At 49.0% G+C, this 57,671-nt stretch carries 50 protein-coding genes (2 of these 50 running past the window's edge); 29 read left to right on the top strand and 21 right to left on the bottom strand.

The genetic code is table 11. The features are described from left to right. The 3 genes in view from secD to C7B65_RS01250 are tightly spaced (each overlapping or abutting the next) and all read left to right on the top strand, a layout consistent with a single transcriptional unit that may run on beyond the window. Positions 1-844, top strand: the 3' portion of a protein-coding gene (secD, locus tag C7B65_RS01260) for a protein translocase subunit SecD (protein WP_073069090.1). 563 nt of this gene lie to the left of the window's left edge; only the last 844 of its 1,407 coding nucleotides appear in the window; the start codon falls outside the window, past its left edge; its stop codon occupies positions 842-844. Then, positions 841-1,803, top strand: a complete 963-nt coding sequence (gene secF, locus C7B65_RS01255; RefSeq protein WP_073069089.1) for a protein translocase subunit SecF — start codon at positions 841-843, stop codon at positions 1,801-1,803. Before secD ends, secF begins: the two co-directional genes overlap by 4 nt. Further along, positions 1,800-2,222, top strand: coding sequence for a hypothetical protein (locus tag C7B65_RS01250; protein WP_073069088.1), 423 nt, complete (start codon positions 1,800-1,802; stop codon positions 2,220-2,222). The genes secF and C7B65_RS01250 overlap by 4 nt, the downstream gene beginning before the upstream one ends. Here the strand turns inward: C7B65_RS01250 and prmC are convergent. The 4 genes from prmC to C7B65_RS01230 form a co-directional block, all read right to left on the bottom strand. Further along, the gene (gene prmC / locus C7B65_RS01245) at positions 2,185-3,126 is read right to left on the bottom strand and encodes a peptide chain release factor N(5)-glutamine methyltransferase (RefSeq protein ID WP_073069087.1); all 942 of its coding nucleotides are present in this window, start codon (positions 3,124-3,126) and stop codon (positions 2,185-2,187) included. The two genes, C7B65_RS01250 and prmC, sit on opposite strands and share 38 nt — an antisense overlap. 149 nt (positions 3,127-3,275) lie before the next feature. After that, positions 3,276-4,058, bottom strand: a complete 783-nt coding sequence (locus C7B65_RS01240; RefSeq protein ID WP_073069287.1) for a Tic22 family protein — start codon at positions 4,056-4,058, stop codon at positions 3,276-3,278. Between the two features lie 837 nt (positions 4,059-4,895). Beyond that, the gene (locus C7B65_RS01235) at positions 4,896-10,361 is read right to left on the bottom strand and encodes an AAA family ATPase (protein WP_073069086.1); all 5,466 of its coding nucleotides are present in this window, start codon (positions 10,359-10,361) and stop codon (positions 4,896-4,898) included. Positions 10,362-10,615: 254 nt separating this feature from the next. Then, the gene (locus C7B65_RS01230; protein ID WP_073069085.1) at positions 10,616-11,731 is read right to left on the bottom strand and encodes a trypsin-like peptidase domain-containing protein; all 1,116 of its coding nucleotides are present in this window, start codon (positions 11,729-11,731) and stop codon (positions 10,616-10,618) included. Positions 11,732-12,356: 625 nt separating this feature from the next. Between C7B65_RS01230 and rpmF the strand changes: the two genes are divergently transcribed. Both rpmF and C7B65_RS01220 read left to right on the top strand, forming a co-directional pair. Continuing rightward, positions 12,357-12,530 carry a 50S ribosomal protein L32 gene (rpmF, locus tag C7B65_RS01225; RefSeq protein WP_073069084.1) on the top strand — a complete coding sequence of 58 codons (174 nt, stop codon included), beginning with the start codon at positions 12,357-12,359 and terminating at the stop codon, positions 12,528-12,530. A 115-nt stretch (positions 12,531-12,645) separates the two neighbouring features. After that, positions 12,646-13,242 (top strand): sulfite oxidase-like oxidoreductase, encoded by a 597-nt coding sequence (locus C7B65_RS01220; protein ID WP_073069083.1) that lies wholly within the window; start codon positions 12,646-12,648, stop codon positions 13,240-13,242. Positions 13,243-13,485: 243 nt separating this feature from the next. Here the strand turns inward: C7B65_RS01220 and C7B65_RS01215 are convergent, their stop codons facing one another. The 7 genes from C7B65_RS01215 to eno all read right to left on the bottom strand — a co-directional run bounded on the left by C7B65_RS01215 (position 13,486) and on the right by eno (position 21,068). After that, complete coding sequence (locus tag C7B65_RS01215) at positions 13,486-14,598, bottom strand: hybrid sensor histidine kinase/response regulator (protein WP_073069082.1); 1,113 nt, start codon at positions 14,596-14,598, stop codon at positions 13,486-13,488. 78 nt (positions 14,599-14,676) lie between these two features. Next, entirely contained in the window at positions 14,677-15,198 is a 522-nt protein-coding gene (locus tag C7B65_RS01210; RefSeq protein WP_223257258.1) for a GAF domain-containing protein, read from the bottom strand. After that, the gene (locus C7B65_RS01205; RefSeq protein WP_073069286.1) at positions 15,195-15,929 is read right to left on the bottom strand and encodes a DUF3891 family protein; all 735 of its coding nucleotides are present in this window, start codon (positions 15,927-15,929) and stop codon (positions 15,195-15,197) included. Before C7B65_RS01205 ends, C7B65_RS01210 begins: the two co-directional genes overlap by 4 nt. Positions 15,930-16,043: 114 nt before the next feature. Next, on the bottom strand, positions 16,044-16,748 hold the full coding sequence (locus tag C7B65_RS01200) for a DevA family ABC transporter ATP-binding protein (protein WP_073069080.1): 705 nt from the start codon (positions 16,746-16,748) through the stop codon (positions 16,044-16,046). A 12-nt stretch (positions 16,749-16,760) separates the two neighbouring features. Then, positions 16,761-17,999, bottom strand: coding sequence for an FtsX-like permease family protein (locus C7B65_RS01195; RefSeq protein ID WP_073069079.1), 1,239 nt, complete (start codon positions 17,997-17,999; stop codon positions 16,761-16,763). Continuing rightward, positions 17,999-19,156: an ABC exporter membrane fusion protein gene (locus C7B65_RS01190; protein ID WP_223257257.1), complete on the bottom strand. Its 1,158-nt coding sequence runs from the start codon at positions 19,154-19,156 to the stop codon at positions 17,999-18,001. Before C7B65_RS01190 ends, C7B65_RS01195 begins: the two co-directional genes overlap by 1 nt. A 622-nt stretch (positions 19,157-19,778) precedes the next feature. Continuing rightward, positions 19,779-21,068, bottom strand: a complete 1,290-nt coding sequence (gene eno, locus C7B65_RS01185) for a phosphopyruvate hydratase (RefSeq protein ID WP_073069077.1) — start codon at positions 21,066-21,068, stop codon at positions 19,779-19,781. A 177-nt stretch (positions 21,069-21,245) separates the two neighbouring features. Here eno and gloA point away from each other — a divergent pair, with 177 nt between their 5' ends. The 3 genes from gloA (at position 21,246) to clpB (ending at position 26,229) form a co-directional block, all read left to right on the top strand. Then, positions 21,246-21,674, top strand: a complete 429-nt coding sequence (gene gloA, locus C7B65_RS01180; protein WP_073069076.1) for a lactoylglutathione lyase — start codon at positions 21,246-21,248, stop codon at positions 21,672-21,674. A gap of 272 nt (positions 21,675-21,946) precedes the next feature. Then, positions 21,947-23,485: an iron uptake porin gene (locus C7B65_RS01175; RefSeq protein ID WP_073069075.1), complete on the top strand. Its 1,539-nt coding sequence runs from the start codon at positions 21,947-21,949 to the stop codon at positions 23,483-23,485. A gap of 89 nt (positions 23,486-23,574) precedes the next feature. After that, complete coding sequence (clpB, locus tag C7B65_RS01170) at positions 23,575-26,229, top strand: ATP-dependent chaperone ClpB (protein WP_073069074.1); 2,655 nt, start codon at positions 23,575-23,577, stop codon at positions 26,227-26,229. A gap of 413 nt (positions 26,230-26,642) precedes the next feature. On the opposite strand, the gene C7B65_RS01165 is transcribed toward clpB, so the two are convergent. Continuing rightward, positions 26,643-27,161, bottom strand: coding sequence for a YjdF family protein (locus C7B65_RS01165; protein WP_219898269.1), 519 nt, complete (start codon positions 27,159-27,161; stop codon positions 26,643-26,645). A 34-nt stretch (positions 27,162-27,195) separates the two neighbouring features. On the opposite strand from C7B65_RS01165, the gene C7B65_RS01160 reads away from it, so the two are divergent. The 5 genes from C7B65_RS01160 to C7B65_RS27585 all read left to right on the top strand — a co-directional run bounded on the left by C7B65_RS01160 (position 27,196) and on the right by C7B65_RS27585 (position 33,390). Further along, positions 27,196-27,990 carry a hypothetical protein gene (locus tag C7B65_RS01160; protein WP_143161984.1) on the top strand — a complete coding sequence of 265 codons (795 nt, stop codon included), beginning with the start codon at positions 27,196-27,198 and terminating at the stop codon, positions 27,988-27,990. A 189-nt stretch (positions 27,991-28,179) separates the two neighbouring features. After that, positions 28,180-31,380, top strand: a complete 3,201-nt coding sequence (locus C7B65_RS01155; RefSeq protein ID WP_244913138.1) for a DEAD/DEAH box helicase — start codon at positions 28,180-28,182, stop codon at positions 31,378-31,380. A gap of 5 nt (positions 31,381-31,385) precedes the next feature. Then, the gene (locus C7B65_RS01150; RefSeq protein ID WP_073069072.1) at positions 31,386-32,225 is read left to right on the top strand and encodes an SWIM zinc finger family protein; all 840 of its coding nucleotides are present in this window, start codon (positions 31,386-31,388) and stop codon (positions 32,223-32,225) included. Between the two features lie 254 nt (positions 32,226-32,479). After that, the gene (gene nuoB / locus C7B65_RS01145) at positions 32,480-33,247 is read left to right on the top strand and encodes an NADH-quinone oxidoreductase subunit NuoB (RefSeq protein ID WP_083582604.1); all 768 of its coding nucleotides are present in this window, start codon (positions 32,480-32,482) and stop codon (positions 33,245-33,247) included. Then, positions 33,247-33,390 (top strand): hypothetical protein, encoded by a 144-nt coding sequence (locus C7B65_RS27585; protein WP_181314310.1) that lies wholly within the window; start codon positions 33,247-33,249, stop codon positions 33,388-33,390. Before nuoB ends, C7B65_RS27585 begins: the two co-directional genes overlap by 1 nt. On the opposite strand, the gene C7B65_RS01140 is transcribed toward C7B65_RS27585, so the two are convergent. The 3 genes from C7B65_RS01140 to C7B65_RS29505 all read right to left on the bottom strand — a co-directional run bounded on the left by C7B65_RS01140 (position 33,391) and on the right by C7B65_RS29505 (position 36,337). After that, positions 33,391-34,479, bottom strand: a complete 1,089-nt coding sequence (locus C7B65_RS01140; protein ID WP_073069071.1) for a phosphotransacetylase family protein — start codon at positions 34,477-34,479, stop codon at positions 33,391-33,393. Positions 34,480-34,688: 209 nt separating this feature from the next. Continuing rightward, positions 34,689-35,066, bottom strand: a complete 378-nt coding sequence (gene ebsA, locus C7B65_RS01135; RefSeq protein WP_073069070.1) for a type IV pilus biogenesis protein EbsA — start codon at positions 35,064-35,066, stop codon at positions 34,689-34,691. Between the two features lie 134 nt (positions 35,067-35,200). Continuing rightward, positions 35,201-36,337, bottom strand: a complete 1,137-nt coding sequence (locus C7B65_RS29505) for a GTPase family protein (RefSeq protein ID WP_397428383.1) — start codon at positions 36,335-36,337, stop codon at positions 35,201-35,203. Positions 36,338-37,456: 1,119 nt separating this feature from the next. On the opposite strand from C7B65_RS29505, the gene C7B65_RS28270 reads away from it, so the two are divergent. Next, complete coding sequence (locus tag C7B65_RS28270; RefSeq protein WP_073069068.1) at positions 37,457-37,828, top strand: hypothetical protein; 372 nt, start codon at positions 37,457-37,459, stop codon at positions 37,826-37,828. 152 nt (positions 37,829-37,980) lie between these two features. Here C7B65_RS28270 and rbsK read toward each other — a convergent pair whose 3' ends face one another. Continuing rightward, positions 37,981-38,916 (bottom strand): ribokinase, encoded by a 936-nt coding sequence (gene rbsK / locus C7B65_RS01120; RefSeq protein ID WP_073069067.1) that lies wholly within the window; start codon positions 38,914-38,916, stop codon positions 37,981-37,983. A gap of 81 nt (positions 38,917-38,997) precedes the next feature. Between rbsK and C7B65_RS01115 the strand changes: the two genes are divergently transcribed. Next, the gene (locus tag C7B65_RS01115; protein WP_073069066.1) at positions 38,998-39,615 is read left to right on the top strand and encodes an FGGY family carbohydrate kinase; all 618 of its coding nucleotides are present in this window, start codon (positions 38,998-39,000) and stop codon (positions 39,613-39,615) included. 122 nt (positions 39,616-39,737) lie between these two features. Further along, a complete protein-coding gene (locus C7B65_RS01110; protein WP_083582602.1) occupies positions 39,738-40,634 on the top strand; it encodes an FGGY-family carbohydrate kinase in 897 nt (298 codons plus the stop codon). A gap of 225 nt (positions 40,635-40,859) precedes the next feature. Here the strand turns inward: C7B65_RS01110 and C7B65_RS01105 are convergent, their stop codons facing one another. Beyond that, positions 40,860-41,543, bottom strand: a complete 684-nt coding sequence (locus C7B65_RS01105) for a Uma2 family endonuclease (protein WP_280523169.1) — start codon at positions 41,541-41,543, stop codon at positions 40,860-40,862. A 72-nt stretch (positions 41,544-41,615) separates the two neighbouring features. Between C7B65_RS01105 and C7B65_RS01100 the strand changes: the two genes are divergently transcribed. The 5 genes from C7B65_RS01100 to C7B65_RS01080 all read left to right on the top strand — a co-directional run bounded on the left by C7B65_RS01100 (position 41,616) and on the right by C7B65_RS01080 (position 45,283). Beyond that, positions 41,616-41,798, top strand: a complete 183-nt coding sequence (locus C7B65_RS01100; protein WP_073069064.1) for a type II toxin-antitoxin system HicB family antitoxin — start codon at positions 41,616-41,618, stop codon at positions 41,796-41,798. Positions 41,799-41,994: 196 nt separating this feature from the next. Then, positions 41,995-42,375, top strand: coding sequence for a hypothetical protein (locus C7B65_RS01095; protein ID WP_073069063.1), 381 nt, complete (start codon positions 41,995-41,997; stop codon positions 42,373-42,375). Between the two features lie 4 nt (positions 42,376-42,379). Further along, positions 42,380-44,365: a caspase, EACC1-associated type gene (locus C7B65_RS01090; protein WP_073069062.1), complete on the top strand. Its 1,986-nt coding sequence runs from the start codon at positions 42,380-42,382 to the stop codon at positions 44,363-44,365. Positions 44,366-44,646: 281 nt separating this feature from the next. Continuing rightward, positions 44,647-45,099 (top strand): hypothetical protein, encoded by a 453-nt coding sequence (locus C7B65_RS01085; protein ID WP_073069061.1) that lies wholly within the window; start codon positions 44,647-44,649, stop codon positions 45,097-45,099. Continuing rightward, positions 45,092-45,283, top strand: coding sequence for a hypothetical protein (locus C7B65_RS01080; RefSeq protein ID WP_073069060.1), 192 nt, complete (start codon positions 45,092-45,094; stop codon positions 45,281-45,283). The genes C7B65_RS01085 and C7B65_RS01080 overlap by 8 nt, the downstream gene beginning before the upstream one ends. Positions 45,284-45,427: 144 nt before the next feature. On the opposite strand, the gene C7B65_RS01075 is transcribed toward C7B65_RS01080, so the two are convergent. From C7B65_RS01075 to C7B65_RS01060, 4 genes are all read right to left on the bottom strand, one after another. Next, entirely contained in the window at positions 45,428-45,769 is a 342-nt protein-coding gene (locus C7B65_RS01075) for a cupin domain-containing protein (protein ID WP_073069059.1), read from the bottom strand. Between the two features lie 114 nt (positions 45,770-45,883). Then, a complete protein-coding gene (locus C7B65_RS01070) occupies positions 45,884-46,258 on the bottom strand; it encodes a response regulator (RefSeq protein WP_073069058.1) in 375 nt (124 codons plus the stop codon). Continuing rightward, complete coding sequence (locus tag C7B65_RS01065) at positions 46,255-47,865, bottom strand: hybrid sensor histidine kinase/response regulator (protein ID WP_223257256.1); 1,611 nt, start codon at positions 47,863-47,865, stop codon at positions 46,255-46,257. The genes C7B65_RS01070 and C7B65_RS01065 overlap by 4 nt, the downstream gene beginning before the upstream one ends. 76 nt (positions 47,866-47,941) lie before the next feature. Then, positions 47,942-48,778 (bottom strand): CheR family methyltransferase, encoded by an 837-nt coding sequence (locus C7B65_RS01060; RefSeq protein ID WP_073069056.1) that lies wholly within the window; start codon positions 48,776-48,778, stop codon positions 47,942-47,944. A 294-nt stretch (positions 48,779-49,072) separates the two neighbouring features. Here C7B65_RS01060 and C7B65_RS01055 point away from each other — a divergent pair, with 294 nt between their 5' ends. The 8 genes from C7B65_RS01055 to C7B65_RS01020 form a co-directional block, all read left to right on the top strand. Continuing rightward, the gene (locus C7B65_RS01055; RefSeq protein ID WP_073069055.1) at positions 49,073-50,503 is read left to right on the top strand and encodes an SLBB domain-containing protein; all 1,431 of its coding nucleotides are present in this window, start codon (positions 49,073-49,075) and stop codon (positions 50,501-50,503) included. Positions 50,504-50,928: 425 nt separating this feature from the next. Then, positions 50,929-52,101, top strand: a complete 1,173-nt coding sequence (locus C7B65_RS01050; RefSeq protein ID WP_083582601.1) for a glycosyltransferase — start codon at positions 50,929-50,931, stop codon at positions 52,099-52,101. A 49-nt stretch (positions 52,102-52,150) separates the two neighbouring features. Further along, a complete protein-coding gene (locus C7B65_RS01045) occupies positions 52,151-54,340 on the top strand; it encodes a GumC family protein (protein ID WP_073069054.1) in 2,190 nt (729 codons plus the stop codon). A gap of 64 nt (positions 54,341-54,404) precedes the next feature. Then, on the top strand, positions 54,405-55,316 hold the full coding sequence (gene hepC / locus C7B65_RS01040; RefSeq protein WP_073069053.1) for a heterocyst development glycosyltransferase HepC: 912 nt from the start codon (positions 54,405-54,407) through the stop codon (positions 55,314-55,316). Further along, positions 55,316-56,158, top strand: coding sequence for an ABC transporter permease (locus tag C7B65_RS01035; RefSeq protein WP_073069052.1), 843 nt, complete (start codon positions 55,316-55,318; stop codon positions 56,156-56,158). The genes hepC and C7B65_RS01035 overlap by 1 nt, the downstream gene beginning before the upstream one ends. Before the next feature lie 107 nt (positions 56,159-56,265). Further along, positions 56,266-56,586: a nucleotidyltransferase domain-containing protein gene (locus C7B65_RS01030; RefSeq protein WP_073069051.1), complete on the top strand. Its 321-nt coding sequence runs from the start codon at positions 56,266-56,268 to the stop codon at positions 56,584-56,586. After that, complete coding sequence (locus tag C7B65_RS01025; protein WP_073069050.1) at positions 56,579-56,986, top strand: HEPN domain-containing protein; 408 nt, start codon at positions 56,579-56,581, stop codon at positions 56,984-56,986. The genes C7B65_RS01030 and C7B65_RS01025 overlap by 8 nt, the downstream gene beginning before the upstream one ends. 94 nt (positions 56,987-57,080) lie before the next feature. After that, positions 57,081-57,671, top strand: the 5' portion of a protein-coding gene (locus C7B65_RS01020) for an ABC transporter ATP-binding protein (RefSeq protein WP_083582599.1). Its footprint extends 717 nt past the window's final position; 591 of the gene's 1,308 nt are visible here — the first part of the coding sequence; it begins with the start codon at positions 57,081-57,083; the stop codon falls past the right edge of the window.

Below are 57,671 nucleotides of genomic sequence, written 5' to 3'. Positions count from 1 at the left end.
TGGCTGGAGTGTGGCGATTCGGTTTGATCAAGAAGGCGGCGAGAAATTCGCGACGCTGACCAAAAATCTAGCAGGCACCGGACGCAGTTTAGGAATTTTTCTGGATAATGGGCTGATTAGCGCCCCCAGTGTGGGCGTAGAGTTTGCTCAGACGGGCATCACTGGCGGCGGCGCAACCATCACCGGGCGATTCACCGCCGAACAAGCGAATGACCTGGCCGTGCAGCTTCGCGGAGGTGCATTACCGCTCCCAGTCGAGATCATTGAGAACCGCACTGTGGGAGCGACCTTAGGACGAGATAGCATTCAGCGCAGCATTTACGCAGGCATTGGCGGTTTGATGTTAGTGCTGTTGTTTATGGTGATTTATTATCGGTTGCCGGGGGCGATCGCCTCGATCTCGCTCGTCATCTATTCGCTGCTCACCTTTGCTGCCTTCACTTTGTTAGGAGTGACGCTCACCCTACCGGGAATTGCCGGATTCATTCTTAGCATTGGCATGGCAGTCGATGCCAACGTGCTGATTTTTGAACGCACTCGTGAAGAACTGCGGGCTGGAAAAACCCTGTATCGATCGGTCGAAGCTGGCTTTTTCCGCGCTTTTTCTAGCATTCTCGATAGCAACGTCACAACTTTAATCGCGTGTGGGGCGCTGTTTTGGCTCGGTGCAGGACTGGTGAAAGGATTTGCCCTAACGCTGGCGTTGGGTGTGGGCATCAGTATGTTTACGGCTCTGACCTGTAGCCGCACTCTACTACTAGCGTCTTTAGGCGTTCAAGGACTCCGCAAACCAGAACTGTTTTGCCCCAACCTACCCGCAAAAACTTCGGAGGTCGCTTCATGAAACTGCAAGTGATTCGCCAACGGGCGATTTGGTGGACGATTTCTGCAACGATTATTATTGCGGGCATCATTGCAATGCTGATTTCCTGGAAGCAGATTGGCGCGCCGCTGCGTCCGAGTTTAGATTTTGTGGGCGGCACTCGGCTGCAAATCGAACTCGACTGCACTCAGCCTAATAATTGCGACAAGCCGATCAATTTAGACGCGGTGCGATCGGTGCTCGATGCCCAGGGCTTGGGCGGCAGCAGCGTCCAGATCGTCGGATCAGAGCAACGCGCCGTCTCGATTCGCACGGTGACTTTAGATGTTGACCAGCGATCGAAACTACAAGCCGCTTTATCTGAAAAAGTGGGTAAATTTAATCCCAAAACTACTCAAATTGATACCGTTGGGCCAACGCTAGGGAAACAGCTTTTCTCGTCTGGTTTATTGGCGCTGATTGTCTCGTTTGCGGGCATTGCGATCTATCTCAGTTTTCGATTTCAGCTTGACTATGCGGCGTTTGCGATCGTCGCGCTTCTACATGACGTTCTGATCACGGTCGGCATTTTCTCCATTTTGGGGCTGGTGCTAAATATGGAAGTAGACAGTTTGTTTATCGTGGCACTGCTGACGATCGTCGGATTTTCGGTTAACGATACGGTAGTGATTTATGACCGAGTGCGAGAAACGATCGCATTGAATCCCGGTCGCCATATTGACGATGTAATTGATGATGCGGTCAACCAAACTTTGACGCGATCGATCAACACCACGCTGACGGTTTTGCTGACGCTACTTTCCCTCTTCTTTTTTGGGGGAGAAACGCTGAAAACCTTTGCTCTGGCACTGATTATCGGCTTCACAATGGGGGCTTATTCCAGCATTTTTATCGCTAGCACTTTGCTGGCACTCTGGCGAGAACGGACTGGAAACACGATTTCGGGGTCAGCCGAGCCAGTGAATAGCATAGAGCCATGAGCGATCGAGAGCATCCAGGTGAGTCAGAATTGACGATCGCGCTGCCCGAAAAAGACCCAAATTTTCAGGCGGCTGTGCAGCGACTCCATAAGGTAACGGTCTACGGCAGATGGCTGACGGTGTTGGGACTGTGGCTGACAGTGGGAAGCGTGAGCCTCTGGAGTTTGCGCTATCCTATTTCGCTGCTTCAAGACTATTTCACTTGGGCGGCGGTACGCTGGGCGATAGTCTTTCAGCCTCTACCCGCGATCGGTTTGGGGCTATGTGTGGCGATGACTCTCGCCGTTCTCGTCTGGCAGAGCCGCAACATTTTGGTAGGCTTGCCCAAAGTGGAGCAGCAGCGATTAGAGAAACAGGTGCTCAAGATTCGTGAGCAAGGATCTAGCCATCCGTTATGGAGATGGGTTTATCCAGAATGATGCCGTGTTGGTGAGTGACGATCGCCGTTGCAAATCGCTCAACCCCTGCTAAATCTCGGTAAATTTGAATCTTGCCATAGCTCCCGTGATCTTTGAGTAATTGAGTCACGGCATCTGCTTGACCTGCCATCATTTCAACTATCCAAACGCCACCAAAACGCAGATATTCAGGAGCCGTTGTGACGAGGTGACGAATGCAATCCAACCCATCAGATCCACCGTCTAGCGCGAGGTGTGGCTCGTGGTTGGTGACTTCTGGCTGAAGTTCTCGCACCATTTGACTGGGAATATAAGGCGGATTCGACACCAATCCGCTCAGGTTGCCTTTGAGAAATTCTAGAGGTTCTAGCCAGTTACCTTGATGGAACTGAATGCGATCGCCAAACCCCAACTTTTGAGCATTTTGTTGCGCGATCGCCAATGCCTCACGACTCTGATCCACCGCATGAACGATCGCGTAGGGTAACGCCTCGGCTAGACCAATCGCGATCGCGCCGCTGCCAGTGCCCAAATCTGCCCACGCTCCGGTTTGCAGATCTGGATTGGCAACGATCGCCGCTACTGCGAAGTCAATCAACTGCTCAGTTTCAGGGCGAGGAATCAACACCGCCGGAGAAACGGTGAGCGTAAAGTTTCGCCAGGGAGTCGCACCCGCTAAATATTGAATCGGAACTCGTTGTTCAACTCGTTGTCGCCAGCGTTGTTTTAATTCTGAGAACGGAATCTTTAAGGTGATTCGAGGCTGATGTTTAAAAGATTCTAGCCGCAGCGATAAGCGATCGAGTCCTGCTAATTCTTGTAAGAGCCAATCAACCTCAGACGGCAAAATGGCAGCGGCGATCGCAGAAGTTTGAGCTTCTTGTCGCCACTGCCATAGGTCTAATCCAGAAATCTCACAGGTCATCTGTTTTTGCTCTTTAAGAATGACCCGTGAGACAGCGCTATTTCGGCGTTGCAGAAAGAAGGAATGACTGTAGGGGTAGCGCCCCGGTGCCTACCCCGGACGGAGGGCAACCACGGGGGGATTGCCCCTACCCAATGTGAACCCGTCCGCTATTTCTTGGGCTGCGCTGCTGGAGCCGTTTGAGGTTTGCCTTGCGGTGAGAGCGATCGCACAAACTCGATCGACTCTCTCGGCGGAATCAACACAATTTTGTCGAGCTGTGGGTCGTTCTGCTTTTTCATCGCTTCGACTACGCCTTCTAGCGGAAAGACTTGAATGTCAATACTAGAAGCCAGATTGGGTTGCTGTTGTTTGAAGCGATCGAGCAGCGATTGCAGTTCTTCTTTGTTAAAGAACATTGGAATCACCGACTTGTCACCCTGCTGAATGGTGAGAAATCCCTTTTCTTTGCCAGCCCGCGCCACAAACAGCGGAGTGCCGTTAAACTGAGTGACCTTTTTATCTGATACCTTCATCACTGCGACCGCCGAGGCTAACTGCTGCTTGGTCGGCACGTAGGCAAAATCTAGCTGATCGGGCTTGCCCTGGTTTGATTGAACGAGTTGATAGACTTCTGCCAGTGACACTGGCACTACTTTGACTTCTTTCGCCAGGTTAGGGTTTTTGCTTTTCAGCGTTTCTAAAAACGCTTGAGCGTCTCTTTGGCTGACAAAAACTCCGGCAACGGGGGCACCCTTTTGACCATTAGGAGGAGAAGCCACCAAAGGCGCACCTTGAGCATTGGCGATCGTAAACATTGGCACGGGGCGTAGCTTTTGCACGATCTGCTCTGGGGTTAATGCCAGCACTCGCAGACCCGCTCCCAATAGAGAACCGACGATCGTCGTTCCAACTAAACCAACCGTAGCACTCCAACGAATCAATGATTTCATGTTTGCTCCTAGCATTAAAAACGACATCAAAACTCAGGTAAAAATGAGGGAGTAATCTGTCAAATCAATTTAACGTCAGTTCGACGGTTTTTTTCGCTTCGTTGTCAGCGGCTTTTGCCCCCTAAATCCCCCATTTTGGGGGACTTTGAACCGAAAAATTTATCTTGAAGTCCCCCAAAATTGGGGGATTTAGGGGGCTTCCCGAATTCACACTGCCTTCGGCTCAGCAAAGCTGTTCGGAGCAAACTGCTTCTGTCGAACTGACATCAATTTAGCTTTGACATAGTAGGCTAATCTCCTCATTTTGCTGGTTTTACTCCTCTTATTCAACGATTGCAACGCTCGGCTGGATTTGATCAACGCATGAACTGATGAAATCACACTCACCGATCGACTCAGATCTTTAGCAGACTCAAAATTACAACTGGGTTGCGTTTCTAAGTTGACAGGGTTGGAGCCTCAGCAATGGGTGACAGGGTTGAATGGTGGATAGTTCCAGAACGTGCTGACCCTTCAGCAAAAGCGCAGTTTCTGGGTGAGTTGATGTCAGTCAATGACTGATTCCAAGACTTGGAAAGTCTAGCACCAATTGACTCAGTTGCGGCATCTTAACCGTTCGCACCTGACGACAAAGCAAGGCGATCGCCCTGAAATTTACCCAAGCTGTTGAGCGATCGAGTCGCTTAAATCACCTCCGGCTTTCACGAACGGCAGCCTCACCGTAAACGTTGTGCCCTGAGCTTCGCCTATAGCAGTTTTCACTAGAGTGAGGTACGGCATCGCATCTATAATGCCTGTGCAGTAAGGATCTGATGTACTTCATTCATGCGGGAACCGCTATAAACTCTCGGCAGTGACGGTGCCCCCGTGCAGATCGATGATGTGACGTACGATCGAGAGTCCGAGTCCGAGTCCTCCATAGGCACGGGTGCTGGTGCTGTCTGCTTGCCGAAAAGCTTCAAAGATGTGGGGCAAAAATTCGGGGAGAATGCCTTGCCCAGTGTCACTGATTTGCAGTTGGGCAAACCCATCGACCTGCATTAAACGTACCGTAATTTTTCCACCCGTAGGCGTAAATTTCACCGCATTTGACAACAGATTCCACACAACTTGCTGAAGCCGATTGGCATCGCCTAAGACTTGCCCGATCGCATGGAGATCAGTTTGAATGTCGATCGATTTGGCTTCGACGGCGAGATGAACGGTTTCGAGAGCGGCGGCGATCGTTGAAGCTAAATCGACAGGCGCAATGTTTAGATGCAGTTTGCCCTGAATAATCCGCGAGACATCGAGCAAATCTTCGATCAGTTGAGTTTGCAGTTTGGCGTTGCGCTCGATCGTTTCTAGTGCCTGAGCAGTTTTTGCGGGATCGAGTTTCTGCGATCGCAGCAGTTTTGCCCAGCCCAAGATCGGGTTTAGGGGCGTTCGCAGTTCGTGAGAAAGCACAGCTAGAAACTGATCTTTGGCTCGGTTGGCGGTTTCTGCTTCGGCTCGTTTGGCTTGCTCTTGCAGAAGCTGTAGGCGCTGTTCTTCTGCCTGTTTGCGCTCAGTCACATCCATGACTACGCCGCTCATCCGGGTCGCTTTTCCGGTTTCGTCAAAAAAGGCGCGACCGCGACCCGCAATATATCGAATCGTTCCATCTACCCGAACGATGCGAGATTCTAAATCATGCTCAGTGCCTTCAGCAATCGCGCGCTGCACCGAGTGTCGAAGCGCCGCCCGATCGTCGGGATGCACCTGATTGATCACCGTCGTGCCGTCAAAGGTCTCAACTGTCAGACCAAAGAGTAGATGCACCTGATCATCACCTTCTAAGCGATTGGCGAGAATGTTCCAACTCCAGATGCCAATCTGAGCCGATTTGAGGACGAGATTAAGCTGTTCTTGACTGTCTTCAAGCCCCTGATAAAGGCGAGCATTTTCTAGCGAAATCGCAATCTGCGTAGTGAGGGTTTCTAACACCATCAGCTTTTCGTGAGTGAATGCGCCCGTGATCAGATTGTTTTCTAAATAAATAATGCCCAGCAACTGAGATTGACGGACGATCGGTAAACAGAGAACTGATTTAGGCTGATGTTGAATAATATAATCGTCTTCTGAGAATAGATTGGTTTTAGTAGCGTCATCTAAAATGACCGTTTCTTGAGTGCGCTGCACATAATTGAGCATTGACTGAGGCGTAATTTGTGCGTTCTCAGCCTGAGCAATTTGTGAGACAGCGATCGTGTCTTTTTGATTAATTTTCGCTTCAACCGAGACCGTTAACGTTTGCTCAGAGCCAAGCAATAAATAACCGATGTCTGCCCCTGCTTGCTCAATCACGATCCGCATCAGCGTCTTGAGCAATTTAGGAAACACAATCTCACTTGAAATCGTTTGTGACGCTTTGACAACGGATAAGAAATCGAGCTGATCGTTACTGCTCAAAAACGTCTCGTTTGAGTTGACGATCGGTTTTGGCAGCAGTGTCGGATAGCGGTCTTCGAGATGATTAACTTTAGCGATCGCGCCCCATCGCTGATAGCATTTTCGAGCATTTTCGAGATAGGCTTTGGCGATCGTGTCGAATAAGCGATCGAGATAAAATTTTGCTGCAAGCTCATAGGCTAACGCTTTATATGGCACAAATCCATGTTCACGCGCTGACTGAATCGACTCCTCGTATAAGTGCATTGCGTCTAAATCGCGCCCTTCAATACGAGCAATCTCAGCCGCGACTAATTTCGCTTTGTGCAAAAAGTTTGCTGGACAGTGATTTGCCCAATACTGCAACTGCTGGTGATGTTGTTCAAGGATTGCTAAAGAACTGATTTGTTGATCGTGAGACGATTGCGAATAGAGTGCGGTTAACACTAGCGAATGATAGAGTACATAATTGACTTGAATCGGCAACGCTAACGCTGCTTGCAAAAACTGAGAAGCTTGATGCGCCGAATTCAACGCATCTGAATAGCGATCGCACGTAAAAAACACGATCGTTTTAATGATGTGATAGAAAACGATGCCGCTCTCAAACCCGGCTTCCGCGATCGTGGCTAACGCTTTAGATTCATTAAAGTCGTCGTCGCTCAGCGTCTCAGGCGTGTAGGTCAACCCGCGTAGATTGGTTAGTAGCTGCTGCTCTAGGCGAATGGTTTGATAAGCGGCCTGATGTTTTGACTGTTGAGCAAATCTCGCGTACTTGAGGATTGATTGCTCTGTGTCTACGATCGAGGCACCGATTTCAACCATTTGCCAAGCGCCTTGAAACCCAGTGTAGTTTGCCATCGAAATATCCCCAGTCTCAACACAGGCGATAAATGCCCGTTCGAGATAAGAAATGCTAGTCGTAATGGGATTGCACCAAATATTAATATGGTTTCCGTGAATGTGCAGAACGGTTCCTCTTAACCTTAAATCATTAAATTTCTCATTTAATTGAATCGACATTTCAGAAAATGCATAACCCGTAGGAATATCACTAAAAATAGAAACCAGCAACATTGCATACATACTATAAGCAAAGCAAGAATCCTCGGTGTTGCCATGCTTGAGTGAGTAGTTCAGCGCCGTCAATACAATCAGTGGAAAAACGCTAGGCTTACTAAAATAAGTAATCGGGCCGAGCGCTGTTAATAAATTCACCAACATTTTAAGAGTTGGGTCTTGAATCACTGGCGCATCAATGAGACTGTTAATTGAGCGATCGCCCAAATTCACTGCCGCGTAATATTTTTCGCGCTCGATCGCGGCTTGCATCTGCTCGGCTGTTTCTGGAAAATCTACCCCAAAAACCTCTAGCGCTTCTAGTCCCAGGGTTAACGCTTCTTCATAGCGCCCCGCCACCTGATAGAGCCGTAGCTGAAGAATATAAACCGTTGCTTGATCGAGCGCAGATTGAGCATTAAGTAGGAGATTGCCAAACAGCGCCTCTGCTTGGTCTAAATTGCCTGCCAAAAACTCGCATTCGGCGCGCTCTTTGAATAGAAAAAAAGTCTGGTGATAGCGATCGCTCCACGCGGTCTCAGTTAACAGATCGGTCGCGATCGAGAGCAGCTTTTGAGCTGGGGCATAGGCGGTCGAAGCTTTTGCCTTTTTGCCTGCCAATAAATTTAATCGAATTAACGTTTCTTTTTCTGTTGCGTCGGTGATTAAATTAATGCTGCGATTGAGTTGATTAACGACTTCAAAAATCTGATCTTCTAAGTGTTCGGGAGCAATGCTTTTCAGCAATAACCGACCCATGCTGAGGTGAACGGTTTGCTTCTCTTGATCAGCAATCAATGTGTAAGCCGCTTGCTGAATGCGATCGTGATAAAATCGATAGCTCTTTTCGGCATCGGTGATCACAACCAAGCCTCTGAGAACGGCTTCGAGTAGGGCATCGGCGATTTGTCGCGGCGACTGCTCGGCAACGATCGCCAACATCTCTAAGTCAAAGCGACTGCCCACACACGATGCCAGCTTTAACACTTGCTGAGTGTCAGACGGCAGTTTTTGCATTCGTCCGACCATTAACGTCACGATGTTATCGGTCATGCCGTGCGCGTTAATGTCAGCCTCGTTCCATTGCCAGGTTTGCTCAGTGCTGCCAAAGGTTAGCTGCCCGTCTTGATAGAGCGCCTTGAGAAACTCATTGACAAAAAAAGGATTGCCATCGGTTTTTTGCAGCACGACCTGAGCCAGCGAGGTCGATCGCTTGAGATTGCAGTGCAGTGTCTCTGCAATCAGTTGATTAACGTAAGCAAGATTGAGCGGAGTTAGCCGAATGTCAGTTGTTTTGGCTCCGCTTTGCCGCAACCTTTCGACCATTAATCGAAACGGATGGCTTTCATCAACCTCATTGTCGCGAAAAGCCAGAATAAAGTAGAGATGCCGCAGCGCTGACCCGGTGACGAGGGTTTGAATCAAGCTCAACGTGGCGCTGTCTGCCCACTGCATGTCATCTAAAAAGATTGCCAGCGGATGCTCTTTCTGAGCAAAGGCACCGATAAAGTTTTGAAACACCAAATTAAAGCGGTTCTGAGATTCGGCAGGTGCCAATTCAGGAACGGCAGGCTGTTCGCCCACGATCAGTTCGACTTCTGGGATCACATCGGTGATTAGCTTACCGTTGTTTCCTAAACTGGCTTGAATCGTTTGTTGCCAGTGTGCCAACCCGGTTTCACTTTCTGTTAAAAGCTGTCGAACTAGCGTTTGAAATGCCTCCACGATCGTGGCATAAGGAATACCTCGTTTGTATTGGTCGAATTTCCCAGAGATGAAGATGCCACGATCGCGCACAATCGGTTTGTGCAGTTCATTCACCAATGATGATTTGCCCACGCCAGCATAGCCCGACACGAGCATCAGTTCGGGCGTTGCCTGTGTGACGACGCGATCAAATCCGCTTAATAATTGTGCAATTTCCGGTTCTCGCCCATATAACTTTTGTGGAATCTGAAATCGCTCTGAAACGTCACGATCGCCGAGTACAAAATCAGAAATTTGTCCCGTGGTTTCTAATTCTTGTAGACATCGTTCTAGATCAAACTGCAATCCTAAAGCACTTTGATAGCGATCTTCTGCTACCTTTGACATGAGTTTGAGCACCATGTCTGACAGCGTTTGTGGAATGGTTGCAACTACCTGCTGTAGGGGAGTTGGCGATTTTGCAATGTGATAGTGTGCCCACTCTAAGGGGTCTTTCCCATTAAAGGGCAATTCACCCGTAAGCATCTCGTAGAATGTAACGCCTAGAGAATAGAAATCGCTGCGGTGATCAATGCCACGATTCATCCGCCCGGTTTGTTCTGGTGAAAGATAAGCTAAACTGCCCTCAATCTGGCCAGAACTGCTGACCATCTGCTGCTCATAGGGAATGAACGCAGCAATGCCAAAGTCGCCGATTTTAACCCGATCGGTGTCGAGGTTAATCAAAATATTGGCAGGCTTAATGTCTTTGTGAACGACGCTGTGATGATGAATATCTGCCAGCGCTGCGGTGATTTTAATCGCAATCTTTAAGAACTGAATCGGCTCTTGAAAACGGCTGAGGACTTGATCGAGTGCGCGTCCGCCAAAATCTTCCAAGATTAAATAGGGAATACCTTGATAAGTCTCTAACCCATAGGCTTGAATCGTAGCTGATGTGGTTAGCCGTCGAGCGATCGCATATTCGTGTTTTAGCTGGGCGACATTTTGAGGAGTGCAGCGCTCAGGACGTAACCCTTTGATAATGACTGGAGTTTGATCTTCGATGCGAAACCCGCGATAGAGGATGGCTTTTGCGCCCTCTTGCAGCAGACCCTCGATCGACCAGTTAGGTAACGTCAACGCCACAATCAGAAACTCCTAAAGATCGCCACATAAGGGGCTTTTTCTCGCGTTGAGAATAGACTAATCTTTTTCGACGCTTTTCTCTAGTGTAGGTTCAATTGGCTTGTGCAATTCCTGTTAATCATTCACCGATAAAGCGAACAATGAATCTTTCCTAAGAGAGGTTCCTCTCTGGTAGCGTCTAACATAGGCACGATCGCTGAGTTTTAGATCTCCAACTTCTTTGAGAAGTTGGAGATCTTTGTTTTTAAGATCGATTAACCCGCGTTGACCGGAAACTCTCCCGGTCGGATCGAAAGCGTCACTGTTTTACCGCTGCGATTGACCTGAAGTGATAAGTCACTCCCGATCGTACTCGCTTCTACGGCTTGCTGCACCTCATTGGTGGAAGCGATCGCTCGACCATTAATCGTCTGAATGACATCGCCTTTTTGCAGCCCTGCTTGAGCGGCAGGAGAATTGCGAACGATGTTGGTAATCAGCGCTCCTCGATCAGTCTGGACATTGATTCCCAAGTCTTGATCGCGATTGAGAAGTTCTCTCGTTGCCGCAGACAGATCAGTCATCTCAACCCCTAAATAGGGGTGAGCAGCCGATCCCTTAGCGATGATTTGGTCGGCGATTTGCTGCGCCTTATTGATCGGAATCGCAAACCCCAAACCTTGAGCGCCGCCGATAATCGCCGTGTTAATGCCAATCACCTGTCCGCTTTGATTTAAGAGCGGCCCGCCCGAATTGCCAGGATTGATTGCCGCGTCGGTTTGAATGTAGTTGGTGCGGCGATCGGGCGATCCAATTTCGCTACTCGATCGTCCGGTGCCACTGACAATCCCTGCGGTGACTGTGTTGTCTAACCCTAACGGATTGCCGATCGCGATCGCCCATTCACCCGGTCGCAGTTGATCAGAGTTGCCGATCGCCACGATCGGAAGATTATTAGCCTGAATTTTGACCACCGCCACATCGGTTAGTTTATCTTCGCCAACCACCTGCCCAGTGAATTCACGACCATCTTTAAGCTTGACAGTGACGCGATCGGCTCCATCAACCACATGGGCATTGGTCATCACTAACCCATCTGATTTGACAATAAACCCCGACCCAGTGCCTCGTGCAACCCTTTGCCCTGAACCTGACGATCGCGTGCGCGAAGAATTAATCCGCACGACGGCTGCCCCTGTTTTATCAACTGCCGCCGAAATAAAGTTTGCGTTAGCGCCATTGCCGACAGCCGAAGGCACTTGAGCCACTAATGGCTGTGTCTGCACAGCGTTAGTTGGGTTAAGCTGCGTTCCAATCAAGGCAGACACTGCGCCAACTGAGACTAGAGAGAGAGAAGCGATCGACTTTTTTAGAAGATGATTAGCAGCCATTTCAGAATTATCCAGAAAAAGGATGGATGGATGGTTAAAACCGAATCGTTGCGGTCGGGATTTCCCTTGAGATCAACGCTCACATTTACTATTGTGATTACTTCGTGTGACAAAGAAATGTCAAGCTCTCGATGTTTTCAAGACAATTTGATGCCCTTGATTGCGGTTCAAGTCTTCTGACTTCGGCGTTGCTGATTTCAGGTATGAGAATGATTTTGTGTAATGCCAAAACTCCTGTAGCGAAATTTCGCGTCTCTCCTTCATACCGCAATTCAGCAATGCTCTGACTTCTGGGCACCCTTAATGCTATTAACTCAGGAATCATTGAGATTGCTGCCCTCATCCCCAACCCTAAATCCCCCATTTTGGGGCAGGGTTGATTCATTCTAATAAGAGGAAAGCTGTAAGCTTTCTTTCTCGTTGATTGCTGAAAGCACTGCAAACGAAAGAATGGGAGATGTAAATTCCCTTCTTCTAGAATGAATCAGCCCTGCCCAGAAGAGGGCTAGGGGAGGGCGGAGTATTGATGCAGGAAGTCTAAACTTCTGTCAAACGCTGGATCGCTACAAGTCGAGAAATAGCGTAGGATAGGAAAGTTGACTAAAAACGACCACGGTCTAAAATCATGGCAGTTCCTAAGAAGAAAACCTCCAAATCTAAGCGTGACAAGCGCAAAGCCACCTGGAAAGCCAAAGCCAGAGTGCAAGCTCAAAAGGCACTGTCGATCGGCAAGTCGATTTTGACCGGACGCGCTCAAGGCTTTGTCTACCCCACCGATGAAGAAACTGAAGAAGAATAAAGCGATGAATGATGGATGCGAAACCCTCAATTCATCATTCATCATTCTTTGAGCAGAGACATAATTGCAAACAGTTTGCTACACAGTTAGAGAAAGACTTTGTAGGAAAAAAGCGATGCTGGGGAAGTTTTTTCGCAAACCAGAAGCAGAATATGGCGATCGAGTGCCTCCCGGTCAGCATTTGACCAACGGGTTCCCGGTGTTGACTTATGGCGATACGCCCCACGTCGATCGAGCAACCTGGCAATTTAAAGTTTGGGGATTGGCGCAAGAAAAAACTTTTAGCTGGTCAGATTTTATGAATCTGCCCCAAAGTGATTTCACTGCCGATTTTCACTGTGTCACCACCTGGTCAAAGCTCGACGTGCAGTGGACAGGGGTCAAAGTGACCGATTTTATGCAGCACATTGAGGTAGACCTCGCCGCCAAGTATGTTTTAGAACACTGCTACGGTGGTTACACTACAAATATCTCAATAGATGACTTTTTGAGAGAAGAGAATTTCTTTGCTCACACACTATTTGGTGAGCCACTTCCAGCAGAACACGGTGGGCCGATGAGGTTGGTTGTGCCCCACATCTACGCCTGGAAGAGTGCTAAATGGATCAATGGGCTAGAGTTTTTGACGCACGAAGAACTCGGCTTCTGGGAGCGCAACGGCTATCATCGTCGCGGAGAACCCTGGGCAGAAGAACGGTATAGCGATCGCTAAATAAATTTTGGTTGACCGTAGGGGTAGTGCCCCCGTGCCTACCCACACCCACCAGGCAAACCAGGGAAAATTGCCCCTACGTTAATTTAACGTCAGTTCGATGAAGCTTTTCGCTACGGTTGCAAATCTAGGCTGCCCCCTAAATCCCCCAAAATTGGGGGACTTTGAACCTCAATTCTGGGGGATTTAGGGGGCTGAAGCGCTGAAGAACGAAGCGAAAGAACTCATCGAACTGACGTTAATTTAACCGATCGGCAATCTGACGATAAAACAACTGCCCTGTCCAATCTCTGACTCGACGCTGACCGTGCCGTTGTGCGCTTCTGCAATGCGGCGAGACAGTTGCAGACCTAACCCACTGCCCGCGCGCTTGTGTTTCCCGCTAGAGAAGCTTTCAAACAGTGTTGGCTGCTCCTCTGGTGGAATGCCGGGCCCCGTATCTTTGATTCTGACTTCAACTTGAGGATTGTCAGAATTATCATCAATCAAAGAGATCTGAACGTGCACCGCGCCCTCCTCGGTGAACTTAATGGCGTTGCCAATCAAGTTAGTGAAAACCCGATGTAGCTCAATCCGATCGCCCTTAATCTTAAAATCAATGTTCGGATCAGGGTGAAAATCGAGCGCCAACCCTTTGTCGATCGCCAGCGAAGAAAGCTCTTCAATGACTTCATTCAGCATCTCTGAGAGGTTAACGGGTGAAAAGACGAGAGACTTACGCCCGGCTTCGTAGCGATAGACCTCTAGCAGCATGTTGACCATCGTCAGCAGGTTTTGGTTGCTGCGAACCATCGTCACCATGATTTCGAGCACATCTGCTGACAATTCGCCCATTACGCCCTGGATCAGCAGATCAAGCATGCGATCGGCTGCAACTAAAGGAGTCCGCAAATCGTGGGTCAGACGAGAGACAAAATCTTCTCGCTGACGAGCAATTTGATCGCGTTCATCGACACTATGCTTGAGTCGCAGCAATGCTCTCACTCGTGCCAGCAGCTCGTCAAAGTGAACGGGCTTACGAATGAAATCATCTGCGCCAAGATCCAGGCCTTGGGCAACGCTAGGCTGATCATAAGCAGTGGTCAGCAAGATGGGCATAAAGGGCAGCGCAGTATTTTGACGAATGCGGCGCGTCACTTCAAAACCATCCATTCCTGGCATCATCACATCTAGCAAAACCAGGTCGGGCGGCGATTGATCAATTTTGGCTAACGCATCTTTACCGCTCTCGGAAAGCTCAACTTCATAGCCCTCGTCTTGCAAAATAGCTTGAATTAGTAAGCAGTTGTCAGGAGTGTCGTCTACCACCAAAATGCGATCGACTCTAGCTGGTTTTGGGAAGGACGGGTGGTTCATGCAGTTCAGACAAGGGCACGAAATGTTGTGCAAATCACTGATCTAGTCAACCTTAATGGTCATTAATTTGCCTCATTCCTACGGGAGATTTTTGGGTTGTGCCGCTTGAATATAGATGATTGCAGTAGGCGTGATTTGAGCAATCACTTCAGCGATCGTGCGACGATCGGCATCTGTCCAAACTCTAGGTCTCCCAAAAATGCAAGGCTGCAAAACGCCCCAGAGCTGTCCGTCTTGGCACAAGTGACCGTGAATTAAGGCGCGATGCCCAAAGTTTTCTTGTTCAAACTGTTGGTTTAAAACCTGCGGATCGGCGGCTTCAACATCTTCGACAAAAATAGAGGGATCGGTTCGCAGAGCGGCGGCAAACATCGGGTCTTCGCTGGCTAAGGATGCGGGTTCGGGTTTCCATTGCTCATCGTAGACTGTGGGAATTTCTGAACTGCGAACCCAACAAAAAGGAACTTTGCCTAACTTGGTTTGTGGGTGACGGAGATAGAGGAAACAGCGATCGCACTGCAATGATTTTCCTAAGTCAGCTACGAGTTTCGTAAAGAAGGCATCGAGGTTTTGAGAAGTCTGGATTTGGGCAATATTCACGCTTTCTCCTTGACAAATGTCCATTCTAAAAGGCTGCGAGGTGCTTCTTTAAGAGCAACCGTTAGACTGGCGTTATCGTCAAATTTGGCTTGCGACAGGTGCGACACTTCGACGTTTACCACGAAGCGATCGTCTTCAAAACACCACGGCTCGACGGTGACTGACTCGTCGCTAAATTGCCGAATGTCATAGCGCTTTCCGTCGGGGCCTTTGCTGATTTCTAGCGCCCGTTCGTCGTCGGGAAGTTGTTGTTGACAGAGGATGAGAGAAAGCCGATCGCACCACTGCATAAAGTCGTAAGCGCTCTGAGCGTCTTCTTTAGAAATGCCGAGTTCTTTGCGCCAGCGTTTTTGGGTTTCTAATTGTTCATCTAAAAAATCGTCTGCTTCTTTTGATTCGCCTCGGCTGCTTTCACCTAATCGGCTTTGGTGCATTGAGTTCAACAACGCTACCCAACGACCGCGATAAAGGGCACCTTCTAGATGCTTTCTTAGCTGTTTGTAGTCTGTGCCTTCGCTCAGGGTGAAATCCATTGGGGCACCTGCTTCGGTGAGGTTATATTCTTCCCACTCTTTTTCGAGGTCATCGTGGTGAGAGATGGCGGCGATCGTTTCATATAAACGGGGTGGGGCATCTTTTCTGCGCCATTGTCCACCCAGTTGAGCAGCGAGTAAGGCGTGGGCACGGTGGTAGATCACGTCCCATCCGTCTTTGGCAGGGTTAACAATCACGATCGAGTCTCCTAGCAATTAAAGCTAACTATTCTATTGAGAAGTGTGAATAGCATAGCTTCAGCGCTTAGAGAGTTAAATCTATCCTATGTATGAAATTAGCCAGCAGTGCCGCTACCCATTGGCTAGGGGGGTGACATCGAGTGATGATAGCCGACCGTCTTCCATGTGAATGATCCGATCGGCGAGATCTAAAATGCGGTTGTCGTGGGTGACAAGCACGATCGCGGAACCCTGTTTTTTTGCTAAATCGTGCATGATTTCTACCACATCGCGTCCCGATTTTTTGTCGAGAGCGGCGGTGGGTTCGTCAGCTAAAACGAGTTTGGGGTTACAGACTAAAGCACGGGCGATCGCGACTCGCTGCTTTTGCCCGCCCGATAATTCGCTCGGATATTGAGTTGCCCAATCTGCAAGTCCGACGGCTTCGAGCATGGACTCTGCCCGATCGCGTGACTCGCTAGCAGGAATCTCGGAGTGTAACTCGATCGACATTTGCACGTTTTGCCAAGCTCTCAGCGAGTTGAGCAAATTGTGCGCCTGAAAGATATAGCCAATGTTGCGCCGCAGTTCGACTAATTTATTTTCTGAGCCGCCCCGCAACTCTTGTCCCAAGACTTTAAGACTGCCTGATTGGGTCGATCGCAACGCTCCGATCAGGGTCAGCAAGGTGGTTTTGCCAGAGCCAGACGGCCCCGTCATAATTACGACTTCGCCCGGTTCGACGATCGTTGTTATATCAAACAAAATTTGTTTTCTGAGCCGCCCTGCCCCAAAATAATGGCTGACGTTCTCAATGGCGATAATCGGTTGCAACATAAACGGTAATGCTTAAAAGATATCTGCTGGATCAGCATCTTGAACTTTGCGAACGGCAATAGATCCAGAAATTACACACATTAAAATCGCTAAACAGAGAACCAGAATTGCGCGATTGAGCGTCATTGCGATCGGTAAAGCGGTGGCATTGCGAGTCAGATTATATAACCCAATAGACAAGATATATCCAGGAATGAAGCCCATCACAGCTAAGATAATCGCTTCTTGAAACACAACGGATAAGAGGTAGCGATTTTTATAACCCATTGCTTTCAGGGTGGCATATTCAGCTAGATGATCGGTGACATCGGTGTAGAGAATTTGATAAACAATTACCGTTCCGACGACGAACCCGATCGCCGTTCCTAACGTGAAAATAAACCCGATCGCCGTGCTTTCTTTCCAATAATTTTCCTCAAGCGTGATAAAAGCTTTTTTAGACAACACTCTGACATCTCCGACCACAAAATCTTCTTGGGTCTGGTTAGTCGTCTTCTTAGGATCGGTTCTCAATTCACCAGGTAAATTTTGCTTAAATCGCTCTAATGTTTTCTCAAGATCTGCTCCTGACTTTAGCTTGATTAAACCAATATCAATCAGACCCTTTTTGCGATCGGAAAAGATGCGACGAAAGTTTAAATCGCTCGTAATCAAGTTGCCATCCGCCCCAAATGAAGCACCCAGATTAAAGAGTCCACCGACTTCGACACGACGGCTTTCGATCTCGCTTTTAACTAAGCCGCCCGTCGCTTTCAGCGCTTCAAACTTTTCAGTGATCGGTCCAAATTCTGTGCGAGAGGCACGATCAAATAACACCACGTCAGTGAGCCGCAGTTGGGCCTGATTTGCCTTAACCTCTGGCAACAAAAAAACACTATCGCCAGGCACCATCCCAATCACGAGAATGCTGCGGGTTTGTGACGTGGGCGGCCCTTCCCAAAAAGGATTTTTCCAGATGCCAAACCCTAAATAGATCGGGCTGATCGACTCAACGCCAGCAAACCCCATCGATTGATAGAGTCGCCGATCGGGAAAACTCTTCATCGCAATCAGCGAAGTCGATTGCGGACTGATCAGAAAAATATCGCCATCTAAATTTTGATGGAGGGTGACGGCACTCTCAAACAGAGCGTCTTGAAACCCCAGTTGCAGAAACATTAAAATTACCGCAAACCCGATGCCCGCGAGTGCCACGAGCAAACGAATGGTTTCACGCTTAAGCTGTAACCAGGCGAGAGGAATCGCAAACATTAAGGGACGATCGCAACTTTAACTTGAAGATTGGTCAGCCCTGCAACGGCTTGACTGTTGTCTAACCGCACTTTAACTTCCACGATACGGGTATCAGTTTTATCAACCGGATCGGTGTTTAAGACTTCGTTTTTACGAATTTGCAGCCCCACTTTATCGACCGTTCCGGTGATCTCTCCCGGAAAAGCATAGCTCATGATCTTGGCTTTCTGTCCAGGTCTGATGCGATTGATATAGTTTTCGTCAACCTCTGCGACGACATACATCTGTCCGGTTTTGCCTAGCTCTAAAATGCCGTCGTTGCCGACTGTCTCGCCCGGATCGGTGTGAATTTTTAGAACCTGACCTTCGATCGGCGCGCGCACCACCGCTTTCTCTAACTCAGCTTTTGCCTTTTGCAAATTGGCATCTGCCACCTGCACCTGGGCAATGGCTTGCTGCACGTCGGTTGGGCGCACTTCAGCCACGCTGCTTAAAACTTGCTTGGCTCCTTCTAGCTCCAGCTTTGCTTGCTCTGATGCTTGTTTTGCTTGCTCTCTCAGCTTGACTTTAGTTTCGTAAACTAATTGCCGATTTTGCAGGTCTAATTCTGACACTGCGCCGTCTTTAAACAGCTTTTGATAGCGTTCATATTCCCATTGGGCATTTTTGAGTTCTGCGTCAGCTTTTAACACTTCGGCTTCTGCTTTGGGCAACCCAGCATTTGCTTTTAGCACGTTGGCACGTTGGGCGTTTACGTCTCCAACTTTGGCTCCTGATTGCACCTGAGAAAGCCGCGATCGAGCTTCTCTCACCTGTGCGTCTGCCTGCAATGCCGCAGCGTAAAGCGCATCGAAGTTATCCATCACGGCGAGCGGCTGTTTTGGCTTGACGATCGAGCCTTCTTTAACTAACAATCGCTCCACTCGCGCACTGCCAAATCCTGATGATGGCGCAGCGATTTTCATTACGCCGCCCTCTGGCTCTAAGCGACCGAGCGCCGAAACCGCATCGACCGTTTCACTAGGAGGCGATGGCGAGATAGCCACCGATGACTGAGACGGAAACCGCAGCATGAAATAGGAGAAAATGCCGAAACCCGCAACCGCAACCGCGATCGCTGACCCGATCGCAACGGCTCGAATTCCAGAAGGTTTCATCAATGGTTTAGCGCTCAAAGCAAGACTCCTGGAAAAGAAACGAGGATTTAATCAGGATTTGGTTGAGGGTTTGACAAAACGCTTAAGCTCTGGTTAAAACCCTGGATGGATTCCTGACTAACCGTAGAGATGCCTGACTGAATTGAGCGAATTATAGCGTGAGAACTCACCTGAGAGCACCCTCTGGTCTCGATAGGTTTGATAGAGAAATTTTGGATTTCATACCAATTTCGGAGGCAATTGTGGCTGATCGTTCCATTTGACGGGGCACGGCGTGCCATGCTGTATGGGCAAAAAAACCCTCACTTCCAACTTTTGGAAATGAGGGAAAATCGGTGTTGCATTTAGCAATGCCCAACTATTAACCTGGCAACGATTGTTTGTGCGGATTGGAGCGGTTCCTTCAGAGTTGCGCTCTGCGCTAATCGCGTCGGGTGAGTACACAGTCGTTCGTCGCTTCGTTTCAGTCGGCTTCAGCCCCCTAAATCCCCCATTTTAGGGGACCTTGAAACTAGAGTCTTGGCTCAAAGTCCCCCACTCGTGGGGGATTTAGGGGGCAAAGATCTCGGCGATGACAGATCAAAGGACTTGCGGGTACACCCTACCGCTTCACGCTGGGTCTTTGATGCCAGGTTAATCGCTACTTCAAACCCAGACCTGCTTTGCCTGCATAAATGGCTTGACTGCCTAACTCATCCTCGATTCGCAGCAGTTGGTTATATTTGGCAACCCGCTCACTGCGACAGAGCGACCCTGTTTTAATCTGTCCTGCACGAGTTGCAACGGCTAGATCCGCGATCGTCGTATCTTCAGTTTCACCCGATCGGTGGCTGATAATCGATCGGAAACTGTTGCGCGTGGCTAAATCGATCGCTTGTAGCGTTTCGGTCAGCGATCCAATCTGGTTGAGTTTGATCAGAATCGCGTTTGCCGCTTTTTGATCAATGCCTTTTTGTAAGCGGGTGATATTCGTCACGAATAAATCATCGCCCACAAGTTGACAGCGATCGCCGATCTGCTGCGTCAATAACTGCCAGCTTTGCCAATCATCTTCGTGCAGACCATCTTCGATCGACACGATCGGATATTGGCTCGCTAGACTTGCCATGTAGTCAATAAACTCGGTGGGAGCGTGGGCAGATCCGTCGTAGGTATATTGTCCGTCTTTGTAGAATTCGCTAGCAGCGATATCCAGCGCTAGGGCAACCTCGGTGCCGGGTTTATAGCCTGCTTGCTCGATCGCCACCATCAACAAATCCAACGCCGCTTGATTTGACTCTAGGTTGGGCGCAAAACCACCTTCGTCACCGACCCCGGTCAACAGGCCCTTGTCGTGCAAAACCTTGCTCAGAGACGCAAACACTTCTGCCCCCCAGCGCAACGCTTCTTTAAAACTCGATGCCCCGACGGGCACAATCATGAATTCTTGAAAATCGACATTGTTATCAGCGTGAGCACCGCCATTGATCACATTCATTAATGGCACCGGGAGCAGATTTGCTAACGGCCCGCCGAGATAGCGATAGAGCGGCAAGCCGACCGATTCGGCACCTGCTTTTGCGGTCGCCAGCGAGACGGCTAGAATTGCATTTGCGCCTAAATTGGACTTGTTGGGAGAGCCATCGATCGCGATCATTTTGTGATCGATTTCTTCTTGATTTACCGCGTGTAGGCCAATTAATTCGGGTGCCAGGGTTTCTTTGACGTTTTTGACAGCCGTGAGAACGCCTTTGCCGCCATAGCGTTTTTCGTCGCCATCGCGCAACTCGTGCGCTTCAAAACTGCCCGTTGATGCCCCACTTGGCACTTGGGCGATCCCCATCACACCATTGACGAGATAGACTTCTGCCTCGATCGTCGGGCGACCTCGTGAATCGAGAATCTCACGAGCGTTTATAGACTCAATAGCGGTTTCAGAAGTGTCAATCATGCTCTATAGACCTCAGATAGAAAGGGGAAGGATGAATGGCAGCATTTACCCATCGCTTAGAATACGCTCTTGTAGAGCATTCTGTAAGGATATTCAGGGTGTCTCAAGATTATTGAGAGAGTCTGGTGAGTTTTGTCAGAATGGTAACGAACACTCAAAAAGAACGGAGAAACCACGATGCGACTATTACACACCATGCTGAGAGTCGGCGATTTAGACCGATCGCTGAAATTTTATTGTGAGCTTTTGGGCATGACGCTGCTGCGGAAGAAAGATTATCCGGGCGGCGAGTTTACACTAGCATTCATCGGCTATGGTGACGAGTCAGACCATACTGTAATCGAACTGACCTATAACTGGGGCAAAGATCACTACAGTTTGGGTGACGCTTATGGGCATATCGCGATCGGAGTCGATGATATTTACGCGACTTGTAAAGAGATTGGCGATCGTGGCGGCAAAGTCACTCGCCAACCTGGGCCGATGAAGCACGGCTCAACCGTGATCGCGTTTGTTGAAGACCCTGACGGCTATAAAGTCGAGTTGATTCAGCAAAAAGCGATCGCAACTGCTTCCGAAAAGGCACCCTCCGCAGCAACGGTCTAGAGAAACGTTTTTTGGCAATGATTTGGGTCGGGGCAATCCCCCTGTGGTTGCCCTCCGTCAGGGGTAGGCACGGGGGCGCTACCTCTACAGCCATTTCATCCCCTCGTTAGGCATAGACCTCCGATTTCTTCGAGACATCGGAGGTCTAATATCGCGTATTTCTCCCTTTTCTTTTTCCTGATCTCACTGAGCGTTTATACTCCTGATGGAAGGAGTGTGAGCGGTTGTGATGCTCGATCGGGCAGACAACCCCTCTTCGAGGAGTGAGACTGGTGAAGAAGGTTGAATGGTTAGCAGTCAGTTTAGGGAGCCTCAGTGTTCTGGCACCTCTGCCTGGGTGGGCAAATGACACAAGCTCACTCTCCCCACCGTCAGAAATTTCACAGATTGCTTCTGTGGAAGATTTACAGACTTCTGAGATCGTCGAAGATCCGATGGCGCAGGTTACGTCGGTTTCGCAGCTATCGGATATCAAGCCGAGTGATTGGGCCTTTAAAGCACTGCAATCTCTGGTTGAGCGCTATGGCGTGATTGTTGGTTATCCAGACGGCACGTTTCGCGGCAACCGATCGCTGAGTCGGTTTGAGTTTAGTGCGGCACTGAATGCAGTGCTGGGCAAAGTTGAAGAACAGCTTCTCGCCGGAGATGTCAGCGGCACGGCTCAACAAGATGTCTTGACGATTCGACGGTTAATCGCAGCTTATGGCAACGCGCTGAACGATTTGAGATCGCGACTCGACAACATCACTAGCCGCAATCTTCAGCTAGACGATCGCCAATTTTCGACCACCACCAAGCTCAACGGACAAACCATTTTCGCTGGAACGAATGGCTCTAGAGACACCCTAAGTCTGGCATCTCGGACTCGGTTAAATCTGATCACCAGTTTTAACGGTCGCGATCGTCTAGTCAGTCAATTAGAAACCGGAAATAACGGCAGAGACGCGATTTCGACGGCTCAAAATCGCCAGCAAAATTTATTGGGCACAACGGGCATTTTGGCAGATGGGGGCGGCTTAGATTATGTCGGAGTTCCTCCCACGGTGCGCTTGAGAAAGCTCTATTATGTGTTTCAGCCATCCTCAAACCTTGAAGTTGCCGTTGGGTCTAAACTGCCGCCTAGTGATTTTGTCGATCGCAATAGTTTCGCCAATCAAGCGGGCGATAATTTCAACTCTAGCTTTTTTGCCAACAATCCTTTAATCGTGCAAAACGAAATCGATCGCATTGGTGGAGCGGGCGCTGCTGTTGCGTGGACGGTTCGCGACAATTTAATCTTGCGCGGATTTTATGCGGCTGCCGATGCCGGAGATCCGGCTAAAGGGCTGTTTGGCGATCGCTACCAGGGCACGTTAGAGGCTGAATATACACTACCTCAACAGCCGATCACAGTGCGGCTGCAATACACCCACGCAGAGATTAATGGCAGCACCATCAACGCAGGCGGCATCAATGCAGAATGGGCGATCAAGCGTCCATTTGGGGTGTTTGGAAGATTGGGGTTTGGCAATTACAACGGCTTCAATACAGCTTTAGGAGAGGATTTAGACCTCAATCCCAAAAGCTGGGCACTGGGCTTTGCCGTCCGCAATTTTCTGATCCCAGGGTCTAGGGCGGGAATTGCCCTCGGTCAACCTTTTATAGAGAATAAAATCGGCAGCGCAACTCAAACTAATCTAGAAGGCTATTTTGGGTTAGCGCTGAGTGATCATCTCAATATCAGCCCCGGATTTCTGGTCGTTTCTAACCCTAACAATCGTCCCAGTCCGATGATTTGGCAGTGGGTGATTCGATTTGGGTTTGAGTTTTAGAAAGCTCGTTACTAACAGCGAACAGCCCATCGCTAAAGGCTACAATGGGATCTACAGAGAAGCAGATTTATAGAGACTGACTGGAGAACATGCAACCCACTGACCCAAGCAAATTTACTGACAAAGCATGGGAGGCGATCGTACAAGCACAGGATGTTGTCCGGCGCTATAAACACCAAAACTTAGAAGTTGAGCATCTGATCACCAGCGTCATCGAGCAGAAAGATGGGCTGGCCAATAAGATTCTCACAAAGGCTGGGGTCGATGTGCAGCAGTTGGGTCAGCAGGTCGATGACTATGCCAAACGACAGCCCAAAGTGGGCAACACTGAACAGCTTTATTTGGGTCGCTATTTAGATACGCTGCTCGATCGCTCTGAGCTGGCGCGCAACAATTGGCAAGATGACTTTATCTCGATCGAGCATTTCTTAATCGGGTTTGCTAACGATCCTCGGTTGGGGATGAAGCTATTTCGCGGATTTAATCTCGATACCGCAAAATTAGAAACCGCGATTAAAGAGGTGCGGGGCAGTCAGAAAGTCACCGATCAAACCCCCGAATCTCGCTACTCGGCGCTAGAAAAATTTGGGCAAGATCTCACTGAGAAGGCGAAAGCCGGAAAGATCGATCCGGTGATTGGGCGAGATGAAGAAATTCGTCGCGTCATTCAAGTGCTGTCTCGCCGGACGAAGAATAATCCGGTGTTGATCGGTGAACCAGGCGTGGGCAAAACTGCGATCGCCGAAGGACTCGCTCAACGGATCATTAACGGCGACGTGCCCGAATCGTTGAAAAATCGCGTCTTGATCTCGCTCGATATGGGTTCTCTAATCGCCGGAGCAAAATATCGCGGCGAATTTGAAGACCGTCTCCGTGCGGTTCTCAAAGAAGTAATCAACTCCGATGGGCAAGTCGTACTCTTCATCGACGAGCTTCACACCGTCGTCGGAGCCGGAGCCACTCAAGGCAACATGGATGCTGGCAACCTCTTGAAACCGATGTTGGCACGAGGCGAACTGCGCTGTATTGGGGCAACCACGCTGGATGAATATCGCAAATATATCGAAAAAGATGCCGCCCTAGAGCGACGATTTCAGCAGGTTCTGATTGAGCAACCCTCAGTCGAAGACACGATCTCGATTTTGCGGGGACTCAAGAATCGCTATGAAGTTCACCATGCCGTGAAAATTACCGATTCTGCCCTGGTCGCTGCGGCAACGCTTTCGAGTCGCTATATCGCCGATCGCTTCTTGCCCGACAAAGCGATCGATCTTGTAGACGAAGCCGCCGCCAAACTCAAAATGGAGATCACCTCAAAACCCGTCGAGTTAGAGACGACCGAACGGCGCTTGAGACAGCTAGAAATGGAGAAACTGTCTCTAGAAGGGGAAGGCAAGGCGACGTTAACCGGGGCAGCATTTCGTCCCTCAAAAGATCGGTTAGAGCGCATTAATCAAGAGATTGAAGAGTTGGGAGACAAGCAGCAAGGGCTGAGTTCTCAATGGGAAAATGAGAAGCAAATTTTAGAAGAGATTAACCATCTCAAAGAAGAAGAAGAACATCTCAAGGTGCAAATTGACCAAGCCGAACGTGCCTATGATCTGAACACGGCTGCCAAGCTGAAATACGATCGTCTCAGCACCGTTCAGCGTAGTTTAGAAACTCAAGAAGCTCAACTGCTAGAAATGCAGACCAATGGCTCGACGCTGCTCAGAGAGCAGGTTTCTGAATCTGACATCGCTGAAATTGTCGCTAAATGGACGGGCATTCCAGTCAATCGCTTGCTAGAGTCAGAGCGTCAAAAATTATTGACTTTAGAACATCATCTGCATCACCGAGTCATCGGGCAACAAGATGCCGTCGAAGCAGTTTCAGCCGCCATTCGTCGCGCTCGATCGGGCATGAAAGATCCCGGTCGCCCGATCGGATCATTCCTCTTCATGGGGCCGACAGGGGTCGGAAAAACTGAGCTTGCCAAAGCATTAGCGCAATTTTTGTTTGATGCCGACGATGCAATGGTGCGAATGGATATGTCCGAATATATGGACAAAAGCTCGGTGATGCGAGTGATTGGGGCACCTCCCGGATACGTCGGCTACGAAGAAGGAGGACAACTCGCGGAAGCAGTGCGACGCAAACCTTACTCGGTTGTGTTGATGGATGAAGTCGAAAAAGCTCACCCCGATGTGTTTAACATTTTGCTACAAGTGTTGGACGACGGACGAATCACCGATTCTCAAGGCAGAACGATCGACTTCAGCAACACGGTCATTGTGATGACGAGCAACATCGGTAGTGAACACATTCTCGATGTTGCGGGCGATGATTCTCAATATGACGAGATGCAACGGCGCGTGATGATTGCCCTGCAAAAGCATTTTCGTCCTGAGTTTCTCAATCGCATTGACGACACGATTCTCTTTCATCCGCTCAGTCGGGCTGAGTTGGGCGAAATTGTCGTGCTGCAACTCAAACGCATTCAGGGAATGTTAGCCGACAAAAAGATCGTGATCGAACTGACTGAGGCGGCTCGAAATCACCTGGCTGATTTGGGCTACGACCCGGTGTATGGTGCTCGTCCGTTAAAGCGGGCCATTCAGCGAGAATTGCAGAACCCGATCGCCACCAAACTGCTCGAAAATACGTTTGTCGATGGCGATACTATTTTGGTTGATCTAGTAAAGGGTAAACTGTCATTTAACAAAAAAACGGTCACCGCCCAGTTATCTCCGATCGTTTCATAAACGTGAAGCTTAACTGAAATCTTGCAGCATTCTGAGTCAGTCTGCTGACCCGCCCTGAACTGAAGTTCGGGCTAATAGTTCAAGTCCGTTAAAACGGACTAAAAGCGAGTCCCAGCTAGTTCTTCAGTCCGTTTTAACGGAACGTGAGTTCGACGAGGCTTTTCGTTTCGTTTTGAGCGGCTTCAGCCCCCTAAATCCCCCAAAATTGGGGGACTTTGAGCCAAGATTTCCGGTTCAAAGTCCCTCAGAATGGGGGATTTAGGGGGCTTCCCGGATTCACAATCGTAGCCAATCACTTCTGTCGAACTGACGTTAACGGACTTTCCCCGTTAGCCCGAACTTCAGTTCAGGGTGGGAGAATGCTATGAACCACAGGTTCTCATCGTCCAGATACCACAGGTGCAAGATCTAAGTTAAGCTTTTCCGCGATGCCGTGCTTTCGCTTTTTCGCGGCTCAGTCGTCGTTTTTCGGCTTCCTTGGCTTCGTCTTCTGCTTTTGAGCGCTTCTTTGATTCTTTTTTGTGTTGCTCAAGCTCTTGCTGTAAGACCATTTGAGCCATTGTGGAGACTCCTCGCACTGCCATTTCTTTAGCCGCCTCGCGCGATCGTCGCTTGGGGTTGATCGGCTTATGATCAGTTGGAGCCACACCCGTACATTGAGTTTGCTGAACTAAGGTTGTGGCGTGATTGTCTGACACAAACGACAGCACCTCAATATCGCTGGGTTCTGCACCAAATAGATGTCGTCCCGCTTTTAATACGCCGTCGTGATCGACCTCAATGACACCTTCCCAAAATTGACCATTAAAAAAGACTGTCAGCTTCATGACCCAACAAGAGATTGTATTTTCAATCACCGATTCTGCTTCAAACCGTCCACGCTCTTGTTTAAGATAGCGCTTCAAAATGATTTGAAACAGTATTATTGACATCAATGCGCCTTACATCGGATCAATCATCGAAACGATGTTAATTTGTATTTCAGCCGCGTGGAATATGCTGCACGATCTTGTCTATGAATCGCTAGAATCGAGCTATAGTCTGCGATTTTGTGATGTAGCCATGTTGACTCACGCTAAGGGTTTCTGCGTTCAAAAGGCGATTAGAAAGTTTTGTTTAATGACGCTTTCTATTGCCGCGATCGCACAAGTTTCAACGGCTGCGATCACGGCTGAGAGGCGTGTTTTGGCAGCAGTTTCATCAGGGTTTCCTGTAGTGCGATCGTCGCTGCTCAAACCAGATTTAAGTGTGCCTTGGTCACAGCCTGTGCAAGTCGTTGACCCATTTGAAGGAACTTATTTAGCAGTCTTTGATCAGAATTATTTTTCTCGATCGTTTGGCAATAAAAACAGTCAGGTCAAGGTCGTCAGCTTGTGGAGTCAAAACTCAGTCCGCTTGCTGTTGGCATATCGTGGGCGAGAGTGTGCGTCAGTCCGTGGGTCTTATGGGTTGCGGCTTCACACTAATTTTTTCAGATCTGATCGTGATCCTTTTCGGTTTTTTGATGATGACTTTGCCGATTCAGTTTGCATCACTTCTAGCGACACTCAGAAGATTGTCGACTTGTCGCTGAAACTGGGCGATCGCGTGTTTCGTCTCAAAGAAAAAGGTAATGCGTTTCTGGTTACTGAAGAGTTAGCCGCAGCGTTAAAAAATGCGCCAGAGAAGAATGTAAGAATTCGATTAATTGCAGATAATGGTGAGACGTTGGATAGTGAAATTGGCGTAGGAACGGTGAAAGCTTGGAAATCGATTTACTGATAACAAAATGATTTTTTACGTTGCAGAATGAGGGGATGTGGCTGTAGGGATAGTGCCCCCGTACATACCCCTGACGGAGGACAACCATAGGGGGATTGCCCCTAACCCATCTCTCTATGCAACAACGGACAAAAAAAGTGTGCCATTCTGCGAGGGTTTGATAGAGTCAAAGCAGGCGTTGGTGTGAACATGATGCACATTCTACATGGCACTTGGATTCCAGAAGACACAACTGACTTTGTACAGCGGGGCAACTTTTACCTGTGGGTGGAAACCCTAGAAAGCGTCAAACCGCGCAAATCAGAGCCTTTCCTGCATCCACATCACTTGCAGAAAGAGCCGCTGTCCATCTTTTTAACGCAGGAACTTGGACTAGATCTGACTCCGATCGCGATTAGCACAAAGCGCAACTCCGCAGGCACCGACAAACCCTTCTTTCTATTGCCGAGTGTAGATCAACATCCTTGTCCTTCGCCTGAATTGGCGCGATATCTCGAAACCGATTCGCCCGAAACTTGGGACTGGCAGTATTGGGCGATCGATTGCTATCGCTGTGTTGTTCCGATTAAGACCAGTGGCACTCAGAGTACTACTGTTCCCAATGTGATTAAACTCCTGAATGAGCTACATTTCCTGGCGTTGCACAATCTCGCAGATGTGCAATTTGGAGCAGATTTACTCTTTTGGTATCACTACACGCAATTCTTCAAGCATGTGATTCTCAACGATCGCTATATTCCGTCGCTGAAGTACCGATCGCTACCTATCCCAAAACGTAAAAGTAAATCTGCATCAGAGTTTGAACTATATCCGGGTTGGGAAATCCTATCGATGGATTATGAGTCTGAACTGGGACAATATGCTGAGTGGATGCCATTGTTGTGTACGACGGGCTTTCACACGTTGCCTACTCAGCCGCAGATGCACGATCGCGCTACTCTGCTTCGCCATTTCTCTGAAGTCATCCTCCACGAAATCATCACTCATACTCCAATCACGGCAGCCTTTGAGAAACAGATCGCAAACACTCTCATTAGCCGTTGTCTTCAAGGAGAAGCACCTCAACGTAATCAAGATTTAGAACAGTATCAGCAATGGCAAACCTGGCGCAACCGAATTGCTCAAAGTCAAGCTGACCTGCCCTTTCATCTGTGTTTCCAACTTCAGTCCCCTCCAGAATCAAATGATCCTTGGGTGCTGGAGTTCCAAGTTGCTGCACGGCAAGATCCCTCAGTCAAAGTGCCCTTGGCAGATTATTGGAACGCGCGATCGACCCAACAAAAAACACTGCTAAAACAGTTTGGACAAGACTTTGAACAACAGTTGTTAATGCAACTCGGTTACGCCGCACGAGTCTATCCTAAACTTTGGGCAGGACTTGATACCGATCGTCCGATCCAAATCTTACTCAGTCTCGAAGATGCCACTGCTTTTCTGCAAGAGACGGCTTGGGTGCTAGAAGATGCGGGCTATAAAGTGATTGTTCCGGCTTGGTGGACACCGCAAGGATGGAGACGAGCCAAAATCAGAATGCGGGCGGGTGGTCGCAAAGTGAGCGGCAGTAGCAAAAGTAAAAGCTATTTTTCAGCCGCATCTGTGATTGACTATCAATACGAGTTGTCGATCGATGGCGAACCTGTCAAAGAACAGGAATGGCAACAGCTTGTGCAATCAAAATCATCACTGGTGCAATTTCGCGGACAGTGGATTCAACTCGATAAAGATAAAATGCAGCAAATGCTAGAGTTCTGGAAAAAACACAAGAACGACAATCCAGAATTGAGCTTGCTTGACTTGATGAAATTATCCGCAGAAGGCAGCGACGGAATTGAATTAGAAGTGGCTTATGACTCTACTTTATCCACAATGTTGAGTCAACTCAACGATAAAAGTCAACTCGAAGTGTTGCCCGATCCCAAACAGTTAAATGGCACTTTGAGAGCCTATCAAAAACGAGGTGTCTCTTGGCTCCACTATCTCGAAAGTTTAGGATTAAACGGCTGTCTTGCAGATGATATGGGGATGGGCAAATCTTTTCAAGTGATTGCGCGGTTAGTGCAGGAACGGGAAGCACTACCGAAAACTCGTCAGAAGTCTTCGCCGATTCCGCCAACTTTGTTGATTGCGCCCACGTCGGTTGTTGGAAATTGGCAAAAGGAAATTGAAAAATTTGCACCACATTTACGATCGCTGCTCCATCACGGCAGCGATCGCGTTCAAACAGCCGAGGAGTTTCGACGGGCGATCGCAGACCACGACGTAATCATCACCTCTTACACTTTAATTCGCAAAGACATCACCTTTCTTTCAGCCATGACGTGGCAGCGAATCGTGATTGACGAAGCTCAAAACATCAAGAATCCCAAAGCCGCGCAAACCAAAGCGATTCTCAAACTTCCAGCGCGACACCGACTCGCATTAACCGGAACACCCGTAGAAAATCGGCTATTAGATTTATGGTCGATTCTCAACTTCCTCAACCCCGGCTATTTAGGCAAAGAAACGCAGTTTCGGCAAGCGTTTGAGACTCCGATTCAGAAGAACAACGATCGATTGAAATCGGCAGCCTTAAAGCAACTCGTCGAGCCGTTCATCCTCAGACGAGTGAAAACTGATCCCGCGATCATTCAAGATTTGCCGGATAAAGTTGAACAAAAACTCTTCTGCAATCTGACTAAAGAACAAGCCTCACTCTACGAAGCAGTCGTGAAAGATGTCGTGAAGCAGTTAGAAGATGCAGAAGGAATTCAGCGTAAGGGCATGATGTTGGCAACGTTAATGAAACTCAAACAGATTTGCAATCATCCGATGCAGTTTCTTCAAGATGGAAGCGAGTTTTCACCGGAGCGATCGCATAAACTCCAACGTCTCAGCGAAATGATTGAAGAAGCGATCGACGAAGGAGAAAGTTTACTCGTCTTCACTCAATTTGCAGAAATCGGAGCTGCATTGGAAAAATATCTCAAACACCAACGCTACAAAACATACTATCTACACGGAGGCACCGCTAGACCGAAACGCGAAAAAATGATTGCAGAGTTTCAAGATCCCGACACCGAACCATCGATCTTTATTCTGTCGCTCAAGGCAGGCGGAGTCGGGATTACACTCACTAAAGCGAATCATGTCTTTCACTTCGATCGCTGGTGGAATCCGGCAGTAGAAGATCAAGCCACCGATCGCGCCTTTCGGATTGGACAAAAGAAGAATGTCTTTGTGCATAAATTCGTGGCGATCGGCACCCTCGAAGAACGCATCGATCAAATGATTGAAGATAAAAAGAAACTCGCAGGTGCGATCGTCGGTTCTGATGAATCGTGGCTCACCGAACTGAACAACGAAGCTTTCAAACAACTGATTACCCTCAATCGTAAGACGGTATTGGAGTAAAGATCATGGCGCAATTATCCAAAACTTGGTGGGGCAACAAATTTATCACAGCGCTGGAAACATTCACCGATTCCGGGCGCTTGAGTCGAGGACGATCGTATCGCAATAGCGATCGCATTCGCAAACTCGATATCACCGATAGTGTGATTACTGCTGAAGTCCGAGGTAATGTGAATCCCTACTTTGGGGTATACAAAGAGCCGATTTATAAGACTGAGATTGTGGTGCATTCGATCAGTCCAGCCCAGTGGACGGCAGCGATCGCTTATATTGCCTCTAAAGCCAGTTTCATTTCTAAACTGTTGTTGAATGAGATGCCCGATAACATTGAGGATGCATTCACGCAACTGAATCTCAATCTGTTACCCAAATCGAAAAAAGATTTTAGCACCGATTGTTCTTGTCCTGACTACAGTAATCCTTGCAAACATATTGCAGGAGTTTACTATCGAGTTGCCGCAGAACTCGATCGCGATCCCTTTTTACTGTTTGAACTTCGGGGAATTTCTCGCGAAAAGCTGCGGTCTGAACTGGCAAAAACGCCCCTCGGACAAGCTCTTGCCGCCGAACTCGATATCCAAGCAACACCCTCTCGATCGACAGACTCGTTCTACACTCGACCCACTTTCCTGTCAGTACCTACCCAGACGACGGTAAAGGACTTCTGGCAAGGTGCTAAACCTTTACCGAAAGAGATTGAGCGTCCGCCTCAAAGCAGCGTCTCTGGAATTTTGGTGAAGAAGCAGGGAGATTTTCCGCCGTTTTGGAATAAAGATCAGTCGTTCGTTGCGGTAATGGAAGAAGTTTACGATCGTGTCAAATCCAAAAACAAAGACTTGCTTTGACCCATTTTCTTGATCTAGACTTATGACGAACATGAATCAGACTCATATAGCAATCCTATTTCAGGTGTGAGAGTGGGACAGGCTTCCAGCCTGTACGGGCAAGATGTCCATCCCACAATTCATTGGGGATTGATATACAATAAACATGATATGAATTCATGCTCTCTGCGATCGCTACACCGCAACAACAACTAGCAGCCAATCTGCGCCATTTCGCACCTTCTATCGGCTAAATCTAGCGCCAAGGAACTTTTATGAATTCCTCGCACCTGACGACAAATTCTGAATCAAACCTTGAAATCGCGACCCGCGCAAAGCTCAACTCCGCAAAAATCGCGAACCCGATTTCCTTTCCAGCCGTCACATCCAATCTGTCTGAAAACGTCATTCTCACTACTGTCGATGATCTCTATAACTGGGCAAGAATGTCCAGCCTATATCCCTTACTATTTGGAACGGCCTGCTGTTTCATTGAGTTTGCGGCGTTGATTGCGTCACGACATGACTTTGAGCGGTTTGGCATGTTTCCCCGCAGCAGCCCACGTCAAGCTGACCTGCTGATTACAGCGGGAACAATCACCATGAAAATGGCTCCGGCATTAGTTCGACTCTATGAACAAATGCCAGAACCTAAATATGTGATTGCAATGGGCGCTTGCACGATCACAGGCGGAATGTTTAGCGTTGATTCTCCAACAGCAGTGCGCGGAGTCGATAAGCTGATTCCAGTCGATATTTACTTGCCGGGATGTCCGCCACGACCGGAAGCGATTTTAGATGCAATTATCAAGCTGCGAAAAAAGATTGCGAATGAAAGTTTACAAGAGTATCGTCAAACTGAACCGACTCACCGCTATTACAGCCGAATGCACACAATGAGAGTTGTTCCGCCAATTCACACAGGACAATATTTAGCAGAAGAAACTCGTCAAGCTTCACCCTCAACCCTTGTTGCAGCCGAGCAGACCAACCCACTTCCCTTTGTAGAAGGTTTGCCCACGAAGCAAACGGAGCAAAGCTAGTGAGTCGAATTGTTGTCACCACGATCGGATCTTTTGGCAATCTACATCCCAAAATTGCGATCGCATATCATGCCGATTTGATTGACGCGACAAATCTATATGAGGACACGGCAGTGCCATGCCCATACAACAGTATGCTTTGATTACAACGCATTAGCAGGTTCTAAGCCCAACTCTAAAAGCAAGCGATCGCTATCCACATATTCGTCAACCATTTGACAGACACATTGAAACTTAATCGGCTCATGCAAGCGAACTTGACCAAACGCGCGATCCACGATTTCGACGGTAGATAGCGTATCTAAATCCACCGACAAAATCGGAATTTCTAAATCTTCAGCCCGACTGATAATGGTTTTTGAGGGCGGAATATGACCCGTCAGAATCAAGCATTGGGTTGACGTTTCAAGCGCCGCAAGTTGCAGATCAGTGCGATCGCCCCCCGTCACCACCGCCATGTTATGACGCGCTCGGAAGTATTTTAGGGCTGAGTTGACGTTCATTGCCCCGATCGTCAGGCTTTCAACCATTAAATCCATGCGATCGGCGCGACATAGCACCTCTGCTTTAAGCTGACGCACCAACTCACCGACGCTGACGCTGCGAAGCAGGTTGCTGCTAGGCATCACGCCAAATACTCTAATGCCCTGCTTTTCTAGAAAGGGCAGCATTAGCGTATTAATCACATTAATTTGGTCGCTAGACACATCATTGATGATCACGCCGAGGAGCCGATCGCCGAGTTGCTGCTTGGCTGAAATCAACCCATCTAGCAGCAGCAGTGAATGGAATCGAGCCACCAAAAGCACCGACGCATTAATGGTTTCAGCAACTTGAAGGATAGACAGGTCAAATAATTTGCCTTCGTCTAAGGTGCCTGAGCCTTCTAGAATCATCAGATCGCCCTGCTGCTGCTGGGCTTGTTGCGCTAGCAGTTCCTGGTAGTTGGTTTGATCCTCTTCAAGCAGCCGCTTTTGAACGGTTACGTTGTCGAGCGTTAACAGAGTCGGTTGCAGCCGATCTTTAGGAAGCTTTAAAGTTTGGGCAACAAACTGGACATCCCCATCATCGTCATCCATTTTAGATTGCCCCCAGCCGCCTGCGATCGGCTTTCCGTAGGCGATATCTAGCCCTCTGGCTTTGAGTTGATGAGCGATACCTAAAATCGTTGCTGACTTACCGCTGTAAGCTTCTAGCGATCCAATCAGTAAATGCTTCGCGGACTTTGGCACGTCCTGGCTCCGTTTAAATGCTTAGTGGGCAAAGGTCAAGTTAAACTACTGAGTAGCTCAATGCTTATTCTAGAGTGATACAAATACTTCTAGCTATAAAAAATAGCTGTAATCATGACTCTAAGCAAAACCTGCCTTACGTTTAAGAGAATTCAGTACCACTATTGTAATATTCGCCACACAATTACTGACGTTTCAACCACTACGGCTCAGTCTTCTAGTTTTAGCAGTTTGCGATAAAACGATTGAGAGAAATCAGCTAGACGAGAGCGCCTGAAGTTCATAATCACTTCGATCAAAAAATCGATGAATTCAAAATTTGCCATCAGCACTTCATAGCTCAGTTCAGCATTGCCGTCAAATTGGATGCGGCATCGGCAGAGATCGGCGGGCAGCGAAGAGACATTCCAGGTGGCGATGAAGGGAATGCTTTCACCTCCCTCGATTTTGCGTTGACCTTCTAGGGCACCTTTGTGATGCAGGCTGATGGCAAAGGGCAACATCTGTTTCTTGTTTGCCTGAGGATAGTAGGGGACATAGACCCCAACTTGCTGGGGAGGCGCGGGCTGTAGTTGCTCGATAGACATATGCTAAATTTACCTACTTCGTCAATCTGACCGGGCGTTTCTGGTGAATGAGAAAGGGTGGGAGGGCGCTTGCTAGTATGCCCCAAACTTTTCTCGGTCGCGCAATTGTTTATAGCACTCTATGGGGTTTGCTGCTAATTTCTGACGTTCGGGTCGGCTGTCTTCATGTAGTATTCAAATCGCGATCGCAGTTGCTCTGCGGTGAGTGATTGTGTCCAATATTCGGTGAGCGCGTGTCCAAATGCCCAAGCGTTGTGTTCTGGTGAGGCAGAATTTTCGATTAATAATCCCCAAATTGCCCCAAAGTCAAAACTGGGCGGATTGAGTTGGTCGGCGGTCAGCAGATTGAATAGGTCATAAGCGAGTTGCAGCTTACCAATTACGACCGGAAGCTGCTCAACTGGAATCTTCTCAGCGAGTAAAAGCGCCAGAGTGGGCGACCCGGTGGCTAACGTCGAGATGAAACTCAGCACGGGACTTTTGAGAAAAGCGGCTAGACCTTGGGTGGTTGCCATCTGAAAGGTGTAATGGTCGATAATTTTTGCCGCGCCGATCGTCCGGGCATCGAGATTTTTAAAGAAGCGAGCCAGACGAAGCTGCTTTGCAGGCGCGATCGAGTCCAAAATTGCCAGCGATAGCGCTTCTGTGCCCCAGGGTTGGCGGGTTTCACTGCCCGTCACAATCGGCAGCACTAGTGGACAGATTTGACCGAGAAGACTGGCTCGATATTGAGTGGCTTCTCGAATCGAGACTTCTTTAAGACGATCGCCGTGTTGCCAATCATAAGGCGGTTGCCATTCCCGAATCGGACGGAGCCGATCGACCTGAGTGACAATGGCGATCATCGGCAGATCTGAGATCTCAGACTGGAGGTCTTTGAGAAAATCTAAGTCCATCTGCAAGGCAGGATCGAGGGCAGGAGTCGCCAGCAAAACGAGATCGGCGTGGGCGGCATGATCAAGCACCTGATCGCGCAAGTCTTCTCGATCGATTTGCTCATAGCCAGGAGAATCCCACAGCGTCAATGTTTCTCCAGTGGCGGTTTGCCAGTGATAATCTTGAATGCGATCGGTGCTGGGCAGGGCATCGACTTCGGCTTGAGCTTCGATAAACAAGGTGTTGATCAGGCTACTTTTTCCGGCTCCGGTGCGACCCACTAAGAGCAAGTTAACGGGCGATTGTTCGACGGTTTGAGATGGATTCGCTTGTGAAATAATCTCTCGCAGGGTTTGCGTTTGAGCCTTGGGCAAGACTGGTTGGGCGAGCGGCATCTCCTCTAATCCAGGATTGGCACTGCCGCTGTAGAGCGCGATCGCTTGTCTGCCTAAATTTCTCAGAGTCGCTTCTCGCATCAGTTGGCTGAGATTAGACAATAGCTCTTGAGTGGCGCGGTTGCTGGTGCGCTGAGTGACCGTTTTAGCGATCGCCGCCGCCGGGTTGAGCAGCCACTGCGCCCAATTCCAGGCTTGCCAAATCTTACGGGCAGACGGTTCTAGCTTTTGATAAACCTCGTATGCCTGATAAGCTTGCCCGATCGTCACTTGATTTAATGCCGGAGTCAACCGCTGCATCCACTGATCGAGGTCGTCGATCGTGCCGCGCATCAGCTTATAAGCTTGGGGGATGTAGATGTTGAGCAGCGGCTGCTTAGTTTGAGGATAGTAGACCTGAGCGATGTCGCTGATCAAAGTCTGGCAGCGTTGCCAAAATACGTTCCAGTCTTCCCAGAGCGCGGGATCGGTGCGAGAGACTTGCAGGGTGTTTTGAAGCGCTGCTTCGGCTTGTTGAAACGACGTATTGGCAGGCTCAGTGGTGGGTGTTTCTGTCTGCAAGTCGGCAGAGAGTTCGGTGACAATGGCTTCGACTTGGGCGAGGGCGGGCTGAGTCCATTTCACCAAAAGCCAGCGCCAGCCCACAAGACTTAAGCCGACGATCGCCCAGATCCAGCTAATGCCCCAGGCGTGAATTTGAAACCCAGCGGCGATCAGCAGAAAACTAGCGACGAACGCGATCGGCAATCCTAAAACTGCCCACTGCCAAAGTTTGAGGCGCACCATAATAGTTGACCAATAAAATGGGTACAACGGAGAGACTTGCTCTATTTTGTACCTAATATCAGTGTGTAGGAAATCCAATCTGCGGCATTGCAGAATGAGGAAATGAAATGATTGTAGGGGTAGCGCCCCCGTGCCTACCCTTGACTCACGGAATAACGAAAGATGGAGAAATACGGGAGAATATGGAGAATATGGAGGGCAACCACGGGGGGATTGCCCCTACCTAAATCATTTGTCCATTTTAGGAATGTCGGGAATCTAATCTGATAGAGGATGATAGCGGCAGGAAGATCAGATACATTCGGAGTCTTGTTAGTCGCTACCGTTGTCTGAATGATTTCGTCACGATCGCGCCCAAATCATCCCCATTGGATCGGCATCGCTTTAGCCTTTTATGCCTTTATTTCGATCGGCATTGCTGAAGGCGGATTAGGAGTGTTGCTGCCTTCGATTCTGGAAACTTATCATCTGACCCCAGCAACGGTGACGGTTTTGTTTATCAGTCAAGTGACGGGATATGCGATCGGGTTTCTCGCAAGTGTCGGCAGTTTAGGTTCTGCGTCGATTCCAACAATCGTGGGGTGGGTTGCCGATCGAGCAGGGTTAGAAATCATTCCCGCTTTTTTGGTGCCGTTGGCGATCGTGATGATTGGGCTGCATCGCTGGTTAGTCCACCATTCGCCGTCTGAACAAGTGCTACCATAGCCGCCCATAGCATCCTAAATGAATTGTGGGATGGGCATCTTGCTCGTACAGGCTGGAAGCCTTTTCCACTCTGGCAATTGAAATAGGATTGCTATAGCTTGACAAACACGATTTGTCAAAAGTTCTGTCAAAACTGAGCATCGCTCGCAAGCTTATCGATTGGTTTGTTGCTCAAGAAACGTGATCAAAGTGGCGCGATCGGGCAGTGAAGATTGTGCCCCTGGTTTTGTGGTGGCGAGTGCCCCGGCTGCGGCTCCCCAAGTCATGGCTTCTCGAAGCGGTTTTCCTGCTGCAAGCGCGGCAGCGAGTCCTCCATTAAAAGCATCTCCGGCGGCTACGGTGTCGATCGCCGCTACCTGAAACGCCGGAAAAAAGAATGCTTCGTCGGGCGTGGCACAAAATCCGCCTTTTGCCCCTAATTTGATCACAACGGTTTTGACTCCGCGCTGCTGCAAAATGGTGGCTGCCTCGGCAACCAAAGCCGGACTCTCGATCGGAAACCCTACCAGTTGTTCGGCTTCTCCTTCATTTGGGGTCAAAATGTCGATTAGGGGATAGAGTTCGATCGGCAAGTCAGACCGTGCAGGAGCCGGATCGAGAATCACCCGGACTCCTGATTTTTTGGCAGCTTGAGCGGCGGCTTTGACGGCTGCGATCGGAATCTCTAACTGTAACAACAGTGAATCTGCTCCGGTTAAGTGAGATGACAATCTTTCGACATCAGACTCATTCACCCGTCCGTTTGCACTCGGAATCACAACGATCGTGTTTTCACCCTCATCATCGACTGCAATCAGGGCAACACCAGAGCTAACCGAATCATCCACTAAAATATCTTCTATTTGAATCTTTGCGGATTGTAGACTTTGCAAAAGTTCTTGTCCAAAGCGATCGTTTCCGACTCGCCCAATCATCACCGTTGGAATGTCTAGACGTGCGATCGCAACTGCCTGATTCGCTCCTTTTCCACCTGGAACGGTTGAGAAACTGTGACCTGTTAACGTTTCACCGGGTCTTGGTAGGCGAGGGGTTTTCGCGACCAAATCCATGTTGATGCTGCCGAAGACGACTACGTGAGGAAGAGACATAGGATTTTGAATTTGGATCTAAAATCAAGATTAGGTCATTCCATCCACAGATTTTCACGCTTCCTTATCCAAAATTCAATTATGCTGCTGGGCATTGATTTAGGAACAAGTTCGGTGAAGGCGGTGTTGCTGGGCAATGATGGCAAAATCATTGCTGAATCGTCGAGTCGCTATTTGGTGCAAACGCCTAAACCGGGATGGGCGGAGATCAATCCGTTAGATTGGTGGGCATCGGTGGCGATCGCCGTTAAGTCTGCGGTTCAAGATCACCGAAAACATGTTCGAGCGATCGGGCTATCGGGGCAGATGCACGGAGTCGTCTTGACCGATGCAAACGCCCAACCGCTCTACCCGGCAATTCTTTGGGCAGATACGCGATCGAGCGAAATGCTCTACGCCTATCACGCGATCGGGTCGGGTCTGCACTCTAAACTCGCCAACCCAATCACGACCGGAATGGCAGGAACGAGTTTGCTCTGGTTTCGCAAATATGAACGAGATATTTACACCAACGCTCGATGGGCACTTCAGCCGAAAGATTGGCTGCGATTTCGTCTGACGGGAGAAGTCGCCACAGACCCCTCCGACGCATCAGGCACACTGCTTTATAACGGGTGCGACCTCCATCCGATACATTGGAAAAAACCGATTACCTTTTGCTCCATAAGGGTTTTGAGTGCCTGTAAAATTGATCAATGAATAATCAAAAAGACTACTGTGAAATCGTTCAAAAACCTTATCAGCAGGAGGCTTGAGTCACTTTAGTATCAGGTAGAGGTCGCACCCTTTATAACGTCAGCAAAGACCGCTGGTCATCCACCATCATCGATGCGTTGAATCTGCGATCGGATTGGCTTCCTAAACTAATTCCGTCTAGCAGTATTGCGGGACATCTAACCCCCGAAGCCTCAGAACATCTAGACTTGCCTCCTGGTTTGCCTGTAGTCACTGGAGCCGCCGACACAGCCGCCGCTCTTCTCGGAAGTGGTGTTGTGAATCCGGGAGTAGTGCAACTGACGATCGGAACAGGTGCCCAAATCGTTAGCCTTCGCGATCAGCCGATCGCTGATCCTCGAAAACACACTCATTTGTATCGATCGGCGTTGCCTCAACAGTGGTATGCACTCGCCGCCATCCAAAATGCTGGCTTGGCATTGGAATGGGTGCGCGATATGTTGGGTCTGACGTGGCAGCAAGTCTATACTCAAGCGTTTGCCGTTCCTGCGGGGTGTGAAGGACTGACGTTTTTACCTTATTTGACCGGAGAGCGAACGCCGCATCTTGATCCTAATGCGCGAGGTGCCTGGGTTGGTTTGGGGCTGCACCACTCCCGATCGCACTTAATGCGGGCGGCGCTAGAAGGCGTTGCGTTTTCGCTGAAGCAAGGTTTAGAGGCAATGACGGCGATCAACATTTCGGTGCCAGCGCTCAATCTGACAGGCGGCGGTACGATCGATCCTGTATGGCAACAACTGATTGCAGATGTGCTGCAAGTGCCGCTTCATCCTCTAACTATGTCTGCGGCTTCTAGTCGAGGGGCGGCAATTTTAGCAGGGTTAGGAACGGAGATCTACCGCAGCCTTTCTACTGTTCCCAAGCTGGAGGCGGGTTACGATCGAGTCATTACTCCAAACACTGTCACCCCAGAGCTAGAAGCTGCTTGGCATCGTTACCAATCGCTCTATTCTCCCTTGCATGACTGGAGGCGCGCTCAATAATCGTTCCAGGGAAGCGATCGCCCTGCCTGTTCCATCCATTCATGCCTTAATTCAGTGTCATCTACAGTTAATTCGTTCTATTGACCTGTCTATTCGTTCTATTGACCCGTCTATTCAGTGTTTTGCACAGTCAATTCGTTCTATTGACTCGTCAATTCAGTATTTTGCACAGTCAATTCCTTCTATCGACTCGTCTATCGATAGTTGAATGTCCTCATCTCGGCTTCAGGTACTTTCAGCGGCTGCGGCTCTGATTTTTTGGATCGCTTCAAGTCTGGAGGTTTGAGCGATCAGAACGCATTCGGTTAAGACACTGATATCGAGACGCTTTAGGTGAGGTAACTCGCTGCGCTCGATTCGCTCATACTCATTTTCTCGCAAGTGATGTAGGCTAAATAATCCATCTTCCCAAAACCAAACTTCAGGCATTTCAAGCGCTCTATATCGATCTAATTTGTTGGGGCCGCCACTGGTGAAGATGACTTCGATCGACAAATCTGGCTTAGACTTCAAGTCTCCGATGCAATAAGATTCGTCTGCTTGTGCCGATACGATTCCCTTTCTCTCTTGAGTCATTGCGCCTGTAGGAGCGAACTCAACGCCGATTTCAGCAAAGAAAACACTAATGAGTAGCCCAATTACTCGGCTGAAAAATTCGTGGTCTTGCCCTAGCATAAGAATCTCGATCGTACCATCGTAGTAATATAGCCGCACCCCTGGAGAATCTTCAAACCCTTGTTCGATCAGCTTAAATTGTTCCCACGTCCGCCCGTGGTGAATGAGGTGCTGATCGGTTGAGTGGCGAACAAGCAGTTGCGTCATGGCAGGTTCAAACTCTGTGGTTGCATTATAGCTTTGACTGAAGGGCGAGAGCGTATGCTGGTTTGCGGCAGCTTTCCCACAAATCATCTATGTAAGCTGGCGATCGCTTCTAAAATGAAGAGTAGGATAATTTGCTAGTTTGGACAGAACGACAATCTTATGTCTTACCAAATCAACGTTGTGATTGAGAAAGATGCGAGTGGCTACTATGCTTACTGTCCGCAGCTTAAAGGTTGCCAAACGCAAGGAGACACTTTGGAAGAAGTGCAAGCCAATATCAAAGAAGCCGTCGAACTTTATCTAGAAACCCTTTCTGAAACTGAGGGGAGAGAGAAGCATTAAGTAGATGATGGAAGCGATCGATCTCGATGAGCAGGATGATACAGGACAGGCCTTGGAGTGAAGAAGGTAACGACGCATAGCGCATTTAGCGATCGCATCAATGAGTAAAAATTCAGGGCAATCTTAAGGCTTCGTGAATTCTATAGAGAAAGGTTAGAATTCAGTCTAGTCCTCGCCGTTAGATGTAGATTTTGCCATGACGATCGCCCCCAATGTTGAGCTTACCTTTACGTTTCAAGACCCGGATCTTAGCCCTGAAAAGCAGGAAAAACTGACGCAAACTCTCTGGCAACAGATGCGATCGCTAGAAGGCGTTAAGGTCGATCGCGTTGCCGACCCCAATCCACCCGAAGGAAACCGCGCTCTGGGTGCGTTTCTCTGGGGGTTGCTGCAAGCGGAAGTGAGTGTTGCCAGCCTCAAAAACTTATTTGGATTTGTGGGCGATCGATTGGGAAACAAACCGATCAAAATTAAAGCCAAGTTTGCCGATGGTCGAGAAATAGAGCTTGAAGTCAGCAGTCGCGAAGAACTGGCGGCGGCTGAAGAAACGATTAAGCGGCTCTCGCAGTCGATGTAACCCTATGGCAAAAGTTGCGCTGTTGATTGGGGTGAGTGAATATGAGCCGGGGTTAAACCCATTGCCTGCGGCGGCGAACGATGTCGAGGCAATGCGGCGGGTTTTGCAACATCCAGAGATTGGCGGATTCGATCGGGTGACACCGCTTCAAAATCCTGATTTGCTGACGATGCAAAATGAAATTTCGACCTTGTTCGACAATTGCCATGAAGATGATCTGCTGCTGCTCTATTTTTCTGGGCATGGCATCACGGATGAGTTTGGCAAGTTCTATTTCACCAATTGCAGCACCCGAAAAAATTCGCAAGGCAAGCTCAACAAAGGAACGGCTGTTCCGGCTAGTTTTGTGCATGATGTGATGGAAAACTGCACCTCTAATCGCCAGGTTGTGATTTTAGATTGTTGCAACAGTGGCGCGTTTGGCGAGGGCATGATTGCTAGAGATGCAGAAGGGGCGATCGACTTTAAGCAGCAGTTGGGCGGCGAAGGTCGGATTGTGCTTACGTCGTCTTCGGCGGTGGAATATTCGTTTGAGCGCAAGGGAGAAGAGTTAGCGGTCTATACTCGCTATTTGGTCGAAGGCATTGAAACTGGGGCGGCGGATCTCGATCGCGATGGCAAGGTTTCGGTCAATGAGTTGCACGATTGTGCCAAAGCTAGAGTGAGCAAAGCCGCTCCTTCGATGCGTCCTCAGCGATATATTCTGCAAGAGGGTGAGAAAATCTTTCTGGCAAATGCGCCGATTAGTGATCCAAAGTTGCTGTATCGATCGACGGTTGAGGAATTTAGCCAAGACGGAATCATTCGTCCTGCTGGGCGGCGTGTGTTGAATCGGCGATCGCAGTCTCTCAACCTCACGATCGCAGAAGCCGCCGCGATCGAGGCTGAAGTTTTAGAACCTTATCTCCAGCATCAGCGCAATTTGCAGGAATATGAAGAGGTTTTGCAAGAAGAGATTGCGATCGAGTCTCCGTTAAGCGATCGGACTCGTCAAGAACTCAAAGCCTTGCAAAAAGATCTCAATCTCACGGATGAAAATGTGGGCGCGATCGAGCAGCGCGTCCTTAAATCTCGCCCTGCTCCTCCACCAGTTGAGCCTTCTATTCCTCGTCCTGCTCCACCAACCCCGCGAACTGTCTCAACGTTCGAGTTTGATATTGTCACCTTAGAAGTGCAGCAGAAATCGGGCTTGTTTGGGCAGAAGAAATTGACAACTCAAACTCGTCCCGGTCGTGCTGAATATTTTACAGAAGACTTTCTCAAGCTAGATATGGTCTCGATTCCGGGCGGCTCATTTACGATGGGTTCGATGGAGTATGACGGTGAAAAGCCACCGCATAAGGTGACGATCGCACCCTTCTTCATGAGCAAGTATCCGATCACTCAGGCGCAGTGGAGCGTGATCGCAAGTCTCCCCAAAATCAATCTTGATCTCGATCCCGACCCGTCAAACTTCAAAGGAGCAAATCGACCTGTTGAACAAGTGTCTTGGGATGAGGTCGTTGAGTTTTGCGATCGCATCTCCCAAAAAACTGAGAAAACCTATCGTCTACCCAGCGAAGCCGAATGGGAATACGCTTGCCGCGCAGGAACGACAACGCCGTTTCATTTTGGGGAAACGATTACAACAGATTTGGTAAATTACGACGGCAACGAGACTTATGGCGATTCTCCCAAAGGAGTTTACCGAAAACAAACAACGGATGTAGGCAGCTTTCCGCCTAATGCGTTTGGGCTATATGATACGCACGGAAACGTTTGGGAGTGGTGTGCTGATCCTTGGCATGAGAATTATGACAATGCTCCTGCTGATGGTCGGGTTTGGGAACTGGATAGCGATCGCGAAAATACACTTCGTCTGCTGCGCGGCGGATCTTGGAGCAACAACCCTATCTTCTGCCGTTCTGCGTATCGCAACAGGACTAGGCGCGATGACCGCAACAACAACATCGGTTTTCGCGTCCTCCTCCCTGCTCCCAGGACTCCTTAAACCCTGCCCATGCAGGCAAATTGTACGGGCAATTCCCCTGTAGTTGCCCCTTAAACCATCGGGTAAACGAACCCCTCAGCGCTGGTTCTTTGAAGACATTCGTGTGAGGGAAATGGTTGGGCGATCGTACGTCAAAAATTGGAGGGAGGATGGTTGGGCGATCGTAGATTAGAGATATTCGTGGGTGCGATGGTGGCACGGGCAGGCGCGGGGGCACTGCCCCTACGATGGTGGTGACGTGTTGATGGGTTGATGGGCATTGGATTTCAATATTTTTTGCGGTGCGCGATCGCTGGTTGATTCACGATCGCAACTCTCGCAGAAAGCATCACAGTTTCTCATCACGCTCAACCTGCGCTAAACTCTTATCTACTGTGCAGATTCAATCTCAGACAGGAGTGAACCAGTTGGCAGACATTATTGCTGTGATCCGCAATCAGCAAGGTGCAGGGATGTCCTCCATTGATGGCGAACTCGTTTTGATCTTGCTGACTTCAGACAGAGCTTTTGTTGACCAGCAACCTGTAATGCTACGGTCTGCGATCGCGATCTTTGCAAATCTTGCTCCTGGTCATTACGCTGTCATTGCCCGTCACCCTTCGCTATCTCCAACAGAAGCTGTTCAAGATATTTTGTTAGGGAGCAACTTGATGATTGGTGTAAAATTTATCTATTCCGAAACAGAACGGCAATTGGTCAGGATTGAAGTACAGGAGGAAAGTTTAGATGTCTGAGCCACATCACTACGCTATTGATCCTGAGTCGCTTCAAGGATGCCGTCTCCGAGTTTTATTTCACACCAAAGAACTGCAACAAGAACAGGACCCGATCGTTCGCGCCAATATTGCCCAATATTTAGCCGATGCAGCCGCGACACTTGCTGAATTGGAAGCCGAAGAAGCGCGAAAAGTGGCTTGAGCATCTCAGCGATTATCTCTCCGTAAATTGGAGATCGCCCATCTGTTCGCGATCGCAAATGTTCAGAAAGCATCACAGTCTTTTCATCAAACTCAAACTGCGGCGCTATTTGCCTCTCCACACTTGGAAACTCAAGCTCTGGCTTCACCCTCCATCTCTGCCCTTCACCTGAGCAGGAGGAGCCGTTGCCTCGACTGCCGTAAACGACTCCAAGATTTTGTAGGTGTGAGACGCGCCTTGAGGCACTACCCAAGAGCTTCCTGGCTCTAGCAAAACCATCTGTCCTTCAATGTGCAATTCTGCTCGACCTTGGATCACATATCCCACAGTTTCATAGTCTCGTTGAGTGTTGGGCTTTGCCTCGCTGGGTTGCTCATTTTCCCAAAGCCGCATCGAAACTTGCTTGCCCGATGCTAAATATTTTTGACCCATATCACCGTGGGGCGAGGACTGGGCATCGACTTTTTTGACGCTTGTGTCAGCCATGAGATTCCTAGAGTTAATCTTGATCTAAAGGAATACTAGACCGTTAGGAGTAGGCTTTCGTCTAACTTTGGTAGACAATGCATTTCAAAAGATCCCTATCGAATGGCAGAGAGACTACAGGTTCCAATTCAGCGCGGCGGCAATCTGATGGGCAAGTTCTAGTGGCTCAAAGGGTTTGCCGATCGTCGCTTTAATCCCCAGTTGAGCATAGTGGTGCTGAGCAGAAGTCTGAATCTTAGCGGTTAGCAAAATGACTGGAATGGACTGAGTTGCAGCATTGTTGTGAAGTTGGGCAAAGGTGGTCAGTCCATCCATTTCAGGCATCATCACATCGAGCAAAATCGCGTCTGGTTGTTCGGCTATGGCTCTGATAATGCCTTCTTTTCCAGAACTTGCCGTGATCACCTCCCAGTTTGCAATCATCTCTAGACAGATTTTTGCAACTTCCTGAATAAAGGGTTCGTTGTCAATAATTAAAACGCGCTTCATTTAACATTTGCGCCTTCTAAATTTTCTGACACCAAATGATTGAGCAGTGGATCGCTGCCCTGCCACAACGGTAAAACAACCGTAAAGGTTGAGCCTTTTCCTTCACCGGGGCTTTCTGCGCGAATGGTGCCTTGGGTGAGTTCGACTAAGTGACGCACGATCTCCAACCCTAATCCTAAACCCCCAAACGATCGCGTTGTGCTGCTATCGGCTTGGCGAAACCGATCGAAGACTCTAGGCAAAAAGTCGGAGTCAATGCCAATTCCGTTATCAATGACCTGAAGCTGAAGGAATTCTTCATTCAGTTGTTTCTCTAGCTTCACCTCAACGGTGCCTTCGTTGGGCGTAAACTTGATGGCGTTGGTGAGCAGGTTGAGAATTACCTGCTGCAACCGCATCGGGTCGCCCCAAACTTTGCTGACCGATGGAGCGATCGAGGTAATTAACTGAATTGATTTTGCATCTGCTTGCGGTCGCACCGAGTCGATCGCAATCTCAACTACGTGAACAAGATTAACCGCACAGTAGTTAAGCTGAAGCTTGCCCCGAATCATTTTAGACACGTCTAGAATGTCTTCGACCAGTCGCGATTGGGCTTCGGCATTGCGTTCGATCGTGGCTAACGCACGGGCCACGCTAGTCTCATCCATCTTCTTCGATCGCAGCAGTCGCGCCCATCCCAACATTGAGTTAAGGGGCGTTCGCAACTCGTGGGATAGCACTGCGAGAAACTCGTCTTTCATGCGGCTGGCGGCTTCGGCTTCTTGTCGAGCGATCTGTTCGCGCAGCATTTCGGCACGGGTTTCTTCGGCTTGTTTGCGCTCAGTGATGTCTTCCATCGTGCCCACATAGCCTAAGAGTTCTCCTTGAGCCGACAGCATGGGGCTAGAGCGCACGTGCATCCAGCGTGGCGCGTGGTCGTCACTGGGGTCAAACCGCAGTTCTTCAGAGTAGTGACTGCCCTCGCACACATAGGTTTGCCACTGGGCGATCGCCCGTTCCTGGTCTTCGCTACAGACCGACGGAAACCAGCCTGCTGCTAAACTCTGAGCTTCAGTCAAACCGCAAATCGCCTGAAATCGCGGATTGGCATAGGTGCAGCGCCCCACCGAATCAACGACAAAGATGCCGACCGGAGAGCAAGCACTCAGTGATCGAAATCGTTCTTCGCTTTGGCGCAGTTCCCCATTCATGGCCACAAGTTGGGCGGCTTGTCGCTGCACCGCTTCGGTTTTCTTAAACAGATCAACGAATACGGTGACTTTAGAAATTAGAATGCTAGAGTCAATGGGTTTGAACAAATAATCAACTGCCCCCAGCGCATAGCCTTTAAACATAAGCTGATCGCTGGCACTAAAAGCAGTGAGAAAGATAATCGGAACGTGGCGCGATCGCGAACGACTACGAATTAATGTAGCGGTTTCAAAGCCATCCATGCCTGGCATTTGCACATCCATCAAAATGACAGCAAAGTCTTGATTCAGCAGATGTCGTAATGCTTCTTGCCCAGAGTTGGCTCTCACCAAATTCCCCAGATCACCGAGAACCGCCTCTAGTGCTAGCAAGTTTTTTGGCTGATCGTCTACCAGCAGAATGTTTACTTTCATATCGGGCTGCATAGGCTTTTCTGAGTAGAAGAGAATATGAATTGACTGCAAGGGAAACTGTGCCGAGGTTGTCTCACTAGTTCAACCTCCGGTAAAGCTTTTCACCCATCGCAATCTCTTCATACTGCTTTTCGTAGGCAGTGAATTTAAGAGACTCTTGTCGCCCTAAACCAAGAATGCCAAACGGACACAGACTGCTATGAAACAGACTGCAAACTTGATCTTGGAGGAGGTGATTAAAATAAATCAACACGTTGCGACAAATAATCACGTTAAATTCATTAAACGATGAATCGGTCGCAAGATTGTGCTGCGAGAAAACAATATTTTCTCTCAACGATGAACGAAATATGGCGCTGTCATACGCAGCCGTATAGTATTCTGAGAAACTACTTTTGCCACCTGCTTTCAAATAAAATTGCGTATATTCTTGCATTAATTCTAGTGAGAAGATGCCCTGCTTTGCTTTTTGTAAAACAATCTCGTTCGTGTCAGTTGCGTAGATGCGACAGCGATGATAAAGCCCTTCTTCTTGAAGCACGATCGCCATTGAATAAACCTCCTGCCCACTCGAGCAACCCGCGTGCCAAATGCGAATGAAGGGATAGGTTCGCAGCAGGGGCACCACCAATGTTCTAAAGGCGAGAAAAAAGCTGGGATCTCGAAACATGGCTGTCACGTTGACCGTGAGGCTGAGCAAGAACCGCTTCAGACAAGCCCGATCGTGCAAGATTTGTGCCTGCAATGCCGAAACAGTTGCGATCCCCTCTACGTTAAGAAAACGACGAATGCGTCTCTTAAGCGAGTCGGCAGCATAGTTGCGAAAATCGTGACCATAGTAACGATAAATGCCATCTAAAAGCAACTGAATTTCGATGTCCTCTAAGTTAGGGGTGGATGAGATGGTGTCCATCAGCGAATAGTCTACTCAGCAAAGGGCATAGAGTTGCTCACTCTTAGGGCAGATTATTTCTAGCAAAGCTCTAGGGACTGGTTTAACACTTTTGAAAGCCCCTCTCCTGCGGGAGAGGCAAGGTGGTTTCATTGTCGCTAGAGCACTTAATAAAATCTTCGGCTTCTACATAGGCCCCGTGAATTTACGTGTTTACTGAATGATAGTTTTCTACTTTTGACTTAAACTACCCGGATATTTGCTGAGTCGTTTGTATGAAGAAAGCAAAGGACTCCGTATCCGTAACGAAGATTTATGGTAACTCGTGTTCGGTCACAACTCAGTTTGATTGGTCAATCTACGCTAGTGCTGCTGGTGGCAACTGCTTGCTTTTCTCCCGCGATCGTCCAGGCTCGTGTGCAGCCAAACCCGGCTCCTGCCAGTGTGCCCACGCCGTCTGAAGACGACGGCTATCTTTTAGATGGGGGCGATCGCATTCGCGTCGATTTCTTTAGTGTGCCAGAGTTTACGGGTGATTACCAGGTGTTACCCAATGGCACGGTCAACTTTCCGCAAGTGGGAGCCGTCTCATTGCAGGGTCGAACGCTCAAGCAAGCGGCAACGGTCATTTCGAGGCGATTTGATGCCATCTTGACGCGCCCGATGGTAACGGTTAGCTTGACGACAGCGCGCCCTGTGACGGTGGCGATCGCGGGTGAAGTGAATCGTCCGGGTTCTTACCCAGTGCCAGCCGCCGCGGGAGGCAGCCCTCGTTTAACGCAAGTTTTGCAGTTGGCTGAAGGGGTGACTCAGGCAGCCGATATCGATCGCGTGCAGATTCGTCGCCCTCGCCCTTTTAATCAAGGTGCAGACGAAATCATTACCGTCAGCTTAGGGCAACTGTTGCAAACCGGAGATGTGCGGCAAGATTTGCGGTTGCGCGATGGCGACAGCATTCTGATTCCTACAAGTTCTCAAGTTGATTTAAACGGCATGAGACGATTAGCGGCGGCTAATTTTGCCACCAGCACCACTCGCCCGATCAAAATTGCTGTGGTGGGAGAGGTCAATCGTCCGGGCCCTTATACGCTCACTCAGGCGGGTGGTAACGGCAGCGGTGACACGAATACGCCAACGCTGCAAGCAAACAGTGTGACTCGCGCGATTCAAACGGCAGGCGGCATTACTCAGACTGCTGATGTTCGCAAGATTCAGGTGCGACGAATGACGCAATCGGGCGACATTCAAACCATTAACGTCGATTTTTGGAAGCTGTTGGCATCGGGCGATCTGCGTCAAGATGTGCCGCTTCAAGAAGGCGACACGATCGAGATCCCAACCGCGACGACACTCAACGATCAAGAAGCAACTCGAATTGCCTCTGCCAGTTTTTCAACCAACAAAATCAACATCAATGTGGTGGGAGAAGTGGGACGACCTGGAACTCTGGCGATCGATCCCAACACGCCACTTAATCAAGGACTATTAGCGGCAGGGGGATTTAACGATCGAGCACGAAAAGGGTCGGTCACTTTGATTCGTCTCAACCCCAACGGAACGGTGACAAAACGAGATATTTCTGTCGATTTTGCTCAAGGGCTTAACGAGAAGGGCAATCCAGCCCTCCGAAATAATGACACGCTGGTAGTCCGAAAGTCAGCTTTGGCGGGCGTTTCATCCACGATCCAATCGATCCTATCTCCGTTTAGTGGATTGTTGGGTGTGTTTAGACTTTTCGGTTTATAGAATGCAGTTTCTAACGGATTGACGAACTGATGCAAAACAGCGATCGTAGACAAAACACAAGTTAACTAGAAAAGAATGCTTGTAATGACGAAACGCGAAGTTGAACAAGCTAATGATTAAGTAATCTATCAACTATAGATTACTGATAGAAAATCTCTGACCTACAAAGAGATTGATTCAGGGTGCGAAAAATTTGCAGATTTTCAAATTTTTCAGAACAATTCTGATGGTAATTATAAGGCTGCAAAAATATTGAAAGTGTAAAAACTTGATGAATTGATACACGCACTCAAAATATGCAGCCATAATTCTTAAATAATCAGAACAACTACCAGATTACGTATTGAAGTAGAAGTCAAGGGTGTCATTTTTTTTAACAACTTATTGACGAACCACCTACAATCTAGCTTCGCTGGTTTCTGGTAATGAAAATTGCACTAGTCCACGATTATTTAACGCAAAAAGGTGGAGCAGAGAGGGTTTTTGAATTGCTCTGCCAACGCTATCCTCAAGCAGATATTTATACCTCTCTCTACGATCCTGATAGAAGTATTGATTTGGGCGATCGCCAAGTTCAGACGACCTGGCTGCAAAATATTCCCAACGCTGCCGAGCATTTCAGACTGTTGGCTCCCTTATACTACCCGGCATTTCGATCGCTCGATTTGCAAGACTACGATCTGATTATTAGCAGCACCACCAGTTTTGCAAAAGCAGTCCGCAAACGCCCTGACGCTCACCATATTTGCTTTTGCAATAACATCACTCGATTTTTGTGGGATACCCAAACTTACCTGCGCGAATATGGCAGCTTCCGCCGCTTTTCTCCAGCGTTAGAACACATCTTTCGAGCCATGCGAACGACCGATTTGAAATACGCTCAAGAACCCGATCTTTATATCGGTAACTCTAGTGTGGTGGCAGATCGAATTCGGCGCATTTACCGTAAACCTGCGATCGTGATTAACTGCCCGATCGAAACGAGCAAATTTACTCCGTCAGACGTGAAAGAAGATTTCTATCTTGTCTCGTCACGACTGTTGAGCTACAAGCGAATTGACCTGGTGGTCGAAGCCTTTAACTGGCTTGGCTGGCGCTTGGTGATTATGGGAGACGGCCCAGAGCGCGAACGGCTTCAATCACAGGCTCGCAGCAATATTGAATTTTTAGGCTATGTGCCTGATGTAGAGCGAACTCGGCTGATGTCTAAAGCCAGTGCCGTCATTGTTGCCGCGCTTGAAGATTTTGGACTGGTGCCCGTCGAGGCGAATGCCAGTGGCACTCCAGTGGTCGCTTATGGGGCAGGCGGAGTTTTAGATACTCAAATCCCCGGTAAGACAGGCATTTTGTTTAAACGCCAAACACCCGAATCATTGCAGCGAGGATTGGTGCGATCGCGCAATCAAGAATGGGATTACAAAGCGATTCGAGAACACGCGATCGATCACTTTTCAGAAGACACGTTCTTCCAAAAACTCGAAGCCGTGATCGACCAGGTTTGCCAATCGCCGCGATCGACCCCTCATCTACATCAAGAATCTGACCTGGATAGAGAATCTTTCCCGATCTCCTCCATTCTCCGCGAAACGGTTCTATAAGAAGTCTGCACATTCGACATTTGCCATTTACCAACTTGAGTACAACCCTATGACAGCCGCTCAACCAAAACTGAATCTGTCTGCCGCCACCGATCCCGGATATGGACAATTATTCGCCATTCTCAAGCGTCATTATCTTTGGGTATTGGCTGCTGGTACGGTATCGGTGGCGATCGCCTTTGCCTACACCCTCAAACAAGAATCGACTTACATCAGCGGCATGCAGTTTCTGGTTGAGCCAAACTATCAGGGAAAGAATAGCGGAGCAGACCCCTTTACGGATGCCACGGTAGAAGTCGATTACGCCACGCAGATTTCGTTAATGCAAAGCTCTAATCTGCTGAAGAAAGCGATGACATTACTCCAAACAGAATATCCAGAGCTTGATCCAGACAATCCTGGAAGTGTCGGTGGATTTAGAGGCGCGCTGACGATCGTGCAAGTAGGAACCAAAAAAGTAGACACTAAAATTTTTAGCATCACCTACACCAGCAACGATCCGATTAAGACGCAGAAAGTTCTGCAAGCGGTGCAAAAGGTCTATCAAGATTACAATCTCCAGCAGCAGCAAGATCGGCTGACGCGAGGGCTGGCTTTTGTCGATAAGCAACTTCCGCAGGTTGAAGGCAAAGTCAAAGATGCTGAGGCAGCCCTAGAGCAGTTTCGGCGCGACCAATCGCTGATCGAGCCTTCTGCCGAGGCAGCCGCCCAAACAGAGATGCTCAACCGATTGCAGGCTGACAAACAAGCGACTTTGGTGCAAATTCGAGAGTTGCAGACGCGCTACGGTGATTTGCAGCAGAAGGTCAATCTCTCGCCTCAGCAAGCGGTGCTAACGGCGCGTCTCAATCAGTCAGGTCGCTATCAAGCGGTACTCAATGAAATTCAGAAAACAGAGTTGGCGATTCAGCAGCAGCGAGTTCGATTTAAAGAAAACACGCTCAACATGCAGCCATTGCTTGATCAGCGTCAGCGACAATTAAAGCAACTCCAGCTTGAAGCCAGTCGTCTTTTGGGCAGCAGTTCTCCCGGCTCTGGGGAAAGTCTTTTATCAACCGGACAACTGGGCGGGTTTGACCAAACGCTGATCGGTCAATTTGTCGAGACACAAGGCAGTTTAAGCACGGCTCAAGCGCGATATCTCAGTTTGTTGAGCAGTGAGCAGAAGGTGCGTGCAGAACTGCAACGCTTTCCTCAACTGCTGGCCCAATATGAACGGTTAAAGCCAGACATTGAACTGAATCGAGACACCCTCAAACAGTTGCTCAAAGCTCAACAAGACCTAGGGTTAGAGATTGCGCGAGGCGGCTTTGCCTGGCAGGTGGTCGAACAAGCCCAAATTGGTGCTAAAACCGGCCCTAATCTTCAGAAAAATTTGATGCTGGGTCTGGTTGTTGGCATTCTTTTAGGCGGTGTGGCGGCGGTGTCGCGAGAAGTGCTCGACGATTCTGTTCACAGTTCTGACGAGTTAAAACAGCAAACCGCTGTGCCATTGCTAGGCACGATTCCTGAACTCTCGCTGGGGGCCATGAGCGGAAAACCATCCCTGCGGCTTTCGGGGCAAACTCAAGCGCTACTGCCGCCGATCACACAACTCACCAAATGGAGGCCGTTTCGCGAGTCGCTCGATCTGCTCTACCAAAACCTGCAACTGATTAACGCAACGGCTGAACTGCACTCGATCGTCGTCACCTCTACGTTGGCAGGAGAAGGCAAATCTACGCTATCCGTCGGGTTAGCCATTAGCGCAGCGCGACTGCATCAACGAGTGTTGTTAATTGATGCCGATCTCCGGCGACCCAATTTGCACAAGTTGCTTAATCTACCCAACGAACAGGGGTTGTCTACGCTTTTGGTCAGCCAGAGTCCGATTCCTCAACAGATTGAAACTCAGGACGCTAACCTGCGGGGGAACATCTCGGTGCTGACAGCAGGGCCGACCCCGGCTGACCCTGCCAAACTTTTGAGTTCTCAGCGGATGAAAGAAATTATTGCCACCTTTGAGCAGACCTATGACCTGGTGATTGTCGATGCCCCACCCGCGCTGGGAATGGTAGACGCTGTGTTGACGGCATCTTGCTGTAGTGGCGTTTTGCTGGTGGGGCGCATCAATCAAGTGACTCGACCGAAACTGACTCAATCGATCGAGATGCTCAACCAGCTCAATTTAATCGGGGTCGTTGCCAACGGTGTGAGTAGCCCAACAGTTCGTGAGACTTACTACTCTGCTCAAGACTAACGGTTGACTTGGTTAACCCGCTCTGAAGTTCAGTCTTCTGCCCCTTACACAACAAAATTGTCCTATGCTCTCTAGCCCTCTTGTTTCCTCAGATTGCGCCTTCACTAGCTCCGTTCTAAGTGAACCTAAATATGCTCTGAACTGGCGGCTCCAGAAGTTAATTGTTCGCGCAGCGAGTTCGCATCCTCACGTTTCACTGCCCCATCTGAATGCAGTTCCGTGGTTAGTGGATTGTCTACGTCTGTCGCCGATTCAGCTAGTGAAGTTGGATTTGGCGATCGGCGAAGAAGCGCTACAGCGTTGGGCAGCAGCCTGTCAGCAAGCGGGGAAACCTGCGTTTGTTCGCACCCCCACTAAACGCGGATTTCTGCAAGCACAACGTCCTGTGCGGTGGGGTCTGAAGCGAGTCTCCGATCGCATCATTGCCGCTATCTTGCTGCTGATTCTCAGTCCGCTCCTTCTGGTGTTGGCACTGCTGATTCGGCGCGATCGCGGTTCAATCTTCTTCCGGCAGTGGCGAGTGGGTGAGCGAGGTCGGATGTTTCAAATCATCAAGTTCCGCACAATGGTGGAGGGTGCAGACCAGATGCACCACCAAGTCATGAATCACCAAGCCGGGTTACACAAACTCGAAAATGATCCGCGTGTCACCAGTGTAGGGCGTTGGTTACGCCGCTATAGCTTAGACGAGCTACCGCAGTTGATTAACGTGCTGCGGGGTGAAATGAGTCTGGTGGGCCCGCGTCCTTGGGCGCTCTATGATGTGGTGAGAATCAGCCCAGACTTACATCAGCGTTTGAATGCGTTACCGGGAATGACGGGCGCGTGGCAGGTGCAGGCTCGATCGACCCAGCTTGATATCAGCATCGTCAATCGGACTGACCTTCAGTATTTAGAAAGCTGGTCATTGCGGCGCGACTTTAAATTCTTGCTGTTGACAATTCCCAAAGTTATTTCAGGGTTTGGAGCGTACTAATGCAACCTAATATACAGTCGGCTCGAAGAGAAATTGTGATTGCCGCTGGTCAGATTGAAAAGCAGTATTGGCGAGACTTGTGGAAGTATCGTGAGTTGCTCTACTTTCTGTCTTGGCGAGACATTTTGGTGCGCTATAAGCAAACTGCGATCGGACTCGCCTGGGCGCTAATTCGTCCGTTTCTGACAATGGTGGTGTTTACGATCGTGTTTGGCAATATTGCTAAGTTGCCGTCTAATGGCGTTCCCTACCCGATTCTGATCTTTTCTGCATTGTTGCCCTGGCAGTTTTTTTCGAGTGCAATGGGCGAGTGTAGCAACAGCTTGGTGGGTAACTCCAATTTGATTTCAAAAGTTTACTTCCCTCGTTTAATCGTGCCGCTCAGCGCCGTGGCCGTCAGCTTTGTAGATTTTATGATCTCTGGCATGATCTTGCTGGGGCTAATGGCGTGGTATAACTTTGTTCCCAGTTGGAGAATCTTATCGCTTCCGCTGTTTGTGTTGATTGCATCGGCAGCCGCAATCGGAATTGGGCTATGGTTTGCAGCATTAACGGTGAAGTATCGAGACTTTCGCTATATCGTGCCATTTGTGATGCAGTTTGGATTGTATATCTCGCCCGTTGGGTTTAGCAGTAGTGTTGTGCCAGCGCAGTGGCGGTTGCTTTACTCGCTCAACCCGATGGTGGGGGTGATTGATGGGTTTCGCTGGGCAATTTTGGGAAAAGAAGCTGACATTTATCTACCTGGATTTGCTTTGTCGATCGGGCTGGTCATTCTAGTTCTGATCAGCGGCATTTGGTATTTTCGGAAAGTAGAACGGACGTTTGCAGATGTGATTTAGCGATCGTCACCAGGCGTTACCCATCGCATACGAAGTTGAAAACCTGAAGGATGGCAATAGACTAGTTGTGTAAACCAGATCGTCGTAGGTCGTCAAGGCTAAAAGTGATGAAACATCTATCAGCAGAACTTCTCAAAGCAATTGTTGAGCGGTTGGTGCAGGGTTTGCAGCCAGAAAAGGTAATTCTGTTTGGCTCTCATGCCTATGGGGAACCCAATGATGACAGTGACATTGACATTTTAGTGATTGTCCCTGACTCTGATGAACCCCGTCATCAGCGGGCAAGTCAAGCTTATAGTTCTCTGTGGGGATTGACCGCTCCAACGGAGATTTTAGTGTTAACGCGCCGAGAGGTAGAGAAATCAGCTACGGTGGCGACATCGCTGGTCTCTCAAGCACTTGAGAGGGGTAGAGTGCTTTATGAATGAGGCAAAGCGGGATGAGATTCGCCAGTGGTTGATCAAAAGCCAACGAGACTTGGGGGCGGCTCGGCTATTGCTCAAGAGTGAGGAATCCTATCTTGATATATCGGTTTACCACTGTCAACAGGCATCCGAGAAAGCAATCAAGGGTTACTTAACTTACCAGGACGTACTTTTTCAGAAAACTCACAATTTGGTAGCTCTACTGGCACTCTGTATTCCTTTAGAGCCTGGTTTTGGTGAGTGGAGAGCAATGGCAATTAAACTAACGCCTTACGCAACAGAGTTCCGCTACCCAGGAGAGGCTGTAGCTCCAGGACAATCTGAAGCAGATCAAGCCTTTGAAATGGCAGTGGCATTTGTGAAGTTTGTGATTCAAGTTTTGCCGCCTGACTTGGGCTTATAGCAACTATTGTGTGTTGTGAGTAAAGGTCATTTGATTGTCCTGATTCAGTCCAGAGTGGTCGAAGTTGATAATAGCGAAACAGGTAGGGGTTGTAATGTCTGACACAATCATTCAAGTTGAGAACCTAAGTAAGAAATATATTCTGGGTCATCAGCAAGAAGGAAGCAGCAGCTATAAGTCATTGCGAGAAACGATCGCCAATGGCGTTGGGTCTTTGTTTAAAGGTCGCTCTAAAGACCGCGCTGCTCAAGAAGAGTTTTGGGCGCTGAAGGACGTTTCGTTTGAGATTAAACAGGGCGATCGGGTTGGCATTATCGGTCGCAATGGCGCAGGCAAATCAACCCTTCTAAAAGTTTTAAGCAGAATCACAGAACCAACCAATGGCTCCATTCGCATCAAAGGACGAGTCGCCAGTTTGTTAGAAGTGGGGACGGGCTTTCACCCAGAGTTAACTGGTCGGGAGAATATTTTTCTCAATGGCGCAATCCTGGGGATGAGTAAGGTAGAAATTACGCGAAAGTTTGATGAGATTGTAGCGTTTGCAGAGGTGGAGAAGTTTCTTGATACGCCTGTAAAACGCTACTCTTCGGGGATGTATGTGCGTCTCGCTTTTGCGGTTGCTGCTCACTTAGAACCAGAAGTTTTAATTGTGGATGAAGTGTTAGCAGTCGGCGATGCTCAATTT

The organism is Phormidesmis priestleyi ULC007, assembly GCF_003003695.1.
Classification (GTDB): Bacteria; Cyanobacteriota; Cyanobacteriia; order Leptolyngbyales; family Leptolyngbyaceae; genus Phormidesmis_A; species Phormidesmis_A priestleyi_A.
The sequence above is the reverse complement of the archived record's forward strand: the minus strand, read 5'-3'. Positions and strand labels throughout refer to the sequence as shown.

What these genes read in the sequence shown, in the direction of transcription:
- C7B65_RS01045 (WP_073069054.1), top strand. Translation starts at nt 52,151, where the DNA reads ATGACAGCCGCTCAACCAAAACTGAATCTGTCTGCCGCCACCGATCCC.
- C7B65_RS01070 (WP_073069058.1), bottom strand. Translation starts at nt 46,258, where the DNA reads ATGAAGCGCGTTTTAATTATTGACAACGAACCCTTTATTCAGGAAGTT.
- nuoB (WP_083582604.1), top strand. Translation starts at nt 32,480, where the DNA reads ATGAATTCCTCGCACCTGACGACAAATTCTGAATCAAACCTTGAAATC.
- C7B65_RS01195 (WP_073069079.1), bottom strand. Translation starts at nt 17,999, where the DNA reads ATGTTTGCGATTCCTCTCGCCTGGTTACAGCTTAAGCGTGAAACCATT.
- C7B65_RS01095 (WP_073069063.1), top strand. Translation starts at nt 41,995, where the DNA reads ATGACGATCGCCCCCAATGTTGAGCTTACCTTTACGTTTCAAGACCCG.
- gloA (WP_073069076.1), top strand. Translation starts at nt 21,246, where the DNA reads ATGCGACTATTACACACCATGCTGAGAGTCGGCGATTTAGACCGATCG.
- C7B65_RS01060 (WP_073069056.1), bottom strand. Translation starts at nt 48,778, where the DNA reads ATGGACACCATCTCATCCACCCCTAACTTAGAGGACATCGAAATTCAG.
- C7B65_RS01220 (WP_073069083.1), top strand. Translation starts at nt 12,646, where the DNA reads ATGCTGGGGAAGTTTTTTCGCAAACCAGAAGCAGAATATGGCGATCGA.
- C7B65_RS01250 (WP_073069088.1), top strand. Translation starts at nt 1,800, where the DNA reads ATGAGCGATCGAGAGCATCCAGGTGAGTCAGAATTGACGATCGCGCTG.
- C7B65_RS01055 (WP_073069055.1), top strand. Translation starts at nt 49,073, where the DNA reads ATGGTAACTCGTGTTCGGTCACAACTCAGTTTGATTGGTCAATCTACG.
- C7B65_RS01165 (WP_219898269.1), bottom strand. Translation starts at nt 27,161, where the DNA reads ATGTCAATAATACTGTTTCAAATCATTTTGAAGCGCTATCTTAAACAA.
- C7B65_RS01050 (WP_083582601.1), top strand. Translation starts at nt 50,929, where the DNA reads ATGAAAATTGCACTAGTCCACGATTATTTAACGCAAAAAGGTGGAGCA.
- secF (WP_073069089.1), top strand. Translation starts at nt 841, where the DNA reads ATGAAACTGCAAGTGATTCGCCAACGGGCGATTTGGTGGACGATTTCT.
- C7B65_RS01080 (WP_073069060.1), top strand. Translation starts at nt 45,092, where the DNA reads ATGTCTGAGCCACATCACTACGCTATTGATCCTGAGTCGCTTCAAGGA.
- C7B65_RS01100 (WP_073069064.1), top strand. Translation starts at nt 41,616, where the DNA reads ATGTCTTACCAAATCAACGTTGTGATTGAGAAAGATGCGAGTGGCTAC.
- rpmF (WP_073069084.1), top strand. Translation starts at nt 12,357, where the DNA reads ATGGCAGTTCCTAAGAAGAAAACCTCCAAATCTAAGCGTGACAAGCGC.
- C7B65_RS01240 (WP_073069287.1), bottom strand. Translation starts at nt 4,058, where the DNA reads ATGAAATCATTGATTCGTTGGAGTGCTACGGTTGGTTTAGTTGGAACG.
- C7B65_RS01030 (WP_073069051.1), top strand. Translation starts at nt 56,266, where the DNA reads ATGAAACATCTATCAGCAGAACTTCTCAAAGCAATTGTTGAGCGGTTG.
- rbsK (WP_073069067.1), bottom strand. Translation starts at nt 38,916, where the DNA reads ATGTCTCTTCCTCACGTAGTCGTCTTCGGCAGCATCAACATGGATTTG.
- ebsA (WP_073069070.1), bottom strand. Translation starts at nt 35,066, where the DNA reads ATGTCTATCGAGCAACTACAGCCCGCGCCTCCCCAGCAAGTTGGGGTC.
- C7B65_RS01090 (WP_073069062.1), top strand. Translation starts at nt 42,380, where the DNA reads ATGGCAAAAGTTGCGCTGTTGATTGGGGTGAGTGAATATGAGCCGGGG.
- C7B65_RS01230 (WP_073069085.1), bottom strand. Translation starts at nt 11,731, where the DNA reads ATGGCTGCTAATCATCTTCTAAAAAAGTCGATCGCTTCTCTCTCTCTA.
- eno (WP_073069077.1), bottom strand. Translation starts at nt 21,068, where the DNA reads ATGATTGACACTTCTGAAACCGCTATTGAGTCTATAAACGCTCGTGAG.
- C7B65_RS01075 (WP_073069059.1), bottom strand. Translation starts at nt 45,769, where the DNA reads ATGGCTGACACAAGCGTCAAAAAAGTCGATGCCCAGTCCTCGCCCCAC.
- clpB (WP_073069074.1), top strand. Translation starts at nt 23,575, where the DNA reads ATGCAACCCACTGACCCAAGCAAATTTACTGACAAAGCATGGGAGGCG.
- C7B65_RS28270 (WP_073069068.1), top strand. Translation starts at nt 37,457, where the DNA reads ATGATTTCGTCACGATCGCGCCCAAATCATCCCCATTGGATCGGCATC.
- C7B65_RS01115 (WP_073069066.1), top strand. Translation starts at nt 38,998, where the DNA reads ATGCTGCTGGGCATTGATTTAGGAACAAGTTCGGTGAAGGCGGTGTTG.
- C7B65_RS29505 (WP_397428383.1), bottom strand. Translation starts at nt 36,337, where the DNA reads ATGCCGCTCGCCCAACCAGTCTTGCCCAAGGCTCAAACGCAAACCCTG.
- C7B65_RS01215 (WP_073069082.1), bottom strand. Translation starts at nt 14,598, where the DNA reads ATGAACCACCCGTCCTTCCCAAAACCAGCTAGAGTCGATCGCATTTTG.
- C7B65_RS01200 (WP_073069080.1), bottom strand. Translation starts at nt 16,748, where the DNA reads ATGTTGCAACCGATTATCGCCATTGAGAACGTCAGCCATTATTTTGGG.
- C7B65_RS01025 (WP_073069050.1), top strand. Translation starts at nt 56,579, where the DNA reads ATGAATGAGGCAAAGCGGGATGAGATTCGCCAGTGGTTGATCAAAAGC.
- C7B65_RS01105 (WP_280523169.1), bottom strand. Translation starts at nt 41,543, where the DNA reads ATGATTTGTGGGAAAGCTGCCGCAAACCAGCATACGCTCTCGCCCTTC.
- C7B65_RS01155 (WP_244913138.1), top strand. Translation starts at nt 28,180, where the DNA reads ATGATGCACATTCTACATGGCACTTGGATTCCAGAAGACACAACTGAC.
- C7B65_RS01065 (WP_223257256.1), bottom strand. Translation starts at nt 47,865, where the DNA reads ATGAAAGTAAACATTCTGCTGGTAGACGATCAGCCAAAAAACTTGCTA.
- prmC (WP_073069087.1), bottom strand. Translation starts at nt 3,126, where the DNA reads ATGACCTGTGAGATTTCTGGATTAGACCTATGGCAGTGGCGACAAGAA.
- C7B65_RS01035 (WP_073069052.1), top strand. Translation starts at nt 55,316, where the DNA reads ATGCAACCTAATATACAGTCGGCTCGAAGAGAAATTGTGATTGCCGCT.
- hepC (WP_073069053.1), top strand. Translation starts at nt 54,405, where the DNA reads ATGCTCTCTAGCCCTCTTGTTTCCTCAGATTGCGCCTTCACTAGCTCC.
- C7B65_RS01150 (WP_073069072.1), top strand. Translation starts at nt 31,386, where the DNA reads ATGGCGCAATTATCCAAAACTTGGTGGGGCAACAAATTTATCACAGCG.
- C7B65_RS01160 (WP_143161984.1), top strand. Translation starts at nt 27,196, where the DNA reads ATGTTAATTTGTATTTCAGCCGCGTGGAATATGCTGCACGATCTTGTC.